This window comes from Saccharopolyspora sp. NPDC047091, assembly GCF_040643635.1.
Classification (GTDB): domain Bacteria; phylum Actinomycetota; class Actinomycetes; order Mycobacteriales; family Pseudonocardiaceae; genus Saccharopolyspora_C.
On record NZ_JBEYUS010000003.1, the window covers coordinates 1 to 57164 of the forward strand.

Below are 57164 nucleotides of genomic sequence, written 5' to 3' on the forward strand. Positions count from 1 at the left end.
ATTTCACCGGTGGCTCCGCCACAGGAGAAATCGCTGTCCTCGCGAGGAAAGCGCTGAGAACCCGCGGGTGGCCCGGTTGCTCCGGTGGTCGGCAGCTCATCGGCTTCGCCGCTGACAGGAAGAAGGCACGAACCGCGGTGCGGGTTCGGCGATGGGGTTCAGTCCATTGTGGATGGGTGGTGCGATCCTCTTCCGGGGCCGCGCCACGCTCGTTCGGGGGTGGGCGGGCGAGTGACAGCGCCGTGCTGCGGGGTTAGGTTCGAGGTCGTGACCACGACCGTGCCCACCTCAGACGGCGACCTCCGCGCCCACCTCGCGGCGCCCTACCCCTCGATCTCCGGGGCGCCCCCGTGGCCCGGCGTGGTCGTCGTGCACGACGCGTTCGGCATGACCGACGACGCGCGCGCCATCACCGACCGGTTCGCCGCCGAGGGCTTCCTCGCCATCGCGCCGGACCTCTACACCCGCGGCGGGTTCGCCCGCTGCGTGCGCACCGTGTTCCGCCAGCTCAGCACCGGCAGCGGGCAGGCCTTCGACGACGTCGAAGCGGCCCGGCGCGCGCTGGCCGACCGGGCGGACTGCACCGGGAAGGTCGGCGTCGTCGGCTTCTGCATGGGCGGCGGGTTCGCGCTGCTCGCCGCGCCCCGCGGCTTCGACGCCGCGGCGCCCTACTACGGGCAGGTCCCGCACGACCGTGCCGTGCTCGACGGCGCCTGCCCCGTCGTCGCCAGCTTCGGCGGGAAGGACCGCGCGCTCCAGGGCGCCGCCGACCAGCTCGAAGCGCACCTCACCGAGCTCGGCGTGCCGCACGACGTCAAGGAGTATCCCGAAGCCGGGCACGGCTTCGCCAACAAGCTGAAGGTCGGCCCGTTCGGTCCGCTGCTGCGGGTCGCCGGGATCGGCTACCACCGGGAATCGGACGAGGACGCCTGGCGCCGGGTGCTGGCGTTCTTCGCCGAGCACCTCGGGGCAGGAGGGGAGCGCGCATGACCGACGAGCTCCGGCCGCAGAAGCGCGGCCGCCGGATCGCCATGAGCCAGGAGGAGCGCGACGCGTTCCTCGCCGCCGAACGCACCTGCCGGGTCGCCACCATCGGGCCGGACGGGCCGCACGCCACCCCGCTCTGGTTCGGCTGGGACGGCACCGCGCTGTGGCTGAACTCCCTCACCCGCAGCAAGCGCTGGGCCGACCTGGTGCGCGACCCGCGGATCAGTGTCGTCGTCGACGCGGGCACCGAGTACCAGGAGCTGCGCGGCGTGGAGCTCACCGGCACCGCCGAGGTCGTCGGCGAGGCCCCGCGCACCGGCGAACCCGAACCGGCCCTCGCCGAGATCGAGCTGCTGTTCGCCCGCAAGTACCTCGGCGGCGACGAGATGATCCACGACGGCAGGCACGGCTGGCTGCGGGTCACCCCGACGAAGATCAGCAGCTGGGACTTCCGGAAGCTCGCCGAGCTCGGCTGACCGCGCGCACCACCCGATCATGCGCTTCCGGCGGTTGACATCGGACACACCGCCGCCCGCCGCCGCCCCGCGCGAGCCCGGGGAGATCGGTGGAACAGGAGGTCAGCGCGCTGCGGGTCGCTCCGGGGCGGCGTCGCCGACGACCGGCCGCTGTGCTAGAGAACTACCCGTGGCCGCTCGACTCCTCAACCCCAGTGCCCTCGCCGACACCTTCCGCGCGGAGATCCGCGCCGAGGTCGCGGCGCTGCCGGAACCGCTGACGCTGACCGGTTTCCGCGTCGAAGGGGACGGCCCCACCCAGACCTACGCCGAGTACACCCGGCGCGGCTGCGAGAAGGTCGGCATCCGCTTCGACCAGCGGGTGCTGCCCGCGGGCGAGGTCGAGCGCGCGGTGCACGAGGCGGGCAGCGACCCGGGCGTGCACGGCATCTTCCTGTACTACCCGATCATGGGGCCGGCGCAGGACCGCTGGCTGCGCGAGCTCGTCGACCCGCGCAAGGACGTCGAGGGACTGCACTCGTTCTGGAGCCGCTGCCTCTACGAGAACCGCCGCTACATCGACGTCGAGCACACCAAGCGCGCCGTGCTGCCCTGCACCCCGCTCGCGGTGCTCAAGCTCGTCGAGCAGGCCGGGATCACCCGGGCCGGTGCCGCCCAGCCGCTGGCCGGCCTGAAGGCGTGCGTGTTCAACCGCAGCGAGATCGTGGGCCAGCCGCTGGCGGCGATGATGGCGAACGACGGCGCCGAGGTCACCTCGTTCGACGTGGACGGCCCGCTGTCCTACCTGCCCGCCCAGGAGGAGGGCGCGTTCCAGGTCCGCCCGACCGACGTCGACCGCGCCACCGCCCTGGCCGAGGCCGACGTGGTGGTGACCGGGGTGCCGTCCCGCGAGTTCCCGCTGGTCCGCGCCGCGGAGATCAAGCCTGGCGCGACCTGCATCAACTTCTCCACGTTGAAGAACTACGACGACGACATCGTGGACGCGGCCGGGGTGTTCGTGCCGCGCATCGGCCCGATGACGGTCACGATGGCGCTGCGCAACGCGGTGCGCCTCTACCGCAACTGGCACAGCTGACCACCCCACCGGCTCCAGGTGAACGCCCCACCCGCCACTCCCACCGGCCCGAAGACCCACTCAACCTGCCCGATCCCGACAGGTGAGTGGCCCACCGGCCCGCCCTCATTGGGCGAAGGGCCCACTCACCTGGTCGGTTTTGACAGGTGAATGGCCCACCGGCCCATTCTCGTTGGGTGAATGGGCCACTCACCTGGTCGGTTTCGGGAGGTGAGTGGGCCACTGGTTCGTGCTCGGGGGCTCGGGGCGCTCACCTGGGTGGAGGGCCCACGATCCGGGAAGTTCCGGGGTGGCGGGAACGGTCGGAGGTGCCGCTGCGTTGCGCCGGACGGACGGTGGTCCGCGCGGCCGAGCGCGGACGACGGCGACAAGGGAGGTCACCGACTGATGGCTTTGACTCGACGAGACGACATCCCGCAACACCGGCTCGGCGCGAGCGGCCCCGCGGTGAGCGCCCTCGGGTACGGCGCGATGGGGCTGTCCGGGGTCTACGGCGCGGCCGACGACGCGGAGTCCGAACGGCTGGTCCAGCACCTCGTCGAAGCCGGGATCACGCTGATCGACACCGCCGACGTCTACGGCAACGGGCACAACGAGCAGCTGATCGGCCGGGCGCTGTCCGGCGGGCTGCGCGAGCGGATCGTGCTGGCCACCAAGACCGGTGCGGGCGGCGGCGAGGGCCTGGGGCGCCCGGAGCGGATCCGGCAGGCGATCGATTCCAGCCTGAAGCGGCTCGGCACCGACCGGATCGACCTGTACTACCTGCACCGGGTGGACCCGTCCACGCCGGTCGAGGACAGCGTCGGCGCGATCGCGGAGGCCGTGCAGCAGGGCAAGGTCGGCCACATCGGCGTCTCCGAGGTTTCCGCGGACACGCTGCGGCGGGCGCACGCGGTGCATCCGATCGCGGTGACGCAGGAGGAGTACTCGCTGTTCACCCGGGACGTGGAGGCGGAGCTGCTGCCCGCGGCGCGGGAGCTCGGCGTCGGCCTGGTGGCGTACTCGCCGCTGGGGCGCGGGGTGCTCGGCGGGTCCATCCGCAGCGCGGCCGACGTGGAGAACCTGGAGGGCAGGCAGGCGCGCTACCCGCGGTTCGCGGAGGAGGCGCTGGAGCAGAACCTGACCCGCGTCGACCGGTTGCGCACCCGCGCCGAGGAGCTCGGCACCACTCCGGCCGCGCTGGCGCTGGCCTGGCTGCTCGCGCAGGGCGATGACGTGGTCCCGATCCCGGGGACGCGGCGCGCCGCGAACCTGGACGCGAACCTGGAGGCGGCGCGGCTGGAACTGCCCGCCGAGGTGGTCGCCGAGCTGTCCGAGACGTTCCCGCCCGGTTCGACGGCGGGGGAGCGGTACACCGCGAACCTCCGCGGCGGCCTCGGCCGCTGAGCGTGACCGCGGGTGGTCGTCGTGCGCGGCGGCCACCCGCCGGTATCCCGGTTCGGTCACTCGGGCCAACGGGCTTCACCGGTTCGGGTGCGGTTCTCGGCCCCGGTCCGGCGCGATCCATTGTGGACTGCAAGGGGAATGGGTTGCGGTTGCCGGATGTTCGGCGATCAGAGTCCTCAGTGGAGTGATGTCTCGCCCGAGCCGCGGTTGCCCCGATCCGGTGATGAGATGATCCCGGCTGAGGCATAAAACCGCCGGTATATTCCCGAAAACGGTTCGGGGTCGGTGGATCGCCGGTGATCGTCGAGGAGCACACTGTCCGGCGAAGGAAGCGTGCCGCCCGGTTCCCGGACTGGAGATCCACCACCGATGAGCATCGACGACACCCCCGCCGTCTGGGCCAAGGTCCTGGACGAGGAGCCGTGGGTTCCGTTCGAGGACCCGCACCTGCCCGGCGGCGACCACGCCGCCCAGGTGAAGATCCTCGCGCCGAACGTCTTCTACGCCTGGTTCCCGCCCGGCTACTCCGCCCCCGAGCACAGCCACCCGTTCAACACGACCTACCACATGGTCAAGGGCGCGCTGCGCTTCGGCGAGGAGGGCTGGGTGCGCGCGGGCTCGGTGCGCGCCGTGCAGGCCGGGCACGTCTACGGGCCGGAGGAAGCCGATCCCGTCGACGGCTGCGAGTTCCTGCTCGTGTCCGACGGCGCGATCGGCATCGACTGGTCCGAGTGAGCGCGCGGCCGTGCCGTCCGGCAGGCGGCACGGCCCCGCACTCGTCAGCGCAGCGCGGCCGGCAGGTCCGCGAACGTCAGGAACCGCACCTGCACGTCGGCCAGCTCCAGCAGCCGGTCCAGCAGGCCGCGCTCGTCGAGGACCACGCGGAACGAGATGTCGTGCTGGTCGGCCCGCCGCTGGCACTGGTCCAGCAGGTGCAGGCAGGCCGTGTCCACGAAGGTGATCTCCGACAGGTCCAGCACCACGGTTCCGGTGCAGGACGCCAGCCGGTGCCACAGCAGCTCGCGCAGCCGCCCGGTGTTGCCCGCGTCGAGCTCACCGCGGGCGGCGAGCAGGATGGTTCCCGGGTCGGGGCGGTGCAGCTCGAGCCCGAGCGCCCCACCCCCGGCGCGCGGTGGCGCGGAAGGGGTCGGCGGACGTCGTGCCGAGATGCCGACCTGCTCTTCCAGTGCCAGCGCGTTGGTGGTGCGTACGGGAGTCACATGCATGCCGCCTCCTGGGGGTACCGAGAGCGGGCGGCGAACGCGGACGATGCCGCGGTACGACGGCCGAGCGCACGCCCTCGGTGGCGAAAGACTTGTCGCGGCTGTGGGCTCAACCGACTCCCACGCTACCTGCCGGTGCAACCCGTTCCCGGCGACCGCAGCGCCGACGGGGGAGGGTCGCCGCCCCGCGGCGGGAAACCGGGCGCGGATCACCAGGTGAGCACCGGTTTGAGCACGCGCCCGGCGCGCTGGTCGGCGACCGCCCGGTTGATGTCGGCGAAGGGGTAGGCGGTGACGAGCTCGCCGAGCGGGAAGCGCCCGGCCGCGTGCAGCGCCAGCAGCTCCGGGATGAACCGCTGCGGCACCGCGTCGCCCTCGATGCAGCCGCGCACCGACTTGCCGCGGTGCAGCAGGTCGCGCAGGTCCAGCCGCGCGGAGGTCGCGCCGAGCCCCACGACCGCCAGCATCCCGGTGGTGCCCAGCGCCGCCAGCGCCTCCTCGAACACCGGGGCCAGCCCGGTCGCCTCCACGGCGTGCGTCGCGCCGCCGCCGGTGAGCTCCCCGATGCGCGCGGCCACCTCGCCCTCGCCCGGGTCCAGCGCGGCGGTCGCGCCGAGCCGCAGCGCCAGCTCGCGGCGCTCGGCCAGCACGTCCACCGCGATCGTGGTGCCGACCCCGATCGCCCGGGCGGCGAGCAGCGCGGCCAGGCCCACCCCGCCCGCACCGAAGATCGCCACGCTGCCGTCCGGCGGTGGGCGCAGCACGTTGAGCACCGCCCCGGCCCCGGTCTGGAACCCGCAGCCCAGCGGCGCCGCCACCAGCGGATCCACCGCGCCGTCCAGCCGCACCGCGTTGTCCTCGGTCGCCAGCGCGTGCGTGGCGAACCCGGACTGCCCGAAGAACGAGCCGCCCAGCGGCGCGCCCCGCCAGGTCAGCGTCGGCGATCCGTCCGGGCGCCTGCCCGAGCCGTTGAGCCGCCGCGCCCGCGCGCAGTAGGCCCGGTCGCCCGCGGCGCAGCTGCGGCACGCCCCGCAGCTGCGGTAGCTGAGCACCACCCGGTCACCGGGCCGGACCCCGGTGACCTCGCGGCCGGTCCGCTCGACGATCCCGGTGGTCTCGTGGCCGAGCACGATCGGTTCGCGTCTGCGCGGATCGTCCTTGGTGATCAGGTCGGTGTGGCACAGCCCGGCGGCGGTGACGCGGACCAGGATCTCGTCGGCGCGCGGCTCGTCGAGCTCGACGGCCTCCAGCACGAACTCGGCGCCGGGTTCCGGTGCCACTGCCGCGGTGATCTGCACGGGACCTCCTGCGCTGCCGGGGCGTTCACTCGCGTTCGAGCAGGAAGTAGTAGTGGCGGCCGTCGTCGAGCACCTGCTCCGGCCTGCCGTTCATGATCCCCATCAGGGTGGCCGGGTCGACCGGCTTGAAGTGGTCGAGCACCGGGCGCCCGTCGTAGACCATCGTCGCGGTCACCTCGCCCCGGAACTCCACGTTCCACAGCGTCGCCTCGCCGCCGCCGAGCCGGACGTCGGAGAACGGTGCGCCGGATTCGTCGTGGCAGATGAGCGGTTTCGCGTCCAGCGCCGAGTGGAAGGTCTTGCCGTGCCAGCGCGCCGCGACCAGCTGCCGGGACAGCCGGTGGCCGGTGGCGAAGTCGGCGCCCCGCCACGCGCCGAGCACGTCCGCGGCGGCGATGGTCGGCAGCGCGGCCCAGATCTCGTCGAGTTCGTCGGGGGAGACGCCGGAGTCCTGCCGCCGGAGTTCGGCGAACCGGGTGCGGGCTTGGTCGAGGTGCACGGCGGCTCCCTGCGGCTGCGAGTTCCCGAACCGGATGGTTCGGCGGCCGAACGTACTCCCGAACCGAACGGTTCGGCAAGGTAGTCTCACCCGATGCGCGCAGCCGGCCACGCCACCCGGGAGCGGATCCTCGCCGCCGCCACCGCCGAGTTCGCCCGCCACGGCGTGGCAGGCGCCCGGATCAACCGCATCGCCGCCGACGCGCAGGCCAGCAAGGACCGGCTCTACGCCTACTTCCCCGGCAAGCAGGTGCTGTTCGAGGAGGTCGTGCGCCGCTGGGTCGCCGAGATCGACGAGCGGACCGCGCTGCGCGGCGAGGACGTGCCCGGCTACGTGGGCAGGTTGTTCGACCACTACCTGGAGCATCCGCAGAGCGCCCGGTTGCAGGCCTGGATCGACCTGGACGAGCCGGAGCGGCTCGGTGCCGACGACCTGCGGCTGACCGCGCTGCGCCCGAAGATCGACGAGATCCGGCGCGGGCAGGCGGAGGGGCACGTCGACCCGTCCTGGCATCCGGCGGACCTGCTGATCGTGCTGCTGGGCATCGCGCGGTCGATGGCGCTCTCCGCGCTGGCGATCGGCAAGCTCGACGGCGGCGCGCGGAACCGGGACGCCGCCGGGATCCGGCGGGCCGCGGTGGTGGCGGCGCAGCGCGTCGCGGAACCATCGTCAACCGGATGTTGACGCAATGGATTTCGTCAACCTATGGTTGACGCATGAGTGAACCCCTCCAGCTGTCCCCGCCCGTCCGCCTCGACGACCTCATCGCGGCGATCACCAGCGTGCACACCGACGCGCTCGACCGGCTCTCCGCCGCCGTCCTCGCCGCCGACCACCTCGGCGAGATCTCCGACCACCTCATCGGCCACTTCGTGGACCAGGCCCGCCGCTCCGGCGCGTCCTGGAAGGACATCGGCGTCGGCATGGGCGTCACCAAGCAGGCCGCGCAGAAGCGCTTCAACGGCTCCGGCCTCTCCCCGGAGCAGGGGTTCAGCCGGTTCACCGGCCCCGCGCGCAGCGCCGTCGTCGCCGCCCAGAACGAGGCGCACGGCGCCGGGCACGTCGAGATCCGCACCGAACACCTGCTGCTGGGCCTGCTCGCCGCGTCCGACGGCCCTGCGTCCGAGGGTGCCGCGCCCGGCTGCACCGCCACCCGCGTGCTCACCGCCGAAGGCATCACCCCGGACGTGCTGCGCCGCGCCGCCACCGCGCCGCTGCCGCCCGGCGGCGCCGACGTCCCCGCCCTCATCCCGTTCGACGCGGGAGCCAAGAAAGTCCTGGAGCTGACCTTCCGGGAGGCGCTGCGCCTGGAGCACCAGCACGTCGACACCGGCCACCTGCTGCTGGCCCTGCTGGAGCACGAGGGCGGCGGCGGCGTGCTCACCGGCCTCGGGCTGCGCAAACCCGCGATCGAGGACCGCGTCCGCGCCGAGATCGCCGACCGTCCGGAGCCGCCCGCCGTTACCGGCGAGTAGTGTCCGGGCATGGCCGACTCCGCCGAAGACCTGCCCCGCCGCGGCGACTTCGCCGTGCTCTGGCCGATCACCACCAGGTGGGCCGACAACGACGTCTACGGCCACGTCAACAACGTCGTGCACTACTCCTGGTTCGACACCGCGGTGAACGGCTGGCTGATCCGTGCCACCGGTGCCGACATCCGCGACTTCCCCGAGATCGGGCTGGTCGTCGAGACCAACTGCCGCTACCTCGCCGAACTCGGCTTCCCCGAAGACGTCGAGGTGGGTGTGGGCCTGGAGCGCGTGGGCAATACCAGTGTCGTGTACCGCCTCGCCGTGTTCGGCGGGGGAGCCGACGAGCCCGCCTCGGTGGGCCGGTTCGTGCACGTGTACGTCGACCGGGAGACGCGGCGCCCGGTCCGCGTGCCCGAGCGCATCAGGACCGCGCTCGCCGGACTGCGGCCGTTCGAGAGCTGAACCGCGGTCCAGGACCGTCGCGGCGGACGCAGGTGCGCGGGGAAGTCGGAGGTGGGGCCATGGATCGGTGGCCGGGCGAACGTCCCGTCGGCACCGAGGGCATCGACCTGCGGCGCCCCAACTCGGCCCGCATGTACGACTACTACCTCGGCGGCTACACCAACTTCGAAGCGGACCGGGAGGCCGCCGACCGGGTCATCGCGGTGAACCCCGACGTGGTGCCCTCGATCCGCGCCAACCGGGCCTTCCTCGGCCGCGTCGTGCGGTACCTCCTCGACCAGGGCGTAGACCAGTTCCTCGACCTCGGCTCCGGCATCCCGACCGCGGGCAACGTGCACGACATCGCGCACCGCGTCGACCCGGCCGCCCGCGTCGTCTACGTGGACAACGAACCCGTCACCGTCGCGCACGCGCGGCAGCTGCTCGTGGACGAGAAGCAGGCCGACATCATCGACGCCGATGTGCGGAACCCCGAGGTCGTGTTCGCGCGGGCCGCGGAGACCGGGCTGCTCGACTTCACCCGGCCGATGGGGCTGCTCATGGTCGCGGTGCTCAACTTCATCGAGGACGACGCGGAGGTCGCCGACCTCGTGCACCGCTACGTCGCCGAACTCGTCCCCGGCAGCTACCTCGCCCTCTCGCACTCCTCCGCCCAGTGGCTCTCCCCGGAGACCGCCGCCCGCATCGCCGAGCTGTACCGGGACGTCAACCCGCCCAGCTACTGGCGGTCGCCCGAGCAGATCGGCGCCCTGCTGGACGGCATGGACGTCGTGCCGCCCGGCGTCGTCGCCCCCTCCCACTGGCGCCCCGAAGCGGAGCCGGAGCTGCCGCCGGAACGGATCGTCTACCGGGCCGGGGTGGCGCGCATCGGTGATCCCACCTAGTCCGATCAGCCGGAAACGCGGGATCTCGCTGCCCGATGGTCGTACGCGCGCTGACCGAGCGGCCGATTCGCGCCGCCCGCCCCACCGGCGAGCATGATCCGGTGAGCACGACAGGAATCACTTCCCCAGAGACGGAACCGATCCACCGGCCTGCCGGAACCGGGCGGTTGATCGGCGTGGACATCGCGCGAGGACTCGCCGTGCTCGGCATGTTCATCGCGCACACCGGGCCGCCGCAGAGCCTGCTGAGCGAACTCGTGTCCGGCCGGTCCGCCGCGCTGTTCGCGGTGCTGGCCGGGCTGTCGATCGCGCTGCTCAGCGGCGGGACGGCACCCGTCGAAGGCCTGCGGCGGCGGCAGGTGTCGGTGCGGATCGCGGTGCGCGCGGTCGTGCTGTTCGTGCTGGGGCTGGCGCTGAGCGCGCTCGGCGCGCCGGTGATGGTGATCCTCACGTCGTACGGCGTGCTGTTCCTGCTGGCCCTGCCGCTGCTGCGGCTGCGCGCCGCGACGCTGGGCGTGCTGGCCGCGGTGCTGGCGATCGCCGCCCCGCTGGCGTCCTACCTGATCCGGAGCGCGCTGCCGCCCGCCGGTGAGTTGGGCGCGATTCCGCGGTTCGAGGACTTCACGTCCTGGTCGGGGGCGGGCACCGCGTTCCAGCACGTGCTGCTGGACGGCGGCTACCCGGTGCTGACCTGGCTGCCGTTCGTGCTGGCCGGGATGGCGCTGGGCAGGATCGACCTGCGCGCCGCGCGCGGCCGGGTCGCGCTGCTGGGGGCCGGGCTGGCGCTGGTCGGCTACGGCGGGTCGTGGCTGGCGATGAACGTCTTCGGCGCCCGCGAGCAGGTGCTGGCGTCCTTCGGCGGCGCGGTACCGCCGGAGCTGGTGGACGTGCTGCTGAGCAGGGGCTTCGGCGCCGTCGGGACGGGCAGCCCGTTCCTGCTGTTCTCGGCCGGCGCGCACAGCGGCAGCCCGTTCGAAGTCGTCGGGGCCACCGGGGCGGCGTTGCTGGTCATCGGGCTGTGCATGCTCGTGGAGCGGGCGCGGGTGCTGACGCCGATCGCGGCCGTGGGCTCGCTCGCGCTCACCGCCTACGCCGGGCACATCGTGCTGCTGGCGGCCATCGGGACGGACGGCCTGACGGGGCTGCAGCAGGTCGCACCGCACCTGGCGTGGGTGCTGCTGGCCGCGATCGTCGTGGTGTTCGCCGTGGTGTGGCGGGCGCTGCTCGGGCGCGGGCCGCTGGAACGCGTGCTGCACCTGGTCTCGGCGGCGCCCGCCGCCCGGATCGGGCGCTAGCCGTCCCGCTGCGCCCGGCGCTTCTCGTGGAAGGCGTGATCGCGGCGCACCAGCCGCGCCACCTCGTCCGCGGACGCCGGGCCCAGCGTCGGCGGGGCCTGCCGCAAGGTGCGCACCAGCTCGTCGAGGCTCGCGGTGACCAGCGCCAGGCCGCTGCGCCGCACCGAACCGATCTCCGCGCGCGGGTTCACCACCACCAGCGCCGGCCGCACCAGCACCTGGCGGCCGCGCTGCCGCAGGAAGTCGGCGAGCGCCTTCGCCACGTCCCGCACCTGGCGGCCCCAGCTCCGGCCGCTGCGGTCCGCGAGGGTGCGGTCCTCGACGTGGTTGCCGTAGCGGTCGAACACCTCCGAGCGCCAGGAATCGCCGTCGGCGTGCACCCGGCCCGGGTGGTTCTTCACCTCGATCGCCCACACCCCGCCGGGGCCGACCACCAGGTGGTCCACCTCGCCGCGGCGGTTGCGGTAGCCGCGGAACACGATCCAGTCGTCGGAGAGGCGTTCCAGCGCGGTGGCCACCGCGTCCTCCGCCTCGATGCCCGCCTCCTGCTGGGCGAGCCGGTCCTGGACCGCAGCGTCGTCGGTCGGGCGCGCGGCCTGCAACCGGCGCAGCTCCCGCCACTGGGCGGGCAGCTTCCACACCTGCCACCAGCGGCGCCGGGCGTGGCGCTCCCGCGCCTGCGCCACCGCCTGCTCGTAGCGGGTGCGCCGCTCCCGCGCGGCCTGTTCGGTCCGGCGGGCCTCGGACCGCGGATGATCGGAGAGCACCTCGACACGCACCCCGGAACCGTACTGCCCGAGCCGCGCACCTCCCGAGCTGGTCCCGCCCCTCGCCGGCACTACGAGGCCGAGGTCCCGGTCTCCTCGGGGCCTGCGCAGGTGAGCGGCCGGTTCGACCGTTCAGCGCGGTCCGGTGGATGTGATCTGGTGCGGGGCGGGGACCGCCGTCGGCGCGCGGGTGGTGCACTGGCGGCGGCACGGCACCGGGTTCGGGGAGGATGCGCGCGATGATCAGCACCGGGTGGGACGGGACGGTCGGCTTGATCGCGCTCGACCGGCACGAGCGGCGCAACGCCCTCGACCTCGAGCACTGCCGCGGGCTCGCCGCCGCCGTCACCGAGCGGGTCGAGCAGGGCGCCCGGGCGCTCGTGCTCACCGGCGAGGGCAGCACCTTCTGCGCGGGCGCCGACCTGGACGGCGTGTACGGCGACGAGTTCCGCGACGCGCTCTACACCGCGTTGCGGTCCGTGCTGGACGCGCCGGTGCCGGTGCTCGCCGCGATCAACGGGCCCGCCGTCGGCGCGGGCGCGCAGCTCTCGCTCGCCGCCGACCTGCGGGTCGCCGCGCCGGAGGCCTACTTCGCGGTGCCCACCGCCCGCAACGGCCTCGCCGTGGACCCGTGGACGGTGCGGCGGCTGTCGCTGCTCGCGGGCGGCGGACCGGCCCGCGCGCTGCTGCTCGCCGGGGAACGCCTCCCCGCCACGACCGCCCACGAGCGCGGCCTGGTGGACCGGCTCGGGACCCACGCGGACGCGGTGGACTGGGCGCGGGAGCTCGCCGAGCTGGCGCCGCTGTCGCTGCGCTACGCGAAGCTCGCGCTGAACTCGCTCGACACCGAGGTCCCGGACGCGGACCTGGAGCAGGCCTACGACGCCTGCTGGGCCAGCGAGGACGCCGCCGAGGCGAGCCGCGCCCGCACCGAACGCCGCGCGCCCCGCTTCCACGGCCGGTGAGCGGCCGTCGGTGGTGACCACCCGTCGGTGGTGAGCGCCCGTCAGTGGTGACCGGCCGTCGGCGGTGACCGGGGCCGCTATCGCTCCGCGACCAGCGCCGTCACGATCGTCTGCACCGCCACCAGCGCGCACACCGGCGCCGCCAGCAGCCACGGCGCGGTGCCCAGGTGGTCCACCGACTCGGCGATCATCGCGCCCCACTCCGGCCGCGGCGGCGGTGGCCCGAGCCCCAGGAAACCCAGCGCCGCCACCGTGTTCACCAGCGCGGGCAGCCGCACCGCGGCCAGCGCCCCCGCCGCCGGGGCCAGGAACGGCAGCAGCGACCGCCGCCAGATCAGCAGCCGGCCCGCGCCGAGCGCCCGGTGCGCCAGCACCCAGTTCCGGGTCCGCAGCTGCGCGGTCATCGCATCGGCCTGCCGCGCGAACGGCAGCCAGCTCACCCCGGCCAGCGCCAGCAGCAGCGCCGCCGTGCTCGGCCCGGCGATCAGCGTCGTCACCAGCGCGACGATCAGCGGCGGCAGCGCGGTGGCCACGTCCACTCCGGCCCGCACCAGCGCGGCGACCGGGGAGGCGCTCCACCCGGTGGCGCATCCGGCGAGCACTCCCAGCAGCACCGCCACGACCAGCGCGGACCCCGCGGTGCCGAGGGTGAGCAGCGCGCCGTGCGCCAGCCGCGCCAGCACGTCCCGCCCGAGCTCGTCGGTGCCCAGCGGGTGCGCGAGCGACGGCGCCCGCAGCACCGCTCCCATGTCCGTGACCAGCGGATCGCCGGTCAGCCCGACGCCCAGCACCACCGCGCCGATCCCGGCGATGACGAGCGCGGCCCAGCGCCGCGCCCTCACGTCAGGGCCTCTCGCCGCGCACGTGGTTCGGCGGCCAGCCCGAGCAGGTCGCCGACCGCGCCGACCGCGAGCGCGGCCAGCGCCGCCACCACCAGCCCGGCCTGCACGACGGGCACGTCCTGCGCCCGCACCGCCTCCACCACGGTGCTGCCCAGCCCGGGGATGTCGAAGACGACCTCGATGGCGGTGGTGCCGGAGATCGCCCCGGCCGCGTTGTAGGTGAGCAGCGACAGCGCCGCGGGCAGCGCGGGCCGCGCCAGGTGCACCGCCCAGATCCGGGTCTCGCCGAGCCCGCGGGCCCGGGCGGCGACCGCGAAGTTCTCCCGCCGCAGCGCCACCACCTGCTCCCGGGTGACGGCGGCGATCGGCACGGCCAGCGACGGCACCAGCGACAGCAGCGGCAGCACCGCGTACTCCGGCCCGCGCCAGCCCGAACTCGGCAGCGCGTGCAGCCCGACCGCGAACACCAGCACCAGCAGCGGCGCGAGCGCGAACTCCGGCACCGCCGAGAACACCCGCACCAGTCCCGAGATCGCCCGGTCCACGACCGATCCGGGCCGGTGCGCGGCCACCAGCCCGGCCAGGTGGCCGACCAGGAACGACAGCACCGCGGCGCCGAGCATGATGCCCACCGACACCTGCAGCGCAGGCCCGATCAGCGCGGACACCGGTTCGCCCGACACCCACGAGGTGCCGGGATCGCCGCCGAGCAGTGCGCCGAGCCGCGCCGCGATCCGCTGCGGCAGCGGCACGTCCAGGCCCAGCTCGGCGCGGATCCCGGCCAGCAGCGCCGGATCGGGATCGGCGTCGGCGTAGCGGGCGGTGAGCACCGTGCGGGCCGCGTCGACCCCGGTCAGCTCCGGCAGCAGCACCGCGACCAGCACGATCAGCACCGCCACGACCGGCGCCACGGCCAGCCGCAGCAGCAGGCCGCGACTCCCGGTCACCGCCGCGGGGCGCGAGCGGACAGCAGGAAGAACCCGGGTGCGCTCGGGTAGGGGGCGCCGTCGAACAGCGCCGTGCGGTCGGCGCGGTCCGCGAACCCGGCGCGGTCGACGAGGTCGGCGCAGCCCGCGAAGTCCACGCCCATCGGCAGTTCCGGCGCGGTGTCCGAATAGGACGAGGTGAACCGCTCTTCGGCGGCGTCGTCGCCGACGGAGGCCGCGTCCCACCGCCCGTCGCTGATCAGCAGCAGCCCGCCGGGGCGCAGCACCCGCGCCCACGCGTCCACGGCCCGCTGCGGTTCCGGCAGCGTCCACAGCACGTTGCGGGTCACGACCACGTCGAACGGTCCGGCGGGCGGTTCCTCGGCGACGCCGGTGAGCCAGTCGACGGCGAGCCCGTCCGCGGCGGCGCGCTCGGCGGCGACGGCCAGCATCCCCGGCGAGGCGTCCTGCCCGGTGACGCGGTGCCCGTCGGCGGCGAGGATGCGGGCCAGGAATCCGGTGCCGCAGCCCGAATCCAGCACCCGAGCGCCCGGCCCGACGGCGTCGGCGACGAGCGGGCAGATCCGCTTCGCCCACAGGTCCAGCGCCGGGTCCTGTCCGGGCTGCTGGTCGTAGCCGCGGCGGGCGCGGTCGTTCCAGTAGTCGACGATCGGCGCGCTCATCCGAGCTCGACCTCCTTGGTGAGGAATTCCCGTTCCAGCGGGTCGGCGGGCACTCCGCGCACCGCGTCCCGGTAGGCGAAGCGCTGCTGCTCGTGCACCAGCGGGATGCCCGCGATCCGGTCGGCGAGCAGCTCGTCGGCGCGGCGGAACACCTCGGCGCGCCGCGCCGGATCGCTGATCGCGGGCAGTTCGGCGAGCAGCGCGTCCAGCTCGGGCGCGCAGAAGTGGTCCAGGTTGAACCCGCCGCGGCAGCTGAAGTCGCTGGCCAGGTGAGCGGCGGCATCGGGCACGTCGACCAGCTGGTTGCGCGAGTACACCGCGCCGTCGAGCTCCCCGGACAGGATGCGCGGCTCGATGCTCCCGGCCGGTTCCTGCACGATCCGCACCGCGAACCCGGCGCGGCCGAGCTCGTCGGCGACGACGGTGGTCAGCGCGGGCAGCTCGGGCCGGTCCGGGTAGGTGCCGATGGTGATCGGCACGGGCGCGCCGCCGCGCACCGCGGTGACCTCCCGGCGCGCCGCGTCCGGGTCGGGCGCGGGCGGCGGGTGCTGGGCGCTCCACGGCACGGCCGGGCCGAAGTAGTGGCTCGCGGCGACGCCCTGGCCCTGCAGCACCCCGCTGACCAGGCCCGCCCGGTCGATGGCGGCGCGGGCGGCGGCGCGCAGCCGCGGATCGGCGAACGGGCCGCGCGCGGTGTTCAGGTGCAGCGCGGTGGTGCGCGGCAGGTCCACCGCGTCGGCCCGCAGCGCCGGGTCCGAGCGGATCTCGCCGAGCTGCGCGACCGGCACCTTGTCGATCAGGTCGAACTCGCCGCTGCGCAGCCCGTTGACCCGGGCCGAGGCGTCCGGCACGAAGCGCACGTCGACGCGGGCGAGCTTCGCCGGTCCGCCGCGGTGGCCGTCGAAGCGGCGCAGCTGCGCGCCGCGGTCCCCGTCGACGGCGGTGATCTCGAATGGCCCGGTGCCGACGCCCTTCGCGGGGTCCACCGAGCCGTCCGGGCGGATCGCGGCGGGCGCGAGGACGGCGGCGTTCGCGGCGCCGAGCCGCTGCGGCAGGATCGGGTCGGGCCCGGTGGTGCGCACGGCGAGGGTGCGGTCGTCGAGCGCGGTGGCCCGTTCGACGGTGCCGTTCAGCGCGCGCGGCGGGGCCGGGGCGTGCACGACGCGGTCGATCGAGTCGGCGGCGGCCTGCGCGGTCACCGGCTCACCGGACTGGAAGCGCAGGCCCGCGGCGAGGGTGAACCGCCACTCGGTGGGGGAGGTGCGCCGCCAGCTCTCGGCGAGCCCGGGGCGGGCACCGCCGTCGGCGTCGGCGTGCACGAGGGTGTCGGTGACGCCGAGCCGCTGCAGCAGCAGCGCGTCGTCGGAGGCGGGCGACCAGGCCGCGCGCGGCGGGATCGTCACCGCGACCTCCAGCGCGTCCTCGTCCGCGCCGCCTCCGGTGAAACCGCACCCGCCCAGCACCAGCGCGAGCCCGAGAACGAGGAATCCACCAGCACTTCGCAACAGCAAGCTCCTTGCAACAGACCGCAGCGGATCTTTGCACGGACAACGGCGCCGGAACCACGCCGGGCGGCCCGAACGTGTTCTCCGCCTCCCGGTGCGGCGCGCAGGGGCTGCTCCCCGCGGCGGAGCGGACCGCGGCGACCGGCGGAGCCGTCCGCGCAGGTGATCGCGCCGCGAGTCGGGGGGAATTTCCCACTTGTCCGGCGCGACCGCGGTCCTGAACAGGCGCGGAGCCGCGCACCCGAGCCCGCCGCGGTGCACGTCCGAGCGGCCGGTGTTGACGCTCCCGGTGGGCCCCGGTTGGCTGCTCGGTGCCGGTGGGCCCCCCGACGCTCACCGGCCTCGAACCCCGAAGACCCGAATCCCGAAGACCCGAACCCCGAAGATGGAGTCCGACGACATGGCCACCCCCTCGAAGCCGCTGCCCCGGCGGACCCTCCGGCTGCTGCTCGCCACCGGTGTCGCCGCGGGCGCGCTGGGCGCCACCGCGCTGCCCGCGCAGTCGGCGGTCCCCGAGGCGGCTCCGGCGGCCGCTCCCGCCGCGCTGCGGGCCGCGCCCGCCGCCGAAGGCGACCTCGCCGACCCGCACACCAAGGACATCGCCATGCAGCTGGTGTCCAGCGCCGAGAACTCCTCGCTGGACTGGCGCGCTCAGTTCGGCTACATCGAGGACATCGGCGACGGCCGCGGCTACACCGCCGGGATCATCGGCTTCTGCTCCGGCACCGGCGACATGCTCGCGCTCGTCGAGGCCTACACCGAGGCGAAGCCGGACAACCCGCTGGCCGACTACCTGCCCGCGTTGCGCGAGGTCGACGGCACCGACTCGCACGAGGGCCTCGACCCCGGCTTCACCGACGCCTGGGCGCAGGCCGCCGAGGACCCCGACTTCCAGCAGGCGCAGGAAGCCGAACGCGACCGGGTGTACTTCGACCCGGCCGTGCGGCAGGCCAAGGACGACGGGCTCGGCGCGCTCGGCCAGTTCGCCTACTACGACGCGATCGTGATGCACGGCCCCGGCCAGGACTGGCCGAGCTTCGGCGCCATCCGCCAGGCCGCCCTGGACCGCGCGACCCCGCCCGCGGACGGCGGCGACGAGACCGCGTACCTGCACGCGTTCCTGGACGCCCGGGTGGAGGCCATGAACGAGGAGGAGGCGCACAGCGACACCAGCCGCGTCGACACCGCGCAGCGCCGCTTCCTGGACGAGGGCAACCTGGCGCTGACCACGCCGCTGCACTGGGCGGTGTACGGCCAGGACTTCAGCATCGAGGAGTGACCGCGCGCCCGGTGGGCCGGGCCCGCAGCACTGGACCAGCCGATCGGGCGCGAAGTGGACCAGGAGAGCGGGCCCTCGCGGCACTAGCGTCGTGGGCATGACGCACTCCTACGAACCCGAGCACACCCCGCGGCTGAACATGGCGGAACTCGCGCCGGACGTCTACAAGAGCATGCTCCGGCTCGACGCCGCCGCCCGGAAGGGGCTCGACCCGACCCTGCTGGAACTGGTGAAGATCCGCGCCTCGCAGCTCAACCACTGCGCGTTCTGCCTGGACATGAACAGCAAGGACGCGCTCGCCGCCGGCGAGTCGGTGCAGCGGATCGTGCAGCTCTCGGCGTGGGAGGAGTCGCGGCACTTCTACACCGCTCGGGAGATCGCGGCGATCGAACTCACCGAGGCGATCACCGTGCTCACCGACGGGTTCGTGCCCGACGAGGTCTACCAGCGGGCCGCCGCGCAGTTCGACGAGACCGAACTGGCGCACCTCATCGCCGCCATCACCGTGATCAACGCGTGGAACCGGATCGCGGTCACCAGCCGCAACGTCCCCGGGCACTACACCCCGGGCTCGCACTGATCCCGCGCCGCCGCCCGAGGCCGGGCGGCGGCGTCACCCGGCCGGTTTCGACTTCACGTGCATCCGTTCGCCCTGCGGGCCGAACAGGACCAGCAGCTCCACCGCATCGCCGGTGGCGGGCCCGAACCAGTGCGGCACCCGGGTGTCGAACTCGGCCGCCTCGCCGGCCCGCAAGGTCAGGTCCTGGTCGCCCAGCACCAGCCGGACCGCGCCGTTGAGCACGTAGAACCACTCGTATCCCTCGTGGGTCTGCGGATCCGGCTCACCGCGCAACCCGCCCGGGATGATCATCTTGAAGGCTTGGACGCCGCCGGGACGCCTGGTCAGCGGCAGGAACGTCCGGCCGTGGCGCACGATCGGCTTCGCGTGGATCCGCGGATCGCCGGTGGCGGGCGCGCCCACCAGCTCGTCCAGCTGCACCTGGTGCGCCTTCGCCAGCGGCAGCAGCAGCTCCAGGCTCGGGCGGCGGCTGCCCGATTCGAGCCGGGACAGCGTGCTCACCGAGATACCGGTGGCCTCGGACAGCGCGGCCAGCGTCAACCGGCCGCGCTTGCGCAGCGCGCGCAGCCGCGGCCCCACCTGGGCCAGCGTCGCGTCCAGCTCGGGGGACGGGGGTTCGGTCATCCTTCCATTGCAGGATCGGCAACGGAATTTGTCAACGATCTGCCCGAACACACCCGTGCGCAGGCTCGGCCCGGGGCATCTCCGCCAAGTAGGGTCTCCGCCGAGAGGGGCACCGACAGAAGGAGGAAGCGATGATCGGTACCGCCATCGGCTGGATCGTGCTCGGCCTGATCGCCGGGTTCATCGCCAGGGCCGTCGTGCCCGGCAAGGACGACATCGGAGTGCTGCGGACGATCGTGCTCGGCATCGTGGGCTCCGTCGTGGGTGGCGTGGTGCTGGGGGCGCTGACCTTCGGTTTCCGCGGGTTCCAACCCGTGGGCTGGATCGGCTCGATCATCGGCGCGATCATCGTTCTGGTCGTGTACAACAAGTTCACGGGCCGGAAGAAGACCCCGCGCGACTGACGTGTCCGGAGGCGCGGGCCGTCCGGCCCGCGCCCGGATCTCCGCTGGTCGAGGAGCGGGCACGGGCGGGTCGAGCCCGTGGTCCGGCTCGTGGTGGTGCCAGTGCTGCTCGTCGAGTCGCCCGAGGTCGCGCGGTCGCCGGGCCGGTCCGCGCGCGTCCTGCGCGCCGAGAGCCCGCCGCGAAGTCCGCGGACGGCGATGCGACGACCCGGCCCGTCGCGGTGGCGACCCCCCGGACACCGCGTCACCTGGTGGACACCGCCCTCCGCGGACACCGCCCACCCGGCGGACACCGGGCTGCCGACGGATCTCGGGCTGACCGGCGCCGCCCGGCCCGGGACCGCGGCGTCCCGAACCCGGATGTCGCCCCACCGGGCGACGTCGCGGCGCTGCCGGTAGACGTGGGGGCATGGCTCCTGAGACCGACCGGCCCGGTGCCGTAGCGCTGCTCGCCAGGGCCGCCGTGCCGCCGCTGCTGGCGTGCGCGGCGGTCCTGGTGCTGTTCGTGCTCGGAGCCCTCGTCCCCGCGGTGCCGGTGGCGGGGGCGCTCGGTTCGCGGTACGTCGGCCGGTGGGCGCTGGGGTTCGTGCTGCTGTCGCTGCTGTGCTGCCTGCTCGCGGTGCTCGCCCGGCGCACCGGATCGCGGCGCGGCGCGACCGCGCTCGGTGGTGGCGGCGCGTTCGCGCTGCTCGGGTCGCTGGTGGTGCTGGGCGCGCAGCTGTCCTTCGCGCACGACCGCGGGGCGAGCATCGGGCTCGCCGACCTCGTCGACACCGGGACGCCTGCCGCGCCACCGGACCGGACCGAGGTGTACGCCGACGTGGACGGGACGCCGCTGCGGGCCTCGATCTGGTCGCCGCGCACGCCCGGCGCGAACCGGCCCGCAGTGCTGTGGGTGCACGGCGGCGGATTCATCGCGGGCAGCCGCTACGAGCAGCGCGCCCTCTACCGGAACCTCGCCGACCACGGCTATCCGGTGATCTCCATCGACTACCGGCTGGCGCCACCGGTGCGCTGGCGCGACGCGACGTCGGACGTGGTGTGCGCGATGAACTGGGTCGCGGGGCACGCGGGGGAGCTCGGCGTCGACCCGTCGCTGCTGGTGCTGGCGGGCGGTTCCGCCGGGGGCAGCCTGAGCATCAACGCCGGGTACGCGCTCGCCGACCACGACGCGGCGAGCAGCTGCGGCGGTGCTCCGCCCGCCCCGCCGATCGCGGTGGCCGGTTTCTACCCGGCGGTCGACCTGGCGGGCGCCTACGACGACAACGGGGTGGCCGGATACGCGCGGCGGGTGTCGGTCAGCTACCTCGGCGGTTCCCCGGAGCGGTATCCGCAGCGCTACGAGTACGCCTCCGCGCTGGATCGGGTGCGGCCGGGCCTGATGCCGACGCTGCTGGTCACCGGCGCGTCCGACCACCTCATCTTCGAGGACCGGGTGCACGGCTTCGCCGAGCGGCTGCGCGCGGCGGGCGACGAGGTGGTGTACGCGGCGTTCCCGTACGGCGAGCACGCCTTCGACGCCGACTTCCACAGCATCGGCGGCGCGGTGAGCCGCGCGGAACTGCTGCACTTCCTGGACGAGCACGCTCCGTTGCGGTGAACCGGGCGACACGCCGTGCTCCGTGATCGCCCCGGAGGCCGCCCCGTGTCGCACCGGCGCAACCCCTCTGTGGGCCGCGACATCGAGCGAGTTGTCCGAATTGGTCTGAATAGGTGCTTTGTGTCGACTGTCCGTCGTGCCGCGTGCAAGGGTCAGGACGTGAGCGAGGGAGATCGCCGTCCGCCGAGCGGGAGCTGCGGCCGGACCAGGTACGGGGAGCGCGGCACCGCCGCACCCCGCCACGGCTGACACCACTTTCCCCGCAGTGAACCGAGATCCGTCGACCCGCGCGTCCCGCGGGCGATGACCCCTGGGCCGCCCCGATGACCGGCGCGGCGAGCCGAGGCCGGCGCACGCAGGCCATTCCCGTGAGGAACGACCGATGAACCTGGGCCAGAACTCCGCCGAGCCGCCGTTGTCCGAAGCCGAACTGGGCATCTGGATCGCCGAGCGCGCCGCGTCCGGCGCCCGTTCCCGCTACCTGTGGGGCGAGTACGTCGACCTCGCCGGGCCGCTGGATGCGGCGCTGCTGGTGGTGGCGGTGCGCCGTGCCGCGGGCGAGGCGACCGCGCTGCACGCGACGTTCACCGCGGACGCCGACGGGCTGCCGCGCCGCCGGTCGCAGGCCGTCGACCTCGCGGTGCCGGTGCTCGACCTGCGCGCCGAACCCGACCCGCCGGCCGCCGCCGCGGCGTGGATGCGCGCCGAACTGGACCGGCCGGTGGACCTGGGCGCCGGGCCGCTGTTCGGCGCCGCGGTGCTGCGCGTCGCCGAGGAGCGGCACCTGCTGTTCCAGCGGGTGCACCACATCGCGCTGGACGGGGTCGGGATGACCCTGCTGTCGCAGCGGATCGCGGAGGTCTACGCGCACCTCGTCGCCGCGGAGCCGGTTCCGGAGCACGGCTGGGCGGAACCGGACGTGCTGCGGTCCGAAGAGGACGAATACCGCGGCTCCGCCGAGTTCGAGGACGATCGCCGGTGGTGGCGGGAGAAACTCGCCGACGGGCCGGGATTCGCGAGCATGGTGTCCCGGCCCGCGGCCGCGGCGGACCGGTCGCTGCGGTTGAGCTCCACTGTGGACGAAGCGGGTTTCGCGGCGCTGCGGACGGGCGCCGACCGGCTGGGGCAGCGCTGGTCCCGGCTGGTCGTGGCCGCCGCCGCGCTGCACGCGCACGCCGCCACCGGCAGCCGGGACGTGGTGCTGAGCCTGCCGGTGCCCGGCCGCACCACCGAGCCGGCCCGCCGCACGCCGTCGATGTCGGCGAACGTGCTGCCGCTGCGGCTGCGGGTGGACCCGGCCGCCACCGCGGGCGAGTTCACGGCGCAGGTCGCCGCCGCGATCGCCGAGGTGCAGCGCCACCAGCGGTACCGGGGCGAGCGGCTGCGCCGCGAACTGGGCTACCCGGAGGACGGGCGGGTGTTCTTCGGGCCGGTGGTGAACGTGCAGAAGTTCGCCTACGGCTTGGAATTCGGCGCGTGCACCGCGACCGTGCACAATCTGCAGGCGCCGCCGTCCGAGGACTTCTCGGTGGTGGCCTACGACCGCGGCGACGGCGAGCTGCGGTTCGACTTCGACGCGAACCCCGCCAACCACGACGAGCCGCTGCTGGCGGCCGCGCGGGACCGCTACCTGCGGTTGCTGCGGCAGCTGGCGGACGCCCCGCCGGAGCTGCCGCTGGCGCGGCTGGACCCGCTGTCCGAGCAGCAGCGCGCCGAGGTCGCGGCCGCGGGAACCGGCGCGCCGCCGGCGTCCCCGGGCGAGGACGTGCTGGAGGCGTTCGCCGCGCGGGTGCGCCGCGCCCCGGACGCGATCGCGGTGCGCGAGGCGGCCACCGGCCGGGCGTGGACCTACCGGGAGCTGGACGCGCGCGCCGCCGGGCTCGCGGCCCGCCTGGTCGCGGCCGGGACGCGGGTGTCGACGCCGGTGGGGCTGCTGCTGGACCGCTCGGCGGACCTGGTGGTGGCGGTGCTGGCCGTGGTGCGGGCGGGCGCGGCGTACGTGCCGCTGCACCGGGGTGACGCGCCCGGCCGGTTGCGGGGCATCGCGCAGCGGGCGGGCCTGGAGGTGCTGGTCACCGATGCCGCGGACGAGTTCTCCGCGTGGTTCCAGGACATCGGGCCGGTGCTCGACCCGGAACCCGGCTCGACCGGAGCCGAGCCGCCGGTGCTCGACCCGGAGAACCTGGCGTGCGTCATGTTCACCTCCGGCTCGACCGGGGAGCCGAAGGGCGTCGCGATCACCCGCGGCGACCTGGTGCGGCTGGCCGCCGATCGCTGGTGGGCGGAAGGCGCGGCGCAGCGGGTGCTGCTGCACTCCCCGCACGCGTTCGACGCGCTCACCCTGGAGCTGTGGGTGCCGCTGCTGACCGGTGGCGAAGTGGTCACCGCGCCGCCCGGCACCACCGACCTCGGCGTGCTGGCCGAGACGATCGCCGCGCACCGCATCACCGGGCTGTGGCTCACCGCGGGCCTGTTCGGCGCGCTCGCCGCGGAGAACCCCGGCTGCCTGGCCGGGGTGCGGCAGGTGTGGACCGGCGGTGACGTCGTCTCGCCGGAGGCGGCACGGCGGGTGCGGCAGGCGGTGCCCGGCCTGACCGTGATCAACGGGTACGGACCGACCGAGACCACCGTGTTCGCCACCCGCTACCCGGTGCCCGCCGATCCGCCCGCGGTGCTGCCGATCGGTGCGCCGCTGGACGGCAAGCGGGTGCACCTGCTCGACGACGCGCTGCGCCAGGTGCCGCCAGGTGTGGTCGGGGAGATCTACCTGAGCGGCGCCGGACTGGCCCGCGGCTACCTCGGCGATCCGGCGGGGACGGCGCACCGGTTCGTGGCCTGCCCGGCGGGCGAGCCGGGCGAGCGGATGTACCGCACCGGTGATCTGGCGCGGTGGAACGCGGACGGGTTGCTGGAGTTCGCCGGGCGCGCCGACTGGCAGGTGAAGCTGCGCGGTTTCCGCATCGAGCTCGGCGAGGTCGAGGCCGCGCTGCTCGCCGCGCCCCGGGTGCGCCGGGCGGCGGCGGTGCTGCGCGAGGACCGGCCCGGCACGCGGCGGCTGGTGGGCTACGTCGTCGGCGCGACACCGGACGCGGCCGAGGTCGCGGCCTGCGCGGCCGAGCTGCTGCCGCCGTTCATGGTTCCCGCGGTGGTCGTGCCGGTGCCGGAGTTGCCGTTGACCCGCAACGGGAAGCTGGACCGGGCCGCGCTGCCCGCACCGCCGGACGTGGTCTCGGGTCCGGTCGAGCCCGCGGCGCCGGACGGGTCGGCGGAACGGGTGCTGCGCGAGCTGCTCGGCGAGGTCCTCGGGGTGGCGGACGTGCCGTCGGACGCCGACTTCTTCGCGCTCGGCGGCGACAGCATAACCGCGATCCAGTTCGCCAGCCGCGCCCGCCGTGCCGGGTTCGAGCTCGGCACCGCCGACGTGTTCCGCCACCCGTCCGTCGCGGGACTCGCGCGGCACGCGGGGGCGCCGGCCGCGGCGCCCGCACCGGTGCGCCCGGCCGCGGAGCGCGGGCCGCTCCCGCTGACGCCGATCATGCACTGGTTCCGGGAGCTGGGCGGTGCGGTCGCCGGGTTCGCGCAGTGCGCGGTGCTGCGCACTCCGGCCGGGCTCGACGAGCAGCGGCTGCGGGCCGTGCTGGACGCGGTGCTCGCCCGGCACGAAGCGCTGGGCATGCGGCTGTCCACGACGGACGGGATCTGGTCCTGGGAGATCGGCGGCCCGGCCCGCTGCGAGCCGCTGCGCGTGGACGTCCGCGATCGCGCCGAACCGGAACTGATCGCGCTCGCCGTGGAGCATTCGGTTGCGGCGCAACGAGAGCTCGATCCCGAGTCCGGCAGCGCGGTGCGGGCGGTGTGGCTCGACGCGGCCCCCGAACCCGGCATCCTCGTGCTCGCCGCGCATCACCTGGCGGTGGACGGCGTCTCCTGGCGCATCCTGCTCGACGACCTGCGCGCGGCGGGAACCGCGCTCGCCGCCGGTCGGACGCCGGAGATCGCACCGGCCGGCACCTCGTTCGGCGACTGGGCGCACGCGCTGGAGCGCCGCGCCCGGCACCCCGAGGTGCAGGCGGAATTCCCGCTGTGGCGGGACATCGCGTCCACCGAGCAACCACTGCCGTTGCGGCTGGACGCGGAGCGCGACCGGGAATCCACCCGCGCGCACGAAGCGCGCACGCTGCCCGCCGAGGTCACCGGCGAGCTGGTGCACCACGCCGCCACCGCTTTCGGCTGCCCGCTGGACACGCTGCTGCTGGCCGCGTTCGCGCAGGCCGCCGCCGGGCTCGGCACCGACGGGCCGGTCCTGGTGGACGTGGAGCGGCACGGGCGCGAGGAGTTCGACCCCGGTCAGGACCTGGCGCGCACCGTCGGCTGGTTCACCACCACGTTCCCGGTGCGCCTCGACGTGCGCGGCGCCGGACTCGACGAACTGCTGGACCGGGTTCGCGCCGAACTGGACCGGGTGCCGCGCAACGGCATCGGGCACGGGCTGCTGCGGTACCTGAACCCGCAGACCGCGCCGGTCCTGGCCGCGGGCACCCGGCCGCTGCTCGGGTTCAACTACCTTGGCCGGTTCGACACCGCGGGCGACCGGAATTGGGCGCCGCTCCCGGGAGCGGGCGTGCTGGGGTCCGCGATGCCCGCGGACCTGCCGCTGAGCCACGCCGTCGAACTGGACGCGCTGATCACCGACGGGGACGGCGGGCCGGAGCTGACCGCGAACTGGTCGTGGGCGGGCGAACTCGTGCCGCGGCGGCAGGTCGCGGAGGTCGTCGACCGGTGGTGCGCGCTGCTCGCCGAGTTCGCCGCCGAGGCCCGGCGGCGCCGCGAGCAGGACGGCGGTGAGCTGCTGCCGGTGCCGCCGCTGGCGCAGGGGCTGCTGTTCCACTCGCTGTTCGACCGGGCGGGTACCGACCCGTACCTGGTGCAGTTCGCCTTCGAGCTCACCGGTGCGTTGGACGCGGCGGCGCTGCGCGGCGCGGTGCATGCGCTGCTGCGCAGGCACCCGCAGCTCAGCGCCGGTTTCCGGCACGGCGCCGACGGCGTCCCGGTGCAGCTGTGGCCGCACCGGTTCGAGGTCGGCTGGACCGAGCTGGACGCGCCCGCCGAAGCCGACGTCACCCGGTACCTGGACGCCGACCGGGTGCGCCGCTTCGACCTGGCCGAGCCGCCGCTGCTGCGGGCCGCGCTGTTGCGCACCGGGCCGGACCGGCACGTGTTCGTGCTGACCACGCACCACGTGCTGCTCGACGGCTGGTCGATGCCGGTGCTGATCCGGGATCTGTTCGCGCTGCACGCGGGCGAGCAGCTGCCGGAACCCGTGCCGTACCGGCACTTCCTCGACTGGCTGGGCGCGCAGGACCTGGACGCGCACGAGGCGGCCTGGCGGGCGCTGCTGTCCGATGTGGACGAACCGACGCTGGTGGCCGCGCCCGGCGCGAGCACCGCGCCGCACCGCCGGACGCACCGCGAACTGGACGAGGCCGCCACCGAACGGCTCCGCGCGACCGCCCGCGCCCGCGGCGTCACCACCAACGCGCTGGTCCAGCTGGGCTGGGGAGTGCTGCTGGGCGCGTTGACCGGGCGGGACGACGTGGTCTTCGGCGCCACCGTGTCCGGCAGGCCCGCCGAATTGCCCGGGGTGGAGGAGATCGTCGGGCTGCTGATCAACACGGTGCCGGTGCGGGTGCGGCTCGACCCGCACCGCAGGACCGCCGATGCGCTCGCCGCGCTGCGCGCGCAGCAGCTGCACGTGCTGGAGCACCAGCACGTGGACCTCGCCCGGCTGCAGGCCATCGCCGGGCGCGGCGACCTGTTCGACACCGTCGTCGTGTTCGAGAACTACCCGCCGGAGCGGGCGGACGCGCCGGACGGGCCGCGGATCACCGGGATGCGGGTGCACGACGGCACGCACTACCCGCTCTCGCTGATCGTGCTGCCCGGCGAGCGGCTCGGGTTCCGGCTGGACCACCGCACCGACGTCGCCGACGAGGCCGCGGCGCGGCTGCTGCTGGACCGGCTCGCCGCGGTGCTGGACCGGATCTGCGCCGCACCGGACGCGCCGCTCGGCGCCGTGGACCTGCTGCTGCCCGGCGAGCGCGGCACCCCGGCACCGCTGCCGGACCGGGACGGCGGCACCCTGCCGGAGCTGTTCGAGCGGCACGCCGCGGCACGGCCCGACGCGCCGGCCGCGTCCTGCGGGGAGGAGCGCCTCACCTACGGCGAGCTGAACGCGCGCGCCAACCGGCTGGCCCGACTGCTGGCCGATCGAGGTGCCGGGCGCGGCCGGCTGGTGGCGCTGGCGCTACCCCGCGGCCTCGACCAGGTGGTGGCGCTGCTGGCGGTGCTCAAGACCGGCGCGGCCTACCTGCCGCTGGACCCCGACCACCCGGGCGAACGGCAGCGCGAGGTGCTTGCGGACGCGGCACCGGCCCTGGTCGTCGCGGCCCGCGCCACGGCCCCCACCTGCGCCGCCGAGGTGCTGGTGGTCGAGGACGTCGACGACGCGGCGATCTCCGGCGCCGACCTGGGCGTGCCGATCCGGCCCGGCGACCCGGCGTACGCGATCTACACCTCCGGTTCGACCGGCAGGCCGAAGGGCGTGCTGGTGACGCACGACAACGTGCACCGGCTGCTGGCCGCGGGCGATCGGCACTTCGGGTTCGGGCCGGACGACGTGCACGCGCTGTTCCACTCCTGCGCCTTCGACATGTCGGTGTGGGAGCTGTGGGCCGCGCTCGGGCGCGGCGGGCGGCTCGTCGTGGTCCCGTTCGACGTGAGCCGGTCGCCGCGCGAGTTCCGCGAGCTGCTGCGGCGCGAGCGGGTCACCGCGCTGTCCCAGACGCCGTCGGCCTACTACCAGCTGGTCGAGGCCGGGGCCGAGCCGCCGTCGGTGCGCAGCGTCGTGCTCGGCGGCGAACCGCTGGACCCGGCGCGCATCGCCGGGCGCATCGCCGCCGACGGCCTCCGCGCCATCAACATGTACGGGATCACCGAGACCACCGTGCACAGCACGTTCGCCGAGCTCACCGACCCGGCGGAGACCCGCGGCGTCGTCGGCGCCGGGCTGGACGACGTGCGGCTGCACCTGCTCGACCACGCGCTGCGCCCGGTGCCCCCGGGCTGTCCTGGCGAGATCTACGTGGCAGGACGCGGCGTGGCGCTCGGGTACCTGAACCGGCCCGGGCTGAGCGCGAGCCGGTTCGTCGCCGACCCGTTCGGACCGCCCGGCTCCCGGATGTACCGCTCCGGCGACCTGGGCCGCGCGCTGCCGGACGGATCGCTGGAGCACCTCGGCCGCACCGACCAGCAGGTGCAGGTGCGCGGCTTCCGCATCGAACCGGCCGAGGTCGAGCACGCGCTGGAACGCCACGACGCCGTGGACCGCGCCGTCGTGCTGCCGCAGGACGGCCCCGGCGGAGCGCGGCTGGTGGCCTACGTGCGGCTCGCCGCCGCCGCGGCGCCGACGGAGCTGCTCGCGCACGCCGCCGCGCTGCTGCCCCGCTACATGGTGCCGTCGTTCCTGCTGCCGGTCGACGAGATCCCGTTGACCCCCAACGGGAAGCTGGACCGGCGGGCGCTGCCCGCCCCGGAGTCCGGCCGCGCGCCGGGGCGGCCACCGGCCACCTCGGTGGAGCGGTTCCTGCGGGAGGCGTTCGCCGCGGTGCTGGACGTGCCGGAGATCGGGGTGGACGAGAGCTTCTTCGACTGCGGCGGGCATTCCCTGCTGGCCACCCAGCTGATCAACCGGGTGCGCTCCGGGCTAGGCGTGGAGCTCGACGTGCGCACCCTGTTCGACGCGCCCACCGTCGAAGGCCTCGCCCGGCACCTCGCCGAACGCGGCGAGACCGCCCGGCCCCGGTTGCGCGCGGGACGCCGCCCGGAGCGGGTGCCGCTCTCGCCTGCGCAGCGCCGGTTGTGGTTCACCAGCGGCTTCGCCGAGTTCGGCGACACCTACAACCTGCGGTTCGCGCACCGGTTGCGCGGGCGGCTCGACGCGGCGGCGTTGCGCGCGGCCTGGCAGGACGTGGTGGACCGGCACGAGGTGCTGCGCACCACGATCGCCGAGGCGGACGACGGCCCGTGGCAGCGCGTCCTGCCGCCCGGCGAGGTGCGCTTCGAGCACGTTCGACTGTCCGAAGTGGACCTGATCGATCGGATGGCCGCCGACGCGGCGCACCGCTTCGACCTGGCCGCCGAGGCACCGCTGCGCGTCACCCTGTACGAGACTGGGCCCGCGGAGCACGCGCTGCTGGTGCTGCTGCACCACATCGCCGCCGACGGCTGGTCCTTCGCGCCGCTGAGCCGCGACCTGTCCACGGCCTACCGCGCCCGGCTCGGCGGTGCGGCTCCGCACTGGTCGCACGAACCCGTGCAGTACGCGGACTTCGCGCTGTGGCAACGAGATATCGACACTGCATCCGACCTGGAGCACTGGACCGAGGTGCTGCGCGGCGCACCGCAGCTGCTGCCGCTGCCCACCGACCACCCGCGGCCCGCGGCGTCCGCCCACCGCGGCGAGACCATCGAGGTCGAGTTCGGCGCCGCGACGCACGAGGCCGCCGCCCGGCTCGCCCGGGACCACGACGTCAGCCCCTTCATGGTGCTGCACGCCGCGCTCGCCGCCCTGCTGCACCGGCACGGCGCGGGCGCGGACATCCCCATCGGGACCCCCGTCGCCGGGCGCGGGGACGCCGCGCTGCACGACGCCGTCGGCTGCTTCGTGAACACCGTGGTGCTGCGCACCGACCTGTCCGGGCGGCCCACCTTCCGCGACCTGCTGCGGCGGGTCCGGGCGGTCGACCTGGACGCCTTCGACCACCAGGACCTGCCGTTCGAGCAGCTCGTCGAAGTGCTGCGGCCGCCGCGCTCGCTGGCCCACCACCCGCTGTTCCAGGTGATGCTCGCCTTCCAGGACACCCCGCCCACCGAGTTCGACCTGCCCGGCGCCGACGTCGCACCGCTGGACCTGCACGGCGGCTCCTCCCGGATGGACCTGCTGTTCAGCCTGCGCACCCGGCACGACGCGGCGGGCGAACCCGCGGGCATCAGCGGCGTGGTCGAGTACGACACCGAGCTGTTCACCCCGGACACCGCGCGAGCGCTCATCGGCAGGCTGGAACGACTGCTGCTGTCCGCCGCGGCCGACCCGGGGCAGGACGTGGCGGCGCTCGCCGTGCTCGGCGAACCGGAACGCGCCGCCCTGCTGCGCACCGGCGAAGGACCGGATGGTGAAGCGCCGGGAGCCGCGGCGCACGAGCTGTTCGCCGAGCACACCGCCCGGAACCCGGCCGCCCTCGCCCTGGTCCACGAGGACCGCGAACTCTCCCGCCGCGACCTGTCCGAGCGCGTCGAGCGGATCGCCGCCGACCTCACCGCCGCCGGAGCAGGGCCGGGCGACCTCGTCGCACTGCGGCTGCACCGCGGGCCGGACCTGGTCGCGGCGGTGCTCGCGGTGCACACCGCCGGGGCCGCCTACCTGCCGTGCGACCCGGACCTGCCGCCGCGGCGCGCCGCGGACCTGCTCGCCGACGCCCGGCCCGGGTTGCTGCTCGACCACGACGGGACCGGCGCGGTGCGCTGCTCCCGCCTGTCCGGCACGCCCGCCCAGGTGCCGCCCGGCACCGCGTACGTGCTGCACACCTCCGGCTCCACCGGCAGGCCCAAGGGGGTGGTGGTGCCGCAGGACGCGGTGCGCAACCTGCTCGCCGAGCTGCGCGACCGGCTGCGCCCCGGGCCGGGGGAGCGGATCCTGGCCGCCGCGCCCGCCGGATTCGACATGTCCGTGCCCGAACTGCTGCTCGGACCGGCCACCGGAGCCGCCGTGGTGCTCGCCGGGCGGGACACCGTCCGCGACCCGCGGCTGCTGCTCGCCCTCTTGGTGCGGCAACGGGTGACGATCGTGCAGGCCACGCCATCGCTGTGGCACGCGCTGCTGGCCGCCGACGGCGCCGCGCCCGCGCTCGACGGGCTGCGGGTCGTGGTCGGCGGTGAGTTCGTACCGGGTCCGCTCGCCGACCGGCTACGCGCGCTCGGCTGCGAGGTGCACGCCTGCTACGGGCCCACCGAGACCACCGTCTGGTCCACCGTGCACCAGGTCACCGGCCCGCAGTCCGCGGGCGTGCCGCTCGGGACACCGCTGCGCGGCACCCGCTGCCTGGTGCTGGACCCCCGGCTCGAACCGGTGCCGCCGGGCGTCGTCGGCGAGCTCTACCTCGCCGGGCGCGGCGTGGCCACCGGCTACCTGCACCGCACCGCCCGCACCGCGCAGCGCTTCGTCGCCGACCCGTTCGGGCCGCCCGGCGGCCGGATGTACCGGACCGGCGACCTCGCCTCCCGGGACGCCGCCGGAACGCTGCGCTTCCACGGCCGCGAGGACGACCAGGTCAAGATCCGCGGGCACCGGGTGGAACTCGGCGAGGTCGAAGCGGTGCTCGCCGGGCACCCGCAGGTGCGTGCCGCCGCCGTCGCCGTGCACGACCACGACGAGCAGGACCGCAGGTTGGTGGCGCACCTGGTCGCCCCCGGCGCCGACCTCGGCTCGGTGCGCGCGCACCTCGTGGAGCGGCTGCCCGCGCACATGATCCCGTCCCGGCTGCTGCTCATCGACCGGCTTCCCCTGTCGGACAACGGGAAGCTGCTGCGCGACCGGCTGCCCGCGCCCGAGCGGGCGGCGGGCACGGGCAGCACGGGGAACACGGACAGCACCGGGCCTGAGCTGAGCGCGGTGTTCGCCGAGGTGCTCGGCGTGGCGCACGTCGGGCCGGAGGAGAACTTCTTCGAGCTCGGCGGACATTCGCTGCTCGCGGTGCGGCTCGTGGACCGGGTCGCGGCGCGCCTCGGCACCCGGCCGCAGCTGCGCGACGTGTTCGCCGCACCCACCCCCGCCGCGCTGGAGCACGTGCTGCGCACCGGCTCCGGACCCACCGGGCACCTGGTGCCGCTGCGGACCGGCGGCACGGCCGCGCCGGTGGTGTGCGTGCACCCGCTCAGCGGGCTCGCCTGGCTCTACGCCGGCCTGCTCGCCCACCTGGATCCCGCGCACCCGGTGCTCGGGGTGCAGGGCATCGGCGCCGGCGGCGTCGTCGACCTGCCCGCGAGCATCGACGAGATGGCCGAGCGCTACCTCGCCGAACTCCGCGCCGCGCACCCGCACGGGCCGTACCACCTGGTGGGCTGGTCGTTCGGCGGCGTGGTCGCGCACGCGATGGCGGAACGGCTCGGCGACGACGCCGGACTGCTGTGCCTCATCGACCCGCCGCTGCCCGAACCCGGTGGCGCGGCGGACGAGATCGACCCGGCGCGGATCCACCGCGTGCTGCTCACCTCCGTCGACCAGGACGGCACCGGCGAACCCACCTTCGCCGAGGTGTCCGCGGCGCTGCGCCGGGAGGGCAGCGCGCTCGCCGCCCTCACCGAGCAGGACGTCGCCGACGTCGTCACCGGATCCCGGCACAACGCGGCCCTGCTGCGCGACCACCGGATGGGCCACCGCAGCGGCGACACCGTCCACATCGGAACGTCCGAGGGCCCCGATCCGCAGCGCTGGCGCGCCCACCTCGACGGGCCGTTCACCACCTACCACCTGGACCACCCGCACCACCGGATCATGCAGCCGCGGCACGTCGGCGAGATCGGCGCCGTGCTGCGCGAACACCTGCGCCACCACACCGCGACCGAGGAGGACCGGCGGCCATGACGAACCCGTTCGACGACGAGGACGGCACTTTCCTGGTGCTGCGCAACGAAGAGCTCCAGCACTCGCTGTGGCCCGCGTTCGCCGCGGTGCCCGCGGGCTGGGACGTGGTGCTCGACGCGACCGGCCGGGACGCGGCGCTGGAGTACGTCGAGCAGCACTGGACCGACCTGCGCCCCGCCTCGCTGCGCGGCGGAACGGAGCCCGCGCGATGAACCACCGGCCCGAACTGGCCGCGCTGCCGCCCGGGGCGCGCGTCGTGATCCGGCTGCCCAACGGGCCCGAGCTCGCCGCCGTGCTGCTGGACTGCTTCGACCGCGAACTGGTCGCGGTGCCGCTGGCGCCGCGCGGCACCGACCTGCCCGAGATCGTGCGGCGCGTGCGGGCGAGCGCCGTCGTCGAACAGCAGGCGGGCACCACCACCGTCCGGACCACCGGGCTCGCGGCCGAGCACCCGGAAGCCGCCGGGCTCGCGTTCATCATGTTCACCTCCGGCTCCACCGGACGGCCGAAGGGCGTGCGGCTCGGGCGGGCCGCCGTGCTCGGCAACGCCGCGAAGACCGCCGCGCTGCACGGGATCGCGCCGGACCGTCCACATGGGACATGCCTGCCGCTGTACCACTGCAACGCCCTGGTGCTGTCGCTGCTCGGCACCCACCTCACCGGGGCGCCGCTCGTGCTGCACCCCCGGTTCGACCCGGCCGGCTACTTCGCCGACCTCGCCGCGGCCGGAGCGCGGACCGCCTCGATCGTCCCGGCGCTGCTGTCCGACCTGGTCGACGCCGCACCGGACTGGCCGCCGGACCTGGAGTACCTGATCACCGCGGCGGCCCCGCTCACCGGCGACCTCGCGCACCGGTTCCACCGGCGCTACGGGCCGCGGCTGCGGCAGGGCTACGGGCTCACCGAAGCCGTCAACTTCAGCTGCACCGCACCGAGGTTCGACGGCGCGGGCTTCACCGAGCACTACCTGGACCGGTTCCCGCCCGTCGGCGAAGCGCTGCCCGGCACCGAACTGCGGCTCGACGCGGGCGAGGTGCAGATCCGCACCCCCGACCTGATGGACGGCTACTGGGAGGACCCGGCCGCCACCGCCGAGGCGCTCACCCCCGACGGCTGGCTGCGCACCGGCGACCTCGGCGAACTGCGGGACGACCGGCTGCTGGTGCTGCGCGGGCGCACCGCGGAGCGGATCAACCGCGGCGGCGAGAAGCACTACCCGCTGGAGGTCGAACGCGGCTGGCGCACCGCCGGGCTCACCGGCCGGTTCGCCGCCGTGGGCGTCGCGGAACCCGCGCTGGGGCAGGAGATCGGGCTCGTCACCGCCGACGCCGACGTGGACGAGGTGCGGGACCTGTGCGCCCGCGCCGAACCGCGGCCCGCCGTGCTGCGGCTGGGCGGGTACCGCGCGACCGCCACCGGGAAACCGCGCCGCTCCGCGATGGGCGCGAGCCTCGCCGCGCGGCGGCAGCCCCCGGACCGCTACGCGCGGCTGCTCGCGCACGCGGGCGCCACCGCCCGCGCGATGCTGCGTGAGGCGCCCCGCTCGGCCGACGAGGAACTGCGCAGGCTCGTCGCGCACGCGCCGCGGACCCCGGTGCTCGGCGGCGACGACGCCTGCGCGGCCTGGGACTTCCTGCGGGAGCACTGGCTCGACGAGGAGGACGGGAGCGCCGCGAAAACCCGGTGGCGCGCCCGCCTCACCGCCTGCTGGCCGCTGTCCGCCCACGTGGACCTCGCCGCCGCCGTGGCCGCCGCCGAAGGCGCCCCCGCCGTCGCCGTCCCGTTCGGCGAGGAGACCACCGTGCAGGACGGCCGGCTGCTGCTGCTCCCGCACGCGAGCCCGACCACCACCGGAGCCGCGCCCTGGGCGCTCGGCCCGGTGTGGACGTTCCTCACCGGCGGCACCCGCCACCGGGTGGACCGGTGGAACCGGATGCGCCGGCTGCGGCACGACGGGCACGCCCTCGTGGGCTGCTCCGTGCTGCGCGCCGGACGGCACGATCTCGGCGGCGTCGTCTGGGCCCGCCCGAAGGACGAGGAGTGAACGTGGAACACCCGCTGCAGATCACCGACTGGGCGAAGAACTCCCTCCACGACGACCACACCGAGCTCCGCGTGGAGCACGCCGAGCTCGAAGTCCCCATGCACGGCACCGCCGCCGCGAGCGGCCGCGAACTGGCGACCAACGGCGAGATCGGCGCCGACCTGATCCGGTTGCCCGCCGGACACGGATTCGTACCGCACACCCATCCCGGGCACCACGTGCTCACCGTCGTCGCGGGCATCGGCACCATCACCTACGGCGGGCGCATCCACGAGACCCGTGCGGGGCAGACGTTCCTCGTCGAAGGGGAGGTGCCGCACGCGGTCGGCGCCGTCACCGACCACCTCATCGTCGCCGTCGGCGCCCCGCACAAGCGCATCGACTCGACGGACCGGATGACGCCGGTGCCGTACGAGGAGATCATCGCCGACGACGGGGACCTCACCTGCCTGCTGTGCGAGAAGACGGCGGGCGCGCCGAAGTACCTGCACTCGCTGGGCTGTCCGCACTGCCCGTGCCGGGAGTGCGCGGGGATGTGAGGACCGCGGGCGCGAGATCGGCGGTCGCGGCGACACGCGTGGCGCGCCGCCGCTGTCGGTGCGGCGGGTCAGAATGCGGGCGGACCGGTCACCGAAGCAGAGGACGCCCGTGGAACTCACCGCCGCTGAACAGCACCGCCGCGCCACCGCCTTCGCCGAGCTGCACCGCGGGCCGGGGACGTTCGTGCTCCCGAACCCGTGGGACGCGGGCACCGCCCGGATCCTGGCGGGGCTCGGCTACACCGCGCTGGGCACCACCAGCGGGGGTCTCGCGAGCCGGTTGGGCCGCCGCGACGCGGCCCGCCAGGTGAGCTTGGACGAGGCGGTGGACAACGTGCGGGAGATCGCCGAGGCCACCGAGCTGCCGGTGTCCGCGGACCTGGAGAACGGCTACGGCGACGAGCCGCGGGACGCCGCCGACGCGGTGCGCGCGGCCGCGCTCGCCGGAGCCGTCGGCGGGTCCGTGGAGGACGCCACCGGGCGTGCCGACGACCCGATCTACGACCTGGACCGCGCGGCCGAGCGGATCGCGGCGGCCGCGGCGGCGGCGCGGGAGCTGCCGTTCCCGTTCACCCTCACCGCCCGCGCCGAGAACTTCCTGCACGGCCGCGCGGACCTGGCCGACACGATCCGCCGGTTGCAGGCCTACGAGGAGGCCGGGGCCGATGTGCTGTACGCGCCCGCGCTGCCGGACGCCGAGGCGATCCACGCCGTGTGCTCGGCCGTCACGGCACCGGTGAACGTGCTCGCGGTCGGTGCGGCCCGCGCGCTGTCCGTGGCCGACCTGGCGGAACTGGGGGTGCGGCGGATCAGCCTCGGGTCGACGTTGGCCCGCGCCGCGCTGAGCGCACTGGTGCACGAGGCGCGCGAGATCGCCGCCGGCACCTTCCCCGACCCGGCCGGGGTGCTCTCCGGCGCCGACCTGGCGGAGCTGTTCGACCGCCGCTAGTCCTCGGGCCGGTCGGCGAGCCGGGCGATGTCCGCCGCGCGCCAGCTCCCGCGGGCGCCCGGCATCGCCGCCAAGTGCTCGGCCGCGGTGCGCGCGTCCCAGCCCTGACCGGCGCGCAACCCGCCGAGCAGCATCCGCAGGTACTCCGCCGACGGTGCCAGCAGCGGCACCTCGGCGGCGGACCACGGCGCGGTGAAGGTGAGCACCGGGTGCCCGTCCCGCTCGCCGACGTGCAGCAGCGTCTCGTAGCGGCCCGGTCCGATCACCTGCCGCCCGGTGCGCAGCACCTCCCGCAGGTCCAGGTCCCCGCCGGGTTCCCGGTACATCTCCTGCGCCACCACGTCCGCGAACTGCCCGGGCGTCACCAGGTACGCGCGCAGCGCCGCCGAGCCGGGCAGCTCGGGATCGAGGAACGCGCGGCCGCCGCCCCACACCTGCGATTCGGTCGCGAAGTACACGCCGCCCGGCGTCCGGTGCCCGCCGGTGCGCCGCGGTGGCCGCGGATCGCGGGAGCCCGGGCAGGCGCGGCGGCCGCCGGGCGGGGTGCCGCCTTCCAGGTAGTGCCGGAACCGGTCGGCGTGCATGTTCGAGCCGTAGCTCGCGTACCAGATCAGCTCGGGTGCGGAGTCGAAGCCCATCGGCCCATGATCGCGGGTGATCGGCCCACCGGACCACGCTGCCGGTCGGGTGGGCCGCTCACCCGGGGGTCAGGACGCTTCGGCGGGCGCGGGGGCCGATTCCTCCGGCTGCATCTCGGGCGGCGGGTCGCGGAACAGCCGGGTGCGGTAGGCGAGGTAGCCGACGCCGAGCACCAGCCAGCAGCCGCCGAGCAGCAGCGCCGCCGGATCCAGGTTCACCAGCAGCCACAGGTCGATCAGCGCGCCCACCGCGGGCAGCAGCAGGTACGTCCACCAGGACAGCGACTCGCCCGCCTTGCGCCGCCGCACGAACAGCCCGATCACGCTCAGGTTCACCGAGGTGAACGCGACGAACGCGCCGAAGTTGATGAACGACGTGGAGGTGGACACGTCGAGGAACACGGCGATCAGCCCGATGACGCCGGTCAGCGCGATGTTCACCGCGGGCGTCCGGAACCGCGGGTGCAGCCTGCCGAACAGCCTGCGCGGCAGCACGTCGTCCCGGCCCATCGCGAACAGCAGCCGCGCCGCACCGGCCTGCGCGGCCAGCCCGGAGGCGAACTGGGCGACGATCAGCCCGGCCAGCAGCAGCGCGGCGACGGCGTCCCCGGCGATGGTGCGGGCGATCTCGAACACCGCCGAGTCGGGGTCGGCGAACGCGGCACCGGGGTGCGCCAGCTGCGTCGCCCAGGCGACGACGACGAAGATGCCGCCGCCGATCAGCGTGATGAGCAGGATCGCGCGCGGCATCGTGCGCCGCGGGTCCACCGTCTCCTCGGTGAGCGTGGTGACCGCGTCGAAGCCGAGGAACGAGTACGCGGCCAGCGCGGCGCCGGCGGACACGCCCGCGGCGGTGGTGCTCGGATTCAGGAAGGGCTCCGCGCTCAGCAGCGCCCCGGTCCCGGAGGTGGTGAACACGTGGCGCAGCGACAGCACCACGAAGATCACGATCACCAGCACCTGGAACGACATCAGCACCGAGTTCGTCTTGTCCGCGACCTTGATGCCCAGCACGTTCAGCGCGGTGGTCGCGACGATGAACAGCACGATCCACAGCCCGAACGGCACGTCCGGGAACTGCGCGCGCAGGTAGGTGGCGCCGAGCAGCCAGATCACCATCGGCAGGAAGAAGTAGTCCAGTAGCACCACCCAGCCCACCAGGAACCCGGCGCGCGAGTCGAGGGTGCGCCGCGCGTAGGTGTAGGCCGAACCGGCGACCGGGAAGGCGGCGGCCATCTTGCCGTAGCTGTGCGCGGTGAACAGCATCGCCACCATCGCCAGCAGGTACGCGGTCGGCACCGATCCGCTGGTCTCCTCGGCGACGACGCCGAAGGTGCCGAGCACGATCATCGGCGCCATGTAGGCGACGCCGAACAGCACGACGGAGTGCAGTCGCAGCGACCGGTTCAGGACCGGTGCGTTTCCGGGCATGTGCGTGGCTCCTAGTCGTGCGCCGGGCCGGCGGGGCGCCAGCGGTGCGGGTCGATGCGGCCGTCGTAGAGCGGCAGCGCGATGGGGGAGTCGGCGGCGGTGAACTGGTCCCAGACGCGGTTGAGCCCCGCGGTGCCGTCGGTGCGGATCCGCCGCACCTCGTCGAGGTCGACCGTGGTGGCGAGCACGCCGGGTTCGGCGCCTTCGGCGTGCGCCAGCACCTGCCCTTCCGGGCCGACGAGCAGGCCGTCCCCGGTGCCGACGGGCGCGGCGGCGTTCACGCTCGCCACGAAGACCTGGTTGGTGATGGCGTTCGCGCGCGCCAGCACCAGTTCCTGCGCCCGGTCCGGGGTGGTGGTCTGCACCGGGTTGAGCACGAGCTCGGCGCCCATCCAGGCCAGGTGCCGCGCCACCTCGGGGAACCAGGCGTCGTAGCAGATGCTGAAGCCGATGCGGCCGATCCCGGGCGCGTCGAACACGACGAACCGGTCGCCGGGGTCGTAGGGCTCGTAGGGCCGCCACGGGAAGACCTTGCGGTACCAGGAGACCAGTTCGCCCTCGGGAGAGAACACCAGCGCCGTGTTGAACAGCTCTCCGCCCGCGCCGCGTTCGCAGACGCTGCCGGGCGCGAGCCACACGCCGAGGTCCCCGGCGAGTTCGGCGAGCCGCCGGGTGCGGGGCCCGTGCAGCGGTTCGGCGGCGTCGGTGAGCTGCGCGTTCCGGTCCGGGCCGGTGACGCCGCACAGGTGCAGTTCCGGGTAGGCCACCAGCCGGGTCCCGGGGTGCTCGGCGAGCAGCGCCTCCACCTGGGCGGTGAACTCGTCCGGGGGTGCGGTCGCGGGCAGCGGGGGTTCCTGCGCCAGCGCGAGCGGCAGTGGTCGGGGCATCGGGTCTCGTTTCCAGGTGGCGGGGTGGCACCGGCGCACGGCTGCCGGGGCGACTGGAAGAAAATAGGTCAGCGCCCACCCCTCCGGCAAGAGTGTTCACTTTGACCACTTTGCGCTTGACGTGCGATTACGCTGTGCATCATGTCCAGATCTGACCCGGACGAACCGGTCGGCGCCGACTCGGCGCTGTCCTCGGCGGCGCTGTCCGGAATTCGCAGGTTGTCGGCGGTGGACACGGTGCGCGCTCGGATCTCCCTCGCCGTCGACCTCGGTCTGCTCGCGCCGGGGGAGTGGCTGCCGGGCAACGCCGCGATCGCCACCGCCCTCGACGTGTCCCAGATCACCGTGCGGCGGGCGCTGGTCGCGCTGGGCCGGGACGGCGTGCTGGAGCGGCGGCCGGGCCGCGGCGGCGGCACCCGCGTGGTGGCGGAACCGGCCCGCAGCGCGGTGCGCGAAACCGACGCGTACCGGGCCGCCGCCGACGAGGTCCACCGGCTGGTGGACCAGCGGCTGGTGCTGGAGTGCGGGCTCGCGCACCTGGCGGCCCGCGCCGCGGACGCGGACCGGATCGCCGAGCTGCACGAGCTCACCGAGCGGATGGAGCGGGCCGCGGACTGGGCGGAGTTCCACCGGCTCGACGAGGTCTTCCACCGCACCGTCGCCGCCGCCACCGGCGTCCCGTCCGCCGCCGCGGACTACGAACCGGTGCTGCGCGACCTGTACCGCTACTACCTGCCTTACCCGATGGAGCAGCTGCGCGAGTCGAACCGCGATCACCGCGAGCTGGTGGCCGCCCTGTGCGCCCGGGACCCCGCGGCCGCCGCCGACATCGCGCACCGCCACGTCACCGACCTGCACCAGGCCATGTTCGTCGGCCTGGACGCGCCGTGACCCCGGCGCTCAGGGGCGCGGGGCTCGGCCGCCGTCGGCCGCGCGGGCGGCCCGGTTCGCTACCACCGCGCCGTGCAGCGCGAACACGAGCAGCAGCACCAGGCCCAGAGTCGGCACCGCCAGCGCCACCGGTAGCGGGACGACGCCCAGCACTTGCGCGGCCGTGGCCGCCGCGGTGAGCACCCCGGCGGCGTAGCCGGTGCGCGCGGCCTGCAGCATCCGCGGTTCCGCGGCCCGGTGCCCCGCCGCCCACGCGGCGTCCGAGGCTTGCGTCGCCCGCGTCCGGATGCCCACGAAGTTGTTGCGGCGCAACGTTCCGCGCGCGCTCAGCCGCTGAACCAGGTGCATCGCCCAACCGGTGAACGCGAGCGTCGCGGCGTACAGGATCAGTGCGACGGTGTCCGACACGGCGGTCCCCCACTCGACATCGCTCGTCGCCCACTCCAGCAGGCGGCGGACGCCGAGGTCAACCTGCCGATCACCCGGTGCGGGCGAAGCGGCGGCTGATTGCGGCCAGCGCCAGCACCGAGAAGGCGAGCACCACGGCGATCTCCACCCACGGCGGGAGTTCCCACCCGCCCCACTCCACCGGCGCGAAGATCGTCGAGGACTGCTCCTGCCCGAGCCGCCCGAGCACGGCGTGCCGCATCGCGTCCACCGCGTAGGTCAGCGGGTTCACCACCGTCAGCGCCACCATCCAGCCGGGCATCGCGCTGATCGGGAACATCATCCCGGACAGGAACACCAGCGGCGTGATCAGCACGGACAGCACCGTGTTGAACGTCTGCACCCGCTTGATCACCACCGCCACCCCGGCGGCGAGCACCGTCAGCGACAGCGCGGCGATCGCGATCTCGACGAGGAGCACCGCGAACAGACCCGGGTCGTACGGCACCCCGACCAGTCCCGCGGTGAGCAGCACGATCCCGCTCTGCGCGGTCGCCACCGTCGCGCCGCCGAGGCACTTGCCGAGCAGCAGCGTGCCGCGGAACACCGGCGCCGCCAGCATCTCCCGCAGGAACCCGGTCTGCCGGTCCCACACGATCGACGCCCCCACCGAGATGGCGGGTGCCTGCGCGGCCATCACCAGCACGCCGGGGAACAGGAACAGCAGGTAGTCCGCCGCGGCCCGCGGCCCGCCGGCCCCGCCCGCCAGCAGCCGGGACAGGCCGATGCCGAGCACGTACAGGAACAGGAACGGCGGCAGCAGCGACACCGCGACCCGGGTGCGGTCCCGCAGGAAGTGCAGCAGCTCCCGCCGCCACACCATGCAGCCGGCCCGCCACTCCTGCGCGAACCTGCCGCGTCGACCGATGTCGTCTTCGGACGGTCGGGTCGCTGCGGCCCGGGGCGGTGCGGTGCTGGTCACGCGGACTCCTCGACGGCCGTGGGGGATCAGGGCGCGGGCACGGGCTCATCTCGGATGGCTCGGCCGGTGTAGTGCAGGAACACCTCGTCCAGGCTCGGGCGGGTCACGGTCACCTCGAAGATCGGCACGTCCAGCCCGGAGCAGAGCACCGGCACGAACCGAGCCCCGTCGGCGACCTGCACCTGCACCCGGCCGTCCGCGGTGGTGGCCGCCAGGTCGAAGCGCTCGCGCAGCACCCGCACCGCCGCGGCGTCGTCTCCGGTGCGCAGCGCGATGCGGTCCGCGCCGACCACGGACTTCAGCTCCGCCGGGGTGCCCTGCGCGACGATCCGGCCCGCGTCGATGATCGCGAGCCGGTCGCACCGCTCCGCTTCGTCGAGGTAGTGCGTGGTGAGGAAGACCGTGGTCGCCTCCTGCTCGGCGATCCGGTGCAGGTAGGTCCAGATCTCGGCGCGGGTCTGCGGGTCGAGGCCCACGGTCGGCTCGTCCAGGAACAGCACGCTCGGCCGGTGCAGCAGGCCGCGCGCGATCTCCAGCCTGCGCCGCATCCCGCCGGAGAACGTGGCGACCCGGTCCCCGCGGCGCTCCAGCAACCCGACCAGGTCGAGCATCGCGTCGACGCGTTCGGCCACCAGCGCCCGGGGCATCGCGTACAGGTCGGCGTGGAATCCCAGGTTCTCCGCGGTGGTCAGGTCCGGGTCGAGCGTCGACTCCTGGAACACCAGACCGAGCCTGCGGCGCACCTGGTGCGCGTCCCGCACCACGTCGTACCCGGCGATCTCGATGCGTCCCGAATCGGGCTGCGCCAAGGTGCACATCATCGCGATCGTGGTGGACTTGCCCGCGCCGTTCGGCCCGAGGAAGCCGAACATCTCGCCGCGGGCCACGGTGATGTCCACGCCGCGCACGGCGGGCGTCCCGCGGTAGGACTTGTGCACGTCGCGGGCCACGATCGCGGGAGCGTCCGCGGGATGCGGAGGCCGCTGCTCGTCGCCTCGCCGGAGTCGTCGCACGGGTGCTCCTCGCTGGTCTCGAACGGCCGGGGGCGCTCGGTGCTCCCGTCACGCTGCGCGCACGCCTTCCAGGCGGTCCTGCCACCCTTCGGGGACCACGAAGCCGAAGCTCCACCGGTGCCGTTCGGTCGGGTTCACGATGCAGTGCCAGAACAGCTTCGCGGGATCCTGCTCGGCCTTGAAGAACCGCACGATCCTGCGGCGCTCCGGCAGCGTGACGATCTCGCCGGTGCCCGGGTTCTGGTAGCGGAAGAAGGACGTCCCGCCGCTCTCGGGGAAGTCGTCGTCGAGGTCCACCACGTACATCCGCCAGCCCGGCTGGTTCTCGTTGGTGTGCCAGAGCCGGTAGCTGTTCGGCGGATACCACATCGAGCCGGACAACCGGATCTCGTCGCCGAACACGCCCTCCAGCAACCGGATCGCCCGCGTCTTGGCGGCGAAGTACGCGGGGTAGCCGGGATGGTCGATGTGCTCGTCCAGGTTCACCAGGTGGAAGTCCCGCCGCGCGCCGCCGCCCGCCGGGTCCTGCCAGTGCGCGGCCATCATCCGCCGGTTCCACTCCTGGAACTCGGGATCGGACGGGGACTTCGAGGTGGAGTCCAGGTCGTCGGCGCGGAACCGGGCGTGGAACTCGGCCATGTCCAGCGGCGGCCGCACCTTCAGCAGCGGCAGCTCGTCGATCAGCGGTGCGAGTTCCGGCACGTCCGCCAGGTCGTACTCGTGGTGGTAGAAGGCCGTTTCCCGTGGTGTCACGGGCTCTTCGGCGGCCACCTCGGGGCCGCTCTCCGCGCCGAGCTCCGCCGAGCCCGCGGCCATCTCCTGCGCGGTGAACTCGAAGCCGTGCCTGCCGCCGAGCGCGATCACCTCCTTCATCCCGGTGACGGCCTTGAGCTGCTGGGCGAGTTCCGGCTGCTGCCTGGTCGCGTGCAGGAAGCTCTTGCAGGCTTCGACGGTCATGGCGGGCTCCTTCGTCCGTTGCGGGTGGCGGGCCGGTGCCCGCCGGGGCGCTGGGATGCCGGATTCGAGGTGGGAGGGGTTCGGGAAGCGGCTCAGGGCCGCGGTGGCGGCGGGTCGAGCATGAGCACCGACGGAATCCGATCCGGGTGCGCGATGCGCAGGAAGTGCATGCCGTAGCCGGAGATCCCCAGCATCAGCCCGGGGAAGAAGTCGGCGCTCTGCTCACCGAGCCCGTGCTCGGCATCGTCCAGCGAGCGCCACATCTCGCGCACCTGCACGTTCGCCTCCAACCGGAACGCGGGGTCGGCGCGCAGCAGCGCGTACCGCAGCAGCAGCTCCGAGTTGCCGGAGGTGCCGTGGCACAGCGTGTGGTTCTTCAGCCGGGGGAAGTTCCGCACGGTCGCGCCCAGCGCGTACCGGGATTCCCGCAGCAGCTCCTCGTCGTCCTCGCCCAGCAGGGCCCAGGCGGCGATGCGGCTGAGCCCGATCCCGGCGGCCCCGTTGCACCACGCGTTGGAGAAGTGGTGGCCGTTCTTGGCGACCTGGCCGGTGTCGTAGCGCAGGTCGTACCAGTCCTGCTCGCCGGTGTCGAAGTGCCGCGCCTCGTAGGCGAAGGCGCGCCGGCCCGCGACGACGTAGTCCTCCCGGCCGGTGCGGGTGCCCAGCAGGACCAGGGCCCAGCCGATGCCCGCCGCGCCGTGCGCGAAGCCGGTCATGTCGTCGCGCGCGTGCTCCGGGGTGTTGGACGGCCAGCTGAGCGCGTCGCCCCGGTCGCGGGCGCTGCTCAGCAGGTGGGCCGCGCAGTGGTGCGCCAAGGTCAGCGCCTCGTCCCCGAGCAGCGGTTCCAGCTGGAGCAGCACCGGGATCATCCCGGCTGCGCCGTGCAGCACGTCCAGGTGGGTGTCGGCGTCGATGAGCCCGGGCAGGCCGTCGCACAGCTCCACGGCCCGGTCCACCAGCTCCTGCTCGCCCCACAGCCGGTGCAGGTGGGCGAGCAGGTAGAGCCGGCCGCCGATGTCGGCGAACGCGCCGGTGCGCTGCGGCGGGGTGCCGGTGGCGTGCTCCAGCGCGCGGCGCGCGGCCTGCCGGAACTCGGGGCGCGGCACCAGGTCGTCCAGGTAGGCGAGGAACAGCGCCACGCCCGCGGTGCCGGTGTACAGGTCGGCGTCGATGTCCACGGATTCGAGCACGCCGTCGACCCGGCCGAACGACTTCCACGGCGCGGCGGCACCGGGTTCCAGCATCATCGAGCACAACCGCTCGCCGACCCGCACCGCGTAGTCCAGCGCGGTGGCGACGAACGCGGGGCTGCTGATCTCGTCGTGCGACAGGCTGGCCGCGATGTAGCGGGCCTGCCGCGCGCGGTCCTGCGCGGTGAGGCCGCGGATCCGGTTCGCGGCGCCGTCCAGCGGGGACCGCTTCAGGGTGGTCGGCAGCCGTTCGGCGTGGTCGTGCACCAGGTGGACGTCGCTCACCCCGACGGTGAAGATCGGCACGTCCAGCCGCCACATCGACGCCGTCTCCCTGGTCGAGAGCACCGCGGTCCGGTCCCAGTCCCGGGGGAAGGTGCGCACCGTGTTCAGCAGCAGGTCGACCTCGATCGGGTCGGCCAGGCACTTCGGGTGCCGCGCGGACGCCAGCAGCTGCGCGTAGATCTGCGTGCTCCAGTTCAGGAACCGCGCGGAGGCGCCGTCGAACGCCGCCGACAGCAGCGCGACCGCCTCGTCCGCGTTGTGCTCCAGCCATTCGTGCACCCGGTCGAAACCGTCCATGATGGACTCCAGGTGGTCCTGCGGGTGGACGAGCTCGCCGTGCAGGAACACCCGGTTGGTGGCGTCCAGCTCGACCCGGACGCCCGAGCGGTTCCGCACCGTCGCTGCGAAGTTGAGCCGTTCACCGGTGATCACCGGGATCGGCATCGGGATCTCGTAGCTCTCCCCGCCGGTGTAGCCGCTCAGCCGCATCTGCTCCGGCCCGTCCGCGGATTCGGCGCGCGGCCACTCCAGCAGGCCCGTCTTGAACACCGAGTCCTGCACCGTTCCGCTGCCCCCGCGGCCCAGCGGCGACGCGTCGAACACGGTCTCGCCGTCGCACACGTACGCGTGCCCGTCCGCGACGATGATGTTCTCGAAGTGCAGGTCGCTGCCGCCGAGCACGTAGAACAGCGCCAGGTAGCCGCCGAGCTCCCGGTACACGTGCGCGGCCGCCTCGGCGCTGCCGGTCTCGTTGCGGCCGCCGGGGATCGCCGCCTCGTACCCGTAGCCGTCGCGCACCAGCACGGGGCGCGCGGCGAAACCCACCACGTCCCGTTCGCGCAGCCGGTCCAGCACCACCTGCACGCCCGCCTCCGAGCGCAGGCAGCGCGGCTTGTAGTAGACCGTCCCGGTCTCGCCGTCGTCGAGCTCGACGGTCACCACCGCCACGCTGCGCCCGCCCGCGTGGTAGTCCCCGTTGCCGAGCCGCAGCGAGCGGAACTCGGCGATGGTCCGGCCGAACAGCTCCGCCCCGAGCTGCGCGGCGTCCGCCGCCAGGTTGCGCAGCAGCTCGGTCCCGTAGTCGGTGACCAGCTCGGTCAGGTGGGCCAGCCAGCGCCCCAGGACCGGGTATTCCAGGAAGAACGCGTGGTACGTGGCGGCATCGGAGAAGGTCGCGTCCAAGTAGGCGAGGTAGTCGGCCTCGCCCGCCCGCTCCCGGTCGAGCCCGCGCCGTGCCCGGTGCAGGTTCGCCTCGGCCTCCACCACCCAGGCCAGCGCCAGCGAGAAGCGGCCGTGCAGGTGGCGTTGCAGGTCGTCGACCAGGTTCGGCCCGATCGACTCCGGCAGCTCGGCCCGCACCTTCTCCAGCCTGCGCCCCAGTTCCACCAGGAACGGTTCGCAGGCGGTGGCCAGTTCGCCGTAGTAGACCCCGGTGTCCCGCCAGGTCGCCCGCGGGTCGGAGTGCGCCGGATCCCAGCCGAGCACCGCGTCGCGGTAGGTCGGCAACCAGGCGGCGTGCAGCTCCTCCAGCAGTTCGGGCAGCCCCGGACCGGTCGGGTCCAGTTCGACGGCTCGGAAGGCGGTGAGCGCCGCGGCGAGCTCCTCGGCGGTGTGCTCGGTCGGTTGCGCCCGGTTCTCGGCCTCCTGCGCGAACTTCCCCGCGAGCCGCCCCGCGACCCGGTCCAGCCGCCACCGCTCGACCGGATCGGGCGGTGCCGCCGCCGGCGGCCGTCCGGAGTCGCGCAGCGCGGTGACGACGCGCAGCCGCTCGTCCAAGTTGCTCGCGCGGGCCGCCAGATCGAGTGCTCGGTCGGTCTGCATCAACACCTGTCCCCGGTCGGTGGTGGGCGAGGAAACGCGGCGAGCCCGGAGGCTCACCGCGTCGATGCTCAGCTCACTTGGTCGAGCCGTCGCACGCGAACGTGAACGGGCCGGCGCTGCAGGTGCTGGCGCAGGCGACGACCTCGTTGGCCGCGATCCCCTTCGTCCAGAAGTCCAGGGAGTCCTGGTCGACGGCCTCGACCGCGTCGGGCAGGTCACCCGGCTCCACGCCGAAGGCGGCGGGGTCCGCGATGAGCGCGGAGCGGAACTCGGCGTCGATGACGGCTTGGCGAAGAATGGTGTCGGACATGATCTCCTCCTGAGTGCTGTTCTCTCGGATCATTCGGACTGCTCGGTGGGCAGCCGGGCCGCCAGCGCGAACCCCAGCTGCGCCTCCGCGTTCTTCAACTCCACGAGCGCTCGGCTCATGTTGTCGTTCTCGTTCTGCCAGGCGACGACCTCCTTCTCCTGCTCGGGTAGTCCCTCCGGCGACCACAGCGACTCCAGCCACTTGTGCGTCGTGAAGGGGTGCAGGTCGGTGACCGGCGTGAGCCGGGTCAGGGTAGGCTCCTCGTTCAGCGCGAGCGCGAGTTCCAGCACCTCGCGCAGCTTGCCGTCCGGCGGCAGCAGCGAGCAGAGGACCACGAGTTCCTGGATTCGCCGGATCACGTCCACGTCCGGGTAGATGACCGGAACATCCGAGTGCTGCATCGACCGCTCCCAATCCGTCGGAGGCCCAACGGGACCCGACGCTAGGGGGCGGCGGTTTCAGTCCGCCTTCAAAGCTGTTTCACCGCAGGAGAACGGCCGTCGCGGCGGTGCGGAATCCGTGCCGCGACGTCGAATCCGAGCCGAGCGGGTCAGCCCGCCCGGTCGGCGACCCAGGCGCACAGCGCGGCCTGCACCCGGTTTCCCACGTCGAGCGCGGCGAGGATGCGGCTCACGTGCGCCTTCACGGTGCTCTCCCGCATGCCCAGCGCGGTCGCGATCTCGGCGTTGCCGTCGCCCGCCGCCAGCCGGCGCAGCACGTCCCGCTCGCGCGGGGTGAGCCGCTCGATCTTCGAGCGCGCCGAGGTGGAATCCGGCCCGGTGCCCCGGTGGTAGTGGTCGACGAGCCTGCGCGCCGCCGCCGGGTGCAGCATCGCCTGCCCGCTCGCGACGACCTGCACGGCGCGCACGATCTCGGCGGGTTCGCTGTCCTTGAGCAGGAACCCGGCGGCACCGGCGGCGAGCGAGCCGTACACGTACTCGTCGAGGTCGAAGGTGGTCAGCGTGACCACCTGCGGCGGGTCCGGCAGCGCGCGCAGCCGCTCGGTCGCTTGGATGCCGTCCAGCTTCGGCATCCGCACGTCCATCAGCACCACGTCCACCCGGCGCGCCGCGGCCTGCTCGACCGCCGCCAGCCCGTCCGCGGCCTGCCCGGCCACGGTGATGCCCGGCGCGTCGGTGAGGATGTCGGCGAGCGCCAGGCGGACGAGCGTGTCGTCGTCCACGATCAGCGTGCGGATCATGCTGCTCCCGAGGAGTGGGCGGGGGCCGGGATGCGCGCCGACAGCCGCCAGCCGCCGGTGCCCGAAGGACCGTGCTCCAGGGTGCCGTGCAGCGCCTCGACCCGTTCGGCCAGCCCCACCAGGCCGTAGCCGCTCGGCGCGTCGCGCTCCACCGGTGCGCCCACCTCGTTCTTCACGTCCACAGTGGACTCCGGTGGTCCGTGCCGGACCCGGACGCGCACGGCCGAACCCGGCGCGTGCTTGCGTGCGTTGGTCAGCGCCTCCTGCACCAGCCGGTAGATCGCCAGCCGGTGGCTGAACGGCAGCGCCGCGGCATCGCCGGACACCTCCGCGTCCACCTGCTGACCGGCGGCCCGCGCCTCCGCGAACAGCGCCTCCAGATCGCGCATCCGACGCGGCTCCGGAACACCGCCCCCGTCCGGGGAGCGCAACCCCGCCAGCACGTCCCGCAGGTCCCGCAACGCCTCCGTCGACGTCGCCCGCAGCAGGTCGATGCGGTCCGCGACCTGCGGGGGCAGCTCGTCCGAATGCCGTTGCAGCGCGCCGGTGTGCAGCGCGAGCACGCTCAACGAGTGCGCCAGCGAGTCGTGCAGCTCCGCCGCGACCCGGCCGCGCTCGGTCAGCCGCGCCTGCTCGGCGCGCAGCTCCCGCTCCACCCGCAGGTGGTCGACCTGCGCGGCCAGGCTCGCCACCAGCCGGCGTTGGCCGCCCGCCCACATGCCCAGTGCCACCACCGCCACCAGCAGCAGCAGCGGGCCGTACACCCGGGTGCCCCACAACGACTGCTGCGGCTGCAACAGGTTCCCGCCCATCGCCGCGGCCGCGCACACCGCCGCCACCACCAGCCTGCCGCGCTTCGCGCAGGAGTACAGCACCACCAGCAGCGGCAGCACCGTGCCCAGCGTCGCGGCCACCAGCACCGCGGGCACCGCCGCGACCGAGAGGTTCCGCCCGCGCCACGCCAGGGCGAGCCCCGCCAGCAGCACCGCCCCGACCTGCGGGCTCAGCAGCACGCCCCCGGCCCGGACGTACGCCTCCTGCGCGGACAGCAGCGAGACCGCGACGAGCACCGCCGCCTCGGCCCACCACCGCGCACGGGGTGGTGCCACCGCCACCGGGTTCCGCTTCGTCGCCACGAGGGACGAGCATAGGCAGCGGAAACCCCCTACTTTCGTACCGGATCTCCGTGGCCGACAGACCGATGGTGGCCGCCGATCCCGCCAGTAGCGTGCATCGACGTGGACCCAGTGCAGACCAGCGGCAGCACGCCGCCCGGACGGTTCGCCTTCTCCCGCGAGGCGTTCCGCAGCTTCCGCGTCACCGGGGCGATCGCGCCCAGCAGCCGACGGCTCGCGGCCCGCCTCGCCGACCCGCTGCTGCCACCGCAGCACCGGCCGCCCACCCGGGTGCTCGAAGTGGGCGCGGGCAGCGGGGTGGTGACGCGGGAGCTCGCCGACCGGATCGGGCCCGCCGACCGGCTGGACGTCGTCGAGGTCAACCCGCACTACGTGCGGATGCTCGACACCGCGCTGCGCACCGAGTTCGCGCTCTCCGCGGTCGCCGACCGGATCGCGCTGCACGAGGTCTCGGTGCTGGACGCGCCGCTGGAACCGCGCTACGACGTGGTCGTCTCCGGGCTGCCGTTCACCAACTTCGAACCCGAGGAGGTGCGGGCGCTGCTGGACCGGCACCTCGAACTGCTGGTGCCCGGCGGGCACCTCACCTTCTTCGGCTACCTGGGCACGCAGCGGGCCCGGACCCTGGTGAGCGGCCGGGAGGAGTCCCGGCGGCACCGGGCCGCGATGGCGGTGGAGCGCGAGTTCGTCGAGCGCTGCGGCGTCGGCCGTTCCACCGTGTGGTGGAACCTGCCGCCCGCGCACGTCTGGCACCTGCGCGCCCCCGCCGCGGAGGACCGCTGATGCCGTCACCGGCCGACTGGCTGTCGCACCTGCCGCCGCTCGCCGCGTACTGCCTGCTCGCCGGACTGGTGTTCACCGAGGGCATCCTGGTGATCAGCCCGTTCGTGCCCACGCTGGGGCCGCTGCTCGTGGCCGGCGCGCTCGTCTACGCGGGGACGCTGGAACCGTGGGCGGTGGTGCTGGCCGCCTCGGTCGGCGCGGTGTGCGGGGACGCCCTCGGCTACTGGACCGGCTACCACCTCGGTCCCCGGCTGCGGGAGACCCGGTTCGCGCGTCGCGTCCCGCGCGCGTGGGACCGGGCGAGCGACCTGTTCCGCCGCAGCGGCGGGCCCGCGCTGGTGCCGTGCCGGTTCGTCCCGCTGGTGCGCTCGGTGGCCCCGCACCTGATCGGCGCGTCGGGGCTGTCCTACCGCCGGATGGCGCCGTGGAGCGCGCTGGCCGGGGTGGTCTGGGCCTGCGGTGAGGGCAGCGTGGGCTACCTGGCGGGCGCCTCGTACTCGCGCCTGGCCGGGGCGTTCGGGGCGATCCCGGCCGTGGCGGTGCTGGTGCTGGTGGTGCTGGGCTTCGTGTACTGGCGGCGGCGCGGCTCGGTGGAATCGAGCCGGTCGGCCGATGCGGCGGACTCCGCGGGGCCGGGTGGCGCGGACCCGGATGGCGCGGAGCGGTCGAGCGGTGCGGCGTGCCGGGAGGAGCCGGGGCGACGCCCCGCTCACCGGGACGCCGCCCGCCTCGACGGTGCTCGCCTCGACCCCGGCCGTGCTGACGTGGGCCGTGCTGACGTGGGCCGTTCCGAGGCGGACCGTTCCACTGCGGGCCGTTCCGACGTCGAGCGTTCCGACCTGGGCCGCTGCGGCCCGGGCAGCTACGACGCGGTGTGAAGTGGTGGAACGCGGTCGTCGCGCAGGATGGCCAGGTGCAGGTCGCGCAGTTGCGGCCCGGGCTCGACGCCGAGCCCTTCGCGGATGTGCGAGGTCAGCTCGGCGTAGGCCAGCAGCGCCTCCACCTTCCGGCCGCAGCGGTACAGCGCGAGCAGCAGCTGCTGCCAGAACCGCTCGTGGAAGGGGTGCGCGGAGGTCAGCGCGCGCAGCTCGCCGACGAGTTCGCGGTGGTGGCCCAGCTCCAGTTCGAGCTCGCCGCGCCGTTCCAGCGCTTCGATGCGCAGCTGGTGCATCCCGGGCACCACGTCGCGGTGCAGCGAGTCGGAGGCGACGTCCGGTAGCGCGCGCTCGCCGCGCCACAGCGACAGCGCCTCGCCGAGGGCCGCGGATTCGCGGGGCAGGTCCGCGGCGGCGCCCGCGGCCCGCGCTCGTCCCAGCAGGTCGGTGAAGCGGGCGAAGTCGAGCGTCTCGGCCGAGGCGTGCACGGAGTACCCGGCGTTGGAAGTGCGGATGAGCCCCGGTGCGTCCGGCAGGTCCGCGAGGGAGTGCCGGAGCCTGGTCAGGCAGGTGTGCAGTGCGCGGCGCGGTCGACAGGGTGGTCGGGCTCCCCAGATCCGGTCCACGAGTTCGTCCACGCACACCACCTGGCCGAACTTGACGAGGAGTGCGGCGAGCAGGATGCGCTGCTTGGCGCCGGGGATGTCCAGGCAGCGGCCGCCGTATCCGACGGAGAGCGGCCCGAGCACGTGGAACGACAGCGGTTGCTTCACGGTGGAGCCCCCAGTTGTGCGGTGGTGGTCCGGGAGTGCGGGCCGGACCGGCGGTGCGCGGTCGGATCCGGGTTCGACCGGTGGTCGGTGCGACGGCGATTTCCCCTCATCGCGGCCACGATTCCCGAGTTCGTCGGCGGCGCGGTCGAGCGGCCGGACTCAGGAGTTGATTTCCACTTTTTAGCACCGATCTTGGAGGCCGAGCAATGCTGCGTACGGGGCGTACGAAAGTAGGTGATCGTCCCCGGATCGGGGTTCTCGATCGCTAGATCGGTGGAACTGCACGCGCAATTTCTCACTATTAGTGACAAGTTTCGAACCGAAGTTCGGAGACGTCGATCACGAAATGGTCGATCACTGTGCGTACATCCCGCTCGGCCGAACGGCGACCGCTATGTGAACTTAGGTTTGAATGTCCAAGTCGCCAGGTGGCGGCGAGTAAAGTGCAAATCGGACTATTCGAACGAATGCGCGGATGAATTTCAAGGGACGGATTTCGGTTGACCCGTTCGGGGCACTAAGGTGTCTCCCCAAGGTCGAAAAAGAGTTGTCGAGCAGGAGCCTCGACGAGTCGCCCCGGGGGTGGGCGACGAGAATGGATAAGAGGGGTGTTCTCTTTGTCAGGGGCAAGCTCGTCCAACGCGGAATCGGACGACTTCTCGGTAGAGGACGTGACGGTCACTGAACCGGGTGTCATTCGCCGGGCGGTCGGTGCGGCCGCGATCGGCAACGTCACGGAGTGGTTCGACTTCGGCGTCTACTCCTACCTCGCCGTGAAGATCGAGAGCGTGTTCTTCGCCGGCCTCTCGCCGACGATGGGCACCATCGCCACGCTCGGCACCTTCGCCGCGGCGTTCCTGGTGCGGCCCTTCGGTGGGCTGTTCTTCGGGCCGCTCGGCGACCGGATCGGCAGGCAGAAGGTCCTGTCGCTGACCGTCATCATGATGGCGATCAGCACGTTCATCATCGGCATCCTGCCCGACTACCACGCCATCGGCGTCGCGGCGCCGATGCTGTTGTTGCTGGCCAGGCTGCTGCAGGGCTTCTCCACCGGTGGTGAGTACGGCGGCGCGATGGCCTTCATCGCGGAGTACGCGCCGGACCGCAAGCGCGGTTTCCTGTGCAGCTTCCTGGAGTTCGGCACGCTGACCGGCTACGCGCTGGGTGCCAGCTTCGCCACCGGTCTGGAGCTGCTGCTCAGCGAAGAGGACCTGCTGGCCTGGGGCTGGCGCATCCCGTTCCTGATCGCCGGTCCGATCGGCGGCATCGGGCTGTACCTCCGGATGAAGCTGGAGGAGACCCCGGCGTTCGCGAAGATCGCCGCGGAGTCCGAGGGGCGCGAGGGTAACCAGACGCTGGCGGAGTTCCGCAAGATCTTCGTCAACCACTGGCCGGCGATGCTGGTCTGCGGTGGCATCGTGCTGGTCTTCAACGTCACCAACTACGTGCTGACCAGCTACATGCCCACCTACCTCACGCAGACGCTGCCCGACAACGGGCACGCGGGCACCTCGTCCACGATGTCCGAGGTGCTGCAGATCATCGTGCTGCTGGTGTCGATGGTGCTGATCACGTTCATCGGACGGCTCAGCGACAAGATCGGGCGCAAGCCGATCATGTACACCGGCTGCGTGCTGCTAGTGGTGCTGGCCATCCCGTCGATCATGCTGCTGAAGGCGGGCGGCACGGTCGCAACGTTCAGCGGCCTGATGCTGATGGGGTTGATGCTGCTGTGCTTCAACTCCACCTCGCCGTCGGTGCTGCCCGCGCTGTTCCCGACCGACATCCGCTACGGCGGGCTGTCGATCGCGTTCAACATCTCGGTGTCGCTGTTCGGCGGCACGACCGCGACGGTGATCGCGGCGCTGATCGCGCTCACCGGGAACCTGGACGTCCCCGCCTACTACCTGATGGGTGCGGGCGTGATCGGTGCGGTCGCGATCTACTTCGCGAAGGAGTCCGCGGGCAAGCGGCTGCCCGGCTCGCCGCCGACCGCCGTGGACCACGAGGAGGCCAAGGTGCTGGTCGGCGCCAAGGACTGACTCCGGGCGCGGCCCGAGTGCCGACTCCGGACGCAGCCCAAGTGCTGACTCCGGACACAGCAGAGCCCCGTTGCCGTGCCTGGCAGCGGGGCTCTGCTGTGTTCGCGGATGCGGTTTCAGCGCGGGGTGGCCCGCAGGACCGAGCGGGTCCACGCGGTGATCGCCCCGGCGATGGCGAACAGTCCGACGGCTTCGACCGAGAGTGCGACGACGATGTGGCTCATCCGAGTCTCCTGTGACAACGCGACGTGATTCATGTCCGGGGGAACGTCGCTGGAGGCTGATCAAGGCTCCAACCGGCCTCTCGTTGCCACTGCTCGACCTTCTCCCGCCCGGTGAATCGCCACACCCGGGCTGTGTATTTCAGGTGGGCCGGAAGTCGATATGTGATCTAAGGCACATGGGGTCACGTGCTCTCACCTGGGGTTCTGCCGAACCTTGACCGCGACTTCGCGTGGCTCGTACGGTTATGCCGTCACAGACAGGTCGTGCCGCACAACGGCACAGATCGGCGGGCAACGATGACGTTCGCGCTGGAGAACCTGACCGTGCTCGACCTGACCCAGGTCATGGCCGGGCCCTACTGCTGCCAACTGCTCGGCGACCTCGGCGCCGACGTGATCAAGGTCGAACCGCTCGGCGGCGACGCCACCCGCCAGGCCACCGGGCACCGGCTGCCCCGCGGCACCAGCGCGGCCTTCCTCGCGGTGAACCGGAACAAGCGCAGCATCGCGCTCGACCTCAAGACGGCCGCGGGGCTCGACGCCTTCTACCGGCTGGTGCGCGACGCCGACGTCGTGGTGGAGAGCTTCCGGCCCGGCGTCGCCGCCCGGCTCGGCGTCGACCACCCGGCGCTGCGCGAGCACAACGAGCGGATCATCCACGCCTCGCTGTCCGGCTTCGGCCAGACCGGGCCGTACGCGCGGCGCCCCGGCTACGACCTCATCGCCCAGGCCATGAGCGGAATCATGAGCGTCACCGGCGAACCCGGCGGGCCACCCACCAAGTCCGGGGTGCCCGTCGCCGACCTGTCCGCCGGGTTGTTCTGCGCCGTCGGCATCCTCAGCGCCTGCCTGTCCCGGGCCACCACCGGACTCGGCCAGGCGGTGGACGCCTCGCTGTACGACGCGGCCCTCGCCCTGTCCGTCTGGGAGACCGCCGAGCTGTGGGCCACCGGCAAGGCCCCCGGCAGGCTCGGCTCCGCGCACCGGGTCAACGCGCCCTACGAAGCGCTGCCCACCCGCGACGGGCACCTCACCATCGGCGCCAACAACGAACGGTTGTGGCTGCGGCTGTGCGAAGTGCTCGACCGGCCGGACCTGCCCGCCGACGCGCGGTTCGCCACCAACACCGACCGGGTCCGGCACCGCGCCGCCCTCGCCGCCGAACTCACCGCGACCTTGCGCGGCCGGGACACGGACGAGTGGATCGAGCTGCTGCTCGACGCCGGAGTGCCCGCCGGGCCCATCCGGGACTACGCCGAGTCCTGCACCGACCCGCACACGCTCGCCCGCGAGATGGTCGTCGAACTCGACCACCCCGACGAAGGCCCGATCCGCTCGCTCGGCATCCCGGTGAAGCTCAGCGGCACCCCCGGGCGGATCCGCACCGCCGCGCCAGGGCTCGGCGAGCACACCGACGAACTGCTGCGCGCCACCGGCCGCACCGACGAGGAGATCCGCGCCCTGCGCGCCGAAGGAGCCGTCGCATGAGCGGGCGGGTGCGCATCGACGTCGACGGCGCCGTCGCGACCGCCACCTTCGACCGGCCCGAAGCCCGCAACGCGCTCACCTGGCGGATGTACGACGAACTCGCCGAGTTCTGCGCGCGCGTCGCCGCCGAACCCGACGTGCGGGTCGCCGTGCTGCGCGGCGCCGGGGGAGAGGCGTTCGTCGCGGGAACCGACATCGCCCAGTTCCGCGAGTTCGACGGCGCCGCCGCCGGGCACGACTACGAGCGGCGGGTGGAAGCCGTGCTGGACGCGGTGGAGCGCATCCCGGTGCCGACGATCGCCGTCGTCGACGGGTACGCCACCGGCGGCGGGCTCACCATCGCCGCGGCCTGCGACCTGCGGATCTGCTCGGAGCGGGCGAAGTTCGGGCTGCCCATCGCGCGGACCGTCGGCAACTGCCTGTCGATGCGCAACTACGCGCTGCTGGTGTCGCTGATCGGCGCCGGCCGGACGATGCACCTGATCTGCACCGCGGGCTTCCTCGACGCCGCGGCCGCCGAACGCGCCGGGCTCGCCTCCGAAGTGCTTCCCGGGCCCGAAGTGGACGATCGGGTCGCCGAACTGTGCGGGCGGATCGCCGGGCACGCGCCGCTGACCATGCGCGCGAGCAAGGAAGCCGTGCGCAGGCTGCGCGAGCACGCGTTGCCGCCCGGGGACGACCTGGTGGAATCCTGCTACGGCAGCGCCGACTTCCAGGAGGGCGTGCGCGCGTTCACCGAGAAGCGCCGGCCGCAGTGGCTCGGCCGGTGATGCCGGGATGGGCTCAGCCGGGCAGCACCGCGGGCCGGTGGCCCAGCGTCGCGCTCACCCGGGCGGCGGCTTCCGCGACCAGCGCGCCGTAGCGCTCCCGCAGCTCCGGGGTGATGCGGTCGGCCGGGGCGGAGATCGACAGGCCTGCCACCGGCTCCCCGGTGTCGTCGAAGATCGGCGCGGCGACGGCGGAGATGTCGGCCCGCCACTCGCCGGTGTTCGCGGCGTAGCCGAGCTCGGCGACGCGGTCGAGCTCCGCGAAGAACTCCGCCCAGTCCACGATCGTGTTGTCGGTGTAGCGCACCAGTTCCTCGCCGAGGATGGGGCGCACCGCCTCCCGCGGCATCGCCGCCAGCATCGCCTTCCCGTTCGAGGAACCGTGCAGCGGCACCCTGCTGCCCAGCGGCACCACCGCGCGGATCGGGTGCTCGGTCTCGATCCGCTCGATGAGCACCGCGTGATCGCCCTCCCGGACCATCAGGTGCGCCGTCTCGCCGGTCTCCCGGCGCAGCTCGTGCATGACGGCGGTCGCCGCGTCCCGCACGCCGATGTCGGCGATGGCGCGCTGACCGACCTGGAAGGCGCGGGTGGTGAGCACCCAGCGGGTGACGTCGGCGC

Annotated in this window: 49 protein-coding genes (1 of these 49 running past the window's edge); 26 read left to right on the top strand and 23 right to left on the bottom strand. The window is 73.9% G+C overall.

The window, feature by feature from the left end; all coding sequences use genetic code 11:
- The first annotated feature begins 267 nt into the window (after positions 1-267).
- The 5 genes from ABZ805_RS02330 (at position 268) to ABZ805_RS02350 (ending at position 4659) form a co-directional block, all read left to right on the top strand.
- Positions 268-990: a dienelactone hydrolase family protein gene (locus ABZ805_RS02330; protein WP_358433086.1), complete on the top strand. Its 723-nt coding sequence runs from the start codon at positions 268-270 to the stop codon at positions 988-990.
- Positions 987-1463, top strand: coding sequence for a pyridoxamine 5'-phosphate oxidase family protein (locus ABZ805_RS02335; protein ID WP_358433088.1), 477 nt, complete (start codon positions 987-989; stop codon positions 1461-1463). The genes ABZ805_RS02330 and ABZ805_RS02335 overlap by 4 nt, the downstream gene beginning before the upstream one ends.
- A 169-nt stretch (positions 1464-1632) precedes the next feature.
- Positions 1633-2538: a bifunctional methylenetetrahydrofolate dehydrogenase/methenyltetrahydrofolate cyclohydrolase gene (locus tag ABZ805_RS02340; RefSeq protein WP_358433090.1), complete on the top strand. Its 906-nt coding sequence runs from the start codon at positions 1633-1635 to the stop codon at positions 2536-2538.
- A 387-nt stretch (positions 2539-2925) separates the two neighbouring features.
- Entirely contained in the window at positions 2926-3924 is a 999-nt protein-coding gene (locus tag ABZ805_RS02345; protein ID WP_358433092.1) for an aldo/keto reductase, read from the top strand.
- 369 nt (positions 3925-4293) lie between these two features.
- Positions 4294-4659, top strand: coding sequence for a hypothetical protein (locus ABZ805_RS02350; protein ID WP_358433093.1), 366 nt, complete (start codon positions 4294-4296; stop codon positions 4657-4659).
- Between the two features lie 44 nt (positions 4660-4703).
- Here ABZ805_RS02350 and ABZ805_RS02355 read toward each other — a convergent pair whose 3' ends face one another.
- From ABZ805_RS02355 to ABZ805_RS02365, 3 genes are all read right to left on the bottom strand, one after another.
- Positions 4704-5150, bottom strand: a complete 447-nt coding sequence (locus ABZ805_RS02355; RefSeq protein ID WP_358433094.1) for an STAS domain-containing protein — start codon at positions 5148-5150, stop codon at positions 4704-4706.
- 206 nt (positions 5151-5356) lie between these two features.
- A complete protein-coding gene (locus ABZ805_RS02360; protein WP_358433095.1) occupies positions 5357-6445 on the bottom strand; it encodes an NAD(P)-dependent alcohol dehydrogenase in 1089 nt (362 codons plus the stop codon).
- A 25-nt stretch (positions 6446-6470) separates the two neighbouring features.
- Positions 6471-6944: a DUF4334 domain-containing protein gene (locus ABZ805_RS02365; RefSeq protein ID WP_358433096.1), complete on the bottom strand. Its 474-nt coding sequence runs from the start codon at positions 6942-6944 to the stop codon at positions 6471-6473.
- A gap of 93 nt (positions 6945-7037) precedes the next feature.
- Here ABZ805_RS02365 and ABZ805_RS02370 point away from each other — a divergent pair, with 93 nt between their 5' ends.
- The 5 genes from ABZ805_RS02370 (at position 7038) to ABZ805_RS02390 (ending at position 11057) form a co-directional block, all read left to right on the top strand.
- Positions 7038-7628 carry a TetR family transcriptional regulator gene (locus tag ABZ805_RS02370; RefSeq protein ID WP_358433097.1) on the top strand — a complete coding sequence of 197 codons (591 nt, stop codon included), beginning with the start codon at positions 7038-7040 and terminating at the stop codon, positions 7626-7628.
- Positions 7629-7660: 32 nt separating this feature from the next.
- Positions 7661-8419, top strand: coding sequence for a Clp protease N-terminal domain-containing protein (locus ABZ805_RS02375; protein WP_358433099.1), 759 nt, complete (start codon positions 7661-7663; stop codon positions 8417-8419).
- Between the two features lie 9 nt (positions 8420-8428).
- Complete coding sequence (locus ABZ805_RS02380; protein WP_358433101.1) at positions 8429-8878, top strand: thioesterase family protein; 450 nt, start codon at positions 8429-8431, stop codon at positions 8876-8878.
- Positions 8879-8937: 59 nt separating this feature from the next.
- Positions 8938-9762 carry an SAM-dependent methyltransferase gene (locus tag ABZ805_RS02385; RefSeq protein ID WP_358433103.1) on the top strand — a complete coding sequence of 275 codons (825 nt, stop codon included), beginning with the start codon at positions 8938-8940 and terminating at the stop codon, positions 9760-9762.
- Positions 9763-9938: 176 nt separating this feature from the next.
- On the top strand, positions 9939-11057 hold the full coding sequence (locus ABZ805_RS02390) for a DUF418 domain-containing protein (protein ID WP_358433105.1): 1119 nt from the start codon (positions 9939-9941) through the stop codon (positions 11055-11057).
- Here the strand turns inward: ABZ805_RS02390 and ABZ805_RS02395 are convergent.
- Complete coding sequence (locus ABZ805_RS02395; protein ID WP_358433107.1) at positions 11054-11836, bottom strand: nuclease-related domain-containing protein; 783 nt, start codon at positions 11834-11836, stop codon at positions 11054-11056. The two genes, ABZ805_RS02390 and ABZ805_RS02395, sit on opposite strands and share 4 nt — an antisense overlap.
- A gap of 227 nt (positions 11837-12063) precedes the next feature.
- Between ABZ805_RS02395 and ABZ805_RS02400 the strand changes: the two genes are divergently transcribed.
- Positions 12064-12789 carry an enoyl-CoA hydratase gene (locus ABZ805_RS02400; RefSeq protein ID WP_358433109.1) on the top strand — a complete coding sequence of 242 codons (726 nt, stop codon included), beginning with the start codon at positions 12064-12066 and terminating at the stop codon, positions 12787-12789.
- 77 nt (positions 12790-12866) lie between these two features.
- Here ABZ805_RS02400 and ABZ805_RS02405 read toward each other — a convergent pair whose 3' ends face one another.
- From ABZ805_RS02405 to ABZ805_RS02420, 4 genes are read right to left on the bottom strand one after another with little or no spacing between them, the layout of a single operon-like run.
- Positions 12867-13631, bottom strand: coding sequence for an ABC transporter permease subunit (locus tag ABZ805_RS02405; RefSeq protein WP_358433111.1), 765 nt, complete (start codon positions 13629-13631; stop codon positions 12867-12869).
- Positions 13628-14578, bottom strand: coding sequence for an ABC transporter permease (locus ABZ805_RS02410; protein WP_358433113.1), 951 nt, complete (start codon positions 14576-14578; stop codon positions 13628-13630). The genes ABZ805_RS02405 and ABZ805_RS02410 overlap by 4 nt, the downstream gene beginning before the upstream one ends.
- Complete coding sequence (locus tag ABZ805_RS02415; protein ID WP_358433115.1) at positions 14575-15240, bottom strand: class I SAM-dependent methyltransferase; 666 nt, start codon at positions 15238-15240, stop codon at positions 14575-14577. Before ABZ805_RS02415 ends, ABZ805_RS02410 begins: the two co-directional genes overlap by 4 nt.
- Entirely contained in the window at positions 15237-16745 is a 1509-nt protein-coding gene (locus ABZ805_RS02420) for an ABC transporter substrate-binding protein (protein ID WP_358433117.1), read from the bottom strand. The genes ABZ805_RS02415 and ABZ805_RS02420 overlap by 4 nt, the downstream gene beginning before the upstream one ends.
- Before the next feature lie 400 nt (positions 16746-17145).
- Between ABZ805_RS02420 and ABZ805_RS02425 the strand changes: the two genes are divergently transcribed.
- Positions 17146-18024 carry a chitosanase gene (locus ABZ805_RS02425; RefSeq protein WP_358433118.1) on the top strand — a complete coding sequence of 293 codons (879 nt, stop codon included), beginning with the start codon at positions 17146-17148 and terminating at the stop codon, positions 18022-18024.
- Between the two features lie 97 nt (positions 18025-18121).
- The gene (locus tag ABZ805_RS02430; RefSeq protein ID WP_358433120.1) at positions 18122-18604 is read left to right on the top strand and encodes a carboxymuconolactone decarboxylase family protein; all 483 of its coding nucleotides are present in this window, start codon (positions 18122-18124) and stop codon (positions 18602-18604) included.
- A 33-nt stretch (positions 18605-18637) separates the two neighbouring features.
- Here ABZ805_RS02430 and ABZ805_RS02435 read toward each other — a convergent pair whose 3' ends face one another.
- Entirely contained in the window at positions 18638-19228 is a 591-nt protein-coding gene (locus tag ABZ805_RS02435; protein WP_358433122.1) for an XRE family transcriptional regulator, read from the bottom strand.
- Positions 19229-19359: 131 nt separating this feature from the next.
- On the opposite strand from ABZ805_RS02435, the gene ABZ805_RS02440 reads away from it, so the two are divergent.
- The 7 genes from ABZ805_RS02440 (at position 19360) to ABZ805_RS02470 (ending at position 36462) form a co-directional block, all read left to right on the top strand.
- Positions 19360-19632: a GlsB/YeaQ/YmgE family stress response membrane protein gene (locus ABZ805_RS02440; protein ID WP_358433124.1), complete on the top strand. Its 273-nt coding sequence runs from the start codon at positions 19360-19362 to the stop codon at positions 19630-19632.
- 409 nt (positions 19633-20041) lie between these two features.
- Complete coding sequence (locus ABZ805_RS02445) at positions 20042-21232, top strand: alpha/beta hydrolase (protein WP_358433126.1); 1191 nt, start codon at positions 20042-20044, stop codon at positions 21230-21232.
- Positions 21233-21614: 382 nt separating this feature from the next.
- A complete protein-coding gene (locus tag ABZ805_RS02450) occupies positions 21615-32930 on the top strand; it encodes an amino acid adenylation domain-containing protein (protein ID WP_358433127.1) in 11316 nt (3771 codons plus the stop codon).
- The gene (locus ABZ805_RS02455; protein WP_358433128.1) at positions 32927-33142 is read left to right on the top strand and encodes an MbtH family protein; all 216 of its coding nucleotides are present in this window, start codon (positions 32927-32929) and stop codon (positions 33140-33142) included. The genes ABZ805_RS02450 and ABZ805_RS02455 overlap by 4 nt, the downstream gene beginning before the upstream one ends.
- On the top strand, positions 33139-34974 hold the full coding sequence (locus tag ABZ805_RS02460) for a class I adenylate-forming enzyme family protein (protein ID WP_358433130.1): 1836 nt from the start codon (positions 33139-33141) through the stop codon (positions 34972-34974). Before ABZ805_RS02455 ends, ABZ805_RS02460 begins: the two co-directional genes overlap by 4 nt.
- A gap of 2 nt (positions 34975-34976) precedes the next feature.
- A complete protein-coding gene (locus ABZ805_RS02465; protein ID WP_358433133.1) occupies positions 34977-35513 on the top strand; it encodes a cupin domain-containing protein in 537 nt (178 codons plus the stop codon).
- A gap of 109 nt (positions 35514-35622) precedes the next feature.
- Positions 35623-36462, top strand: a complete 840-nt coding sequence (locus tag ABZ805_RS02470; RefSeq protein ID WP_358433136.1) for an isocitrate lyase/phosphoenolpyruvate mutase family protein — start codon at positions 35623-35625, stop codon at positions 36460-36462.
- Here ABZ805_RS02470 and ABZ805_RS02475 read toward each other — a convergent pair.
- From ABZ805_RS02475 to ABZ805_RS02485, 3 genes are all read right to left on the bottom strand, one after another.
- Positions 36459-37100 carry a histone deacetylase gene (locus tag ABZ805_RS02475; RefSeq protein ID WP_358433138.1) on the bottom strand — a complete coding sequence of 214 codons (642 nt, stop codon included), beginning with the start codon at positions 37098-37100 and terminating at the stop codon, positions 36459-36461. The genes ABZ805_RS02470 and ABZ805_RS02475 overlap by 4 nt on opposite strands.
- A 69-nt stretch (positions 37101-37169) precedes the next feature.
- Complete coding sequence (locus ABZ805_RS02480) at positions 37170-38531, bottom strand: APC family permease (protein WP_358433141.1); 1362 nt, start codon at positions 38529-38531, stop codon at positions 37170-37172.
- Between the two features lie 11 nt (positions 38532-38542).
- Positions 38543-39418 (bottom strand): carbon-nitrogen hydrolase family protein, encoded by an 876-nt coding sequence (locus ABZ805_RS02485; RefSeq protein WP_358433144.1) that lies wholly within the window; start codon positions 39416-39418, stop codon positions 38543-38545.
- 141 nt (positions 39419-39559) lie between these two features.
- Here ABZ805_RS02485 and ABZ805_RS02490 point away from each other — a divergent pair, with 141 nt between their 5' ends.
- Positions 39560-40309 carry an FCD domain-containing protein gene (locus ABZ805_RS02490; RefSeq protein WP_358433147.1) on the top strand — a complete coding sequence of 250 codons (750 nt, stop codon included), beginning with the start codon at positions 39560-39562 and terminating at the stop codon, positions 40307-40309.
- A gap of 9 nt (positions 40310-40318) precedes the next feature.
- On the opposite strand, the gene ABZ805_RS02495 is transcribed toward ABZ805_RS02490, so the two are convergent.
- The 9 genes from ABZ805_RS02495 to ABZ805_RS02535 form a co-directional block, all read right to left on the bottom strand.
- Complete coding sequence (locus ABZ805_RS02495; RefSeq protein WP_358433149.1) at positions 40319-40717, bottom strand: SdpI family protein; 399 nt, start codon at positions 40715-40717, stop codon at positions 40319-40321.
- Positions 40718-40787: 70 nt separating this feature from the next.
- The gene (locus ABZ805_RS02500; RefSeq protein ID WP_358433152.1) at positions 40788-41678 is read right to left on the bottom strand and encodes an ABC transporter permease; all 891 of its coding nucleotides are present in this window, start codon (positions 41676-41678) and stop codon (positions 40788-40790) included.
- Positions 41679-41704: 26 nt separating this feature from the next.
- Complete coding sequence (locus ABZ805_RS02505; protein ID WP_358433154.1) at positions 41705-42691, bottom strand: ABC transporter ATP-binding protein; 987 nt, start codon at positions 42689-42691, stop codon at positions 41705-41707.
- 48 nt (positions 42692-42739) lie between these two features.
- Complete coding sequence (locus ABZ805_RS02510; protein WP_358433157.1) at positions 42740-43648, bottom strand: Nif11-like leader peptide family natural product precursor; 909 nt, start codon at positions 43646-43648, stop codon at positions 42740-42742.
- A 92-nt stretch (positions 43649-43740) separates the two neighbouring features.
- Positions 43741-46944 carry a type 2 lanthipeptide synthetase LanM family protein gene (locus tag ABZ805_RS02515; protein ID WP_358433160.1) on the bottom strand — a complete coding sequence of 1068 codons (3204 nt, stop codon included), beginning with the start codon at positions 46942-46944 and terminating at the stop codon, positions 43741-43743.
- 73 nt (positions 46945-47017) lie between these two features.
- Positions 47018-47254: a cinnamycin family lantibiotic gene (locus ABZ805_RS02520; RefSeq protein ID WP_358433162.1), complete on the bottom strand. Its 237-nt coding sequence runs from the start codon at positions 47252-47254 to the stop codon at positions 47018-47020.
- 29 nt (positions 47255-47283) lie between these two features.
- Positions 47284-47655, bottom strand: a complete 372-nt coding sequence (locus ABZ805_RS02525) for a DurN family substrate-assisted peptide maturase (protein ID WP_358433165.1) — start codon at positions 47653-47655, stop codon at positions 47284-47286.
- Positions 47656-47804: 149 nt separating this feature from the next.
- Positions 47805-48455: a response regulator transcription factor gene (locus ABZ805_RS02530; protein WP_358433168.1), complete on the bottom strand. Its 651-nt coding sequence runs from the start codon at positions 48453-48455 to the stop codon at positions 47805-47807.
- Positions 48452-49591, bottom strand: coding sequence for a histidine kinase (locus ABZ805_RS02535; protein WP_358433171.1), 1140 nt, complete (start codon positions 49589-49591; stop codon positions 48452-48454). Before ABZ805_RS02535 ends, ABZ805_RS02530 begins: the two co-directional genes overlap by 4 nt.
- A gap of 102 nt (positions 49592-49693) precedes the next feature.
- Between ABZ805_RS02535 and ABZ805_RS02540 the strand changes: the two genes are divergently transcribed.
- Together ABZ805_RS02540 and ABZ805_RS02545 are read left to right on the top strand one after the other, a co-directional pair.
- Positions 49694-50374 (top strand): methyltransferase domain-containing protein, encoded by a 681-nt coding sequence (locus ABZ805_RS02540; RefSeq protein WP_358433174.1) that lies wholly within the window; start codon positions 49694-49696, stop codon positions 50372-50374.
- Positions 50374-51252, top strand: coding sequence for a DedA family protein (locus ABZ805_RS02545; protein ID WP_358433177.1), 879 nt, complete (start codon positions 50374-50376; stop codon positions 51250-51252). The genes ABZ805_RS02540 and ABZ805_RS02545 overlap by 1 nt, the downstream gene beginning before the upstream one ends.
- Here ABZ805_RS02545 and ABZ805_RS02550 read toward each other — a convergent pair.
- Positions 51237-52022, bottom strand: coding sequence for an AfsR/SARP family transcriptional regulator (locus ABZ805_RS02550; protein ID WP_358433179.1), 786 nt, complete (start codon positions 52020-52022; stop codon positions 51237-51239). The genes ABZ805_RS02545 and ABZ805_RS02550 overlap by 16 nt on opposite strands.
- Before the next feature lie 671 nt (positions 52023-52693).
- Here ABZ805_RS02550 and ABZ805_RS02555 point away from each other — a divergent pair.
- From ABZ805_RS02555 to ABZ805_RS02565, 3 genes are all read left to right on the top strand, one after another.
- The gene (locus ABZ805_RS02555; RefSeq protein ID WP_358433182.1) at positions 52694-54064 is read left to right on the top strand and encodes an MFS transporter; all 1371 of its coding nucleotides are present in this window, start codon (positions 52694-52696) and stop codon (positions 54062-54064) included.
- A 521-nt stretch (positions 54065-54585) separates the two neighbouring features.
- Positions 54586-55776 carry a CoA transferase gene (locus ABZ805_RS02560; RefSeq protein WP_358433185.1) on the top strand — a complete coding sequence of 397 codons (1191 nt, stop codon included), beginning with the start codon at positions 54586-54588 and terminating at the stop codon, positions 55774-55776.
- On the top strand, positions 55773-56546 hold the full coding sequence (locus tag ABZ805_RS02565) for an enoyl-CoA hydratase/isomerase family protein (protein WP_358433187.1): 774 nt from the start codon (positions 55773-55775) through the stop codon (positions 56544-56546). The genes ABZ805_RS02560 and ABZ805_RS02565 overlap by 4 nt, the downstream gene beginning before the upstream one ends.
- A 13-nt stretch (positions 56547-56559) precedes the next feature.
- On the opposite strand, the gene ABZ805_RS02570 is transcribed toward ABZ805_RS02565, so the two are convergent.
- On the bottom strand, positions 56560-57164 hold the 3' portion of the coding sequence (locus ABZ805_RS02570) for an IclR family transcriptional regulator (protein ID WP_358433190.1). Its footprint extends 169 nt past the window's final position; the window shows 605 of its 774 coding nt (coding positions 170-774); its start codon lies beyond the right edge, outside the window; the stop codon is at positions 56560-56562.

Excerpts from the sequence above, each read along its gene's own strand:
- ABZ805_RS02425 (WP_358433118.1), top strand. The coding sequence starts at position 17,146 with ATGGCCACCCCCTCGAAGCCGCTGCCCCGGCGGACCCTCCGGCTGCTG.
- ABZ805_RS02400 (WP_358433109.1), top strand. The coding sequence starts at position 12,064 with ATGATCAGCACCGGGTGGGACGGGACGGTCGGCTTGATCGCGCTCGAC.
- ABZ805_RS02375 (WP_358433099.1), top strand. The coding sequence starts at position 7,661 with ATGAGTGAACCCCTCCAGCTGTCCCCGCCCGTCCGCCTCGACGACCTC.
- ABZ805_RS02520 (WP_358433162.1), bottom strand. The coding sequence starts at position 47,254 with ATGTCCGACACCATTCTTCGCCAAGCCGTCATCGACGCCGAGTTCCGC.
- ABZ805_RS02450 (WP_358433127.1), top strand. The coding sequence starts at position 21,615 with ATGAACCTGGGCCAGAACTCCGCCGAGCCGCCGTTGTCCGAAGCCGAA.
- ABZ805_RS02545 (WP_358433177.1), top strand. The coding sequence starts at position 50,374 with ATGCCGTCACCGGCCGACTGGCTGTCGCACCTGCCGCCGCTCGCCGCG.
- ABZ805_RS02490 (WP_358433147.1), top strand. The coding sequence starts at position 39,560 with ATGTCCAGATCTGACCCGGACGAACCGGTCGGCGCCGACTCGGCGCTG.
- ABZ805_RS02345 (WP_358433092.1), top strand. The coding sequence starts at position 2,926 with ATGGCTTTGACTCGACGAGACGACATCCCGCAACACCGGCTCGGCGCG.
- ABZ805_RS02485 (WP_358433144.1), bottom strand. The coding sequence starts at position 39,418 with ATGCCCCGACCACTGCCGCTCGCGCTGGCGCAGGAACCCCCGCTGCCC.
- ABZ805_RS02510 (WP_358433157.1), bottom strand. The coding sequence starts at position 43,648 with ATGACCGTCGAAGCCTGCAAGAGCTTCCTGCACGCGACCAGGCAGCAG.
- ABZ805_RS02355 (WP_358433094.1), bottom strand. The coding sequence starts at position 5,150 with ATGCATGTGACTCCCGTACGCACCACCAACGCGCTGGCACTGGAAGAG.
- ABZ805_RS02335 (WP_358433088.1), top strand. The coding sequence starts at position 987 with ATGACCGACGAGCTCCGGCCGCAGAAGCGCGGCCGCCGGATCGCCATG.
- ABZ805_RS02475 (WP_358433138.1), bottom strand. The coding sequence starts at position 37,100 with ATGGGCTTCGACTCCGCACCCGAGCTGATCTGGTACGCGAGCTACGGC.
- ABZ805_RS02435 (WP_358433122.1), bottom strand. The coding sequence starts at position 19,228 with ATGACCGAACCCCCGTCCCCCGAGCTGGACGCGACGCTGGCCCAGGTG.
- ABZ805_RS02370 (WP_358433097.1), top strand. The coding sequence starts at position 7,038 with ATGCGCGCAGCCGGCCACGCCACCCGGGAGCGGATCCTCGCCGCCGCC.
- ABZ805_RS02455 (WP_358433128.1), top strand. The coding sequence starts at position 32,927 with ATGACGAACCCGTTCGACGACGAGGACGGCACTTTCCTGGTGCTGCGC.
- ABZ805_RS02565 (WP_358433187.1), top strand. The coding sequence starts at position 55,773 with ATGAGCGGGCGGGTGCGCATCGACGTCGACGGCGCCGTCGCGACCGCC.
- ABZ805_RS02530 (WP_358433168.1), bottom strand. The coding sequence starts at position 48,455 with ATGATCCGCACGCTGATCGTGGACGACGACACGCTCGTCCGCCTGGCG.
- ABZ805_RS02560 (WP_358433185.1), top strand. The coding sequence starts at position 54,586 with ATGACGTTCGCGCTGGAGAACCTGACCGTGCTCGACCTGACCCAGGTC.
- ABZ805_RS02350 (WP_358433093.1), top strand. The coding sequence starts at position 4,294 with ATGAGCATCGACGACACCCCCGCCGTCTGGGCCAAGGTCCTGGACGAG.
- ABZ805_RS02385 (WP_358433103.1), top strand. The coding sequence starts at position 8,938 with ATGGATCGGTGGCCGGGCGAACGTCCCGTCGGCACCGAGGGCATCGAC.
- ABZ805_RS02460 (WP_358433130.1), top strand. The coding sequence starts at position 33,139 with ATGAACCACCGGCCCGAACTGGCCGCGCTGCCGCCCGGGGCGCGCGTC.
- ABZ805_RS02445 (WP_358433126.1), top strand. The coding sequence starts at position 20,042 with ATGGCTCCTGAGACCGACCGGCCCGGTGCCGTAGCGCTGCTCGCCAGG.
- ABZ805_RS02480 (WP_358433141.1), bottom strand. The coding sequence starts at position 38,531 with ATGCCCGGAAACGCACCGGTCCTGAACCGGTCGCTGCGACTGCACTCC.
- ABZ805_RS02440 (WP_358433124.1), top strand. The coding sequence starts at position 19,360 with ATGATCGGTACCGCCATCGGCTGGATCGTGCTCGGCCTGATCGCCGGG.
- ABZ805_RS02380 (WP_358433101.1), top strand. The coding sequence starts at position 8,429 with ATGGCCGACTCCGCCGAAGACCTGCCCCGCCGCGGCGACTTCGCCGTG.
- ABZ805_RS02515 (WP_358433160.1), bottom strand. The coding sequence starts at position 46,944 with ATGCAGACCGACCGAGCACTCGATCTGGCGGCCCGCGCGAGCAACTTG.
- ABZ805_RS02430 (WP_358433120.1), top strand. The coding sequence starts at position 18,122 with ATGACGCACTCCTACGAACCCGAGCACACCCCGCGGCTGAACATGGCG.
- ABZ805_RS02415 (WP_358433115.1), bottom strand. The coding sequence starts at position 15,240 with ATGAGCGCGCCGATCGTCGACTACTGGAACGACCGCGCCCGCCGCGGC.
- ABZ805_RS02525 (WP_358433165.1), bottom strand. The coding sequence starts at position 47,655 with ATGCAGCACTCGGATGTTCCGGTCATCTACCCGGACGTGGACGTGATC.